Origin of the sequence: Streptomyces sp. NPDC005799 (assembly GCF_040630525.1) — a bacterium.
Lineage (GTDB): Bacteria > Actinomycetota > Actinomycetes > Streptomycetales > Streptomycetaceae > Streptomyces > Streptomyces griseorubiginosus_B.
Window position 1 is genome coordinate 173,015 of sequence record NZ_JBEXXQ010000001.1, and the last position, 57,034, is coordinate 230,048.

The following is a 57,034-nucleotide window of genomic DNA, read 5'->3' on the forward strand; positions in this document are numbered from 1 at the left end:
CCGCGCTGCAGTAGCCGGCCAGTCCGAAGCTGAGCACGCAGGTCGCCGTCAGCCGCGTGCAGTCGACGGCGAGCGCGGGGTGGGGCAGGCCCGGGGCGAGGGCCTCGACCAGATGCGGTGCCAGGACGATGAGCAGGACGGCCGTGGCGACGAAGCCCAGCGTGAGGCGCGGCAGGGTGGCGCCGACCACGGCGCGGACGGGGTCGCCGGGAACGCCCCGCGCCCGCCGGGCCAGCGCCGCGCTGAACGCCGGGATCAGCGCGAACGCGAGCCCGTCCTCGATCAGCAGGGTCGCCGCGAACTCCGGCACGGTCCACGCCACCAGGAACGCGTCCGTCTCACTCCCGGCCCCGAACAACCGGGCCAGCGCCTGATCCCGCACCAGCCCGAGCAACGCCCCGGCGACGGACAACCCGGCGGTGACGAGAGCGGCCTTGGCGAGAAACCGCCCGGAAGGGGTGGATGCGTCGGGGGCGTCGGCGGCGGGACCTTGGGGGGATTCGGTGTTGCGCGTGCCTGCGGGAACGATGTGCGGGGCGCTTCCCAGGGACCATGCCTCCGTCGGGTCCTGGGCGCCCCACGGGTCCGTCGGAGTCGGCACTGCCGGGACTTCCGATGCGTCCCCGAAGGAGTGGCCCGCCGGCATCCCCGCCGGGTTCGTCGGCGTCCCGGGGTGCGGCGCGGGGCCGGGGACGTGGGTGATCCGGGGCGTGCCCGGGGGTGTCACCGTCATCGGGACGTGGCCTCCTCGGCGCCGCCGAGGGTCCGCTCGGCCGCTCCCGGCGACCGTCGGGCCCGGGGCCCGGTCTCGTCGGCTCCGACCAGCGCCCACCAGGCCACCGCCCCGAAGACCACCGCCGTCAGGACCGTCGACGGGCCGCCGATGTCCGCGTACGCGAAGTCGATGAGCTGCCAGATCAGCAGGCCCGTGCCGATCAGGGCGCAGTCCAGCCCCGTGCCCGGCACCCGCGCCCGCCAGAGCCCGCGCAGGCCGCACACCAGCAGGGCCAGCCAGCCGCCGACCAGGGCGAGGGCCCCGACGAGGCCCTGCTCGGCCAGCACCAGCAGGTACATGTTGTGCGGGGACAGCAGCGGCTGCTTGAGGTACGCCGCGCCCGCGCCCTCCGTGTCGCTGCCCGAGGACAGGGCCAGCGAGGCGTGACTGTCCCGGTGGTCCGGGAACCCCTTCAACCCCACGCCGGTCAGCGGCTGTTCGCGCCACATGCCGACGGCCGCCGCCCACATCGTGTACCGGTCGGTCACGGACTGGTCCGGCGCGTCGGTGACCCGCGTGATGCTGTCGATCCGCTCCTGCAGCATCGCCGACCCGACCCCGAAGCCGCCGACCAGGATCACCCCGGCGGCGACCGCGACGGCCGCCACCTTCAGCGCCCGCCGCACCCCCGCGAGCACCAGCTGCAGCGCACAGGTGGCCGCCGTCGCGATCCACGCCCCGCGGCTGAAGGACAGCGCGAGCGGGAGGAGCAGCGCGAGCGCGCAGCACGCGGCGACGGTCCGCTGCCGTACCGAGGCCCGGCCCAGCGCGAGACCCAGCGCGCACACCAGACCGAAGGACACGACCGTCGCCATGCCCATCACGTCCGTCGGCCCGAAGGTGCCCACCGCGCGGACGTCCTCGCCCTGGTACGAGGCGCCGGTCCCGGTGAGGTACTGGTGGACCCCGATCGCGCCCTGCCACACCGCCAGCCCCACGAACGACCAGGCCAGCAGCCGGAAGTCACGGCGGCCGCGGATCAGCAGGAGCACGGCGGCGGGCACCAGGACGAAGATCTGGAGGTAACGGCCGAGACCGGTGATCCCGGCGCCCGGCGAGGACGCCCCCGTCGCGGCGACCGCGAGCCCCAGCACCGGAAGGCCCAGCACCACGGCGGCCGTACGGGACAGGGGGCGCCGGCGGTCCCGTACGAGACGGATCGCGCAGTACAGCACCACGAGCGCGGAGACCGCGTCGGCGGGACCCGCGCCGCTCTCCCCGGTGGGCGCGAGCGGCAGACCGAGCAGGACGAGCACGGCGAGCACGGGCAGCACCGGCGGCCACTCGCGGACGCGGGGCAGGGACAGGGCATGGCTCATCGGCGTCGCTCAGCTCCCCGTCGGCCGTACGAGTGCGGCCGCGGTGCGCAGCAGGATGCAGATGTCCTGCCACAGCGACCAGTTGTCGATGTACGCGTTGTCGAAGCGCGCCCGGTCCTCGATCGAGGTGTCGCCGCGCAGACCGTTGATCTGGGCGAGCCCGGTGATCCCGGTCCGCATCCGGTGGCGGGCCGCGTAACCGGGGTAGTGCTGGCTGAACTGGGCGACGAAGTACGGTCGTTCGGGACGCGGGCCGACCAGGCTCATGTCGCCCCGGAAGACGTTCCACAGCTGGAGCAGCTCGTCGAGGGAGGTGCGGCGCAGGAAGCGGCAGAACCACGACATGCGGTCCTCGTCGGCCACGCTCCAGCGGGTCGCCGACTCGTGCTCGTCGACCGGACGGTGGGTGCGGAACTTCAGCAGCGTGAAGGGGCGGCCGTCCTTGCCGATGCGCTCCTGCCGGAAGACCACCCCCGGCCCGTCGCTGACCCGCAGCACCACCGCGCACACCAGCAGCACCGGGCTGACCAGCAGCAGCAACGTCCCGGCGACCAGCACGTCCAGCAGCCGCTTGCCGACGCTCCCGCGCCGCGGCCCATGCCCCATGTCCAGCCGCCGGCAGGAGAACCCGGCGAGCTGGTCCCGGGTCGCGTACGACGGGGAGTCCGCGTCGACCTCCCACATAGTGCACCCCGACTCGGCGAGCGCCCGCATCAGCGGTCCCTGCTCGGTCCGTACCGAGGGATGGACGGCGAGCACCTCCCGTACGCCGTTCTGGATGAGCGCCCGCTGCACCTCCTGACCGGTCGTCAGCACCGGCAGTCCGCCGGTGCCCTCGGGGCGCTCGGCCACGATCCCGACCGGCAGCACCCCGCAGCGGGGGTGCCGCAGCACGGCGGCGGCGACGCGCTGGGCGGTCGCCGCCGGGCCGATGACCAGGGCGGTGCGGGGTCGGCTGAGCAGGGCGGTGCGCCGGCGCCAGTGCACCAGGCCGCGACCCGCGCAGTCCGCCGTCGACTGGAGCAGGAAGCCCAGCAGCAGGGTGCGGGCGGACAGCGCGTGCGCCGGGGCGTACGCCGCGACGAGCGCCGCGAGCGCCGCCCAGGTCACGGCGATCCGGCCGCAGACGACGGGGAGTTCGTCGAGGACGCCGGGGGCGTGCCGCGGGGGATGCGGGCGCAGCAGCACCGACGCGGCGACCAGGAGGGCCAGCAGCAGGGGGCCCTGCTCGACGCCCGCGAACGCCACGGCGCCGAGGACGGCGGCGGTGACGTCGGCGGCGAGCAGCGGCACCGGGGAGGCGGGGCGCGCCGGAGGGCGGCCGGCCGGGAACCGGAAGCCGGCCGCGGCGGTGCGTGTGGGCATGACCGAGACGGGCGAGAACCCGATGTCCCGTGGCTGCCCGCCGGGCGAGGGGACGGTACTTTCCGCGGTCACGAGTGGATGGACTCCCTGTACTCGGAGGGCACGGCGGCAGCGGCGGACACGTCGCCGAGCAGGTCGCGGTACACGCCCGCCACCGCCTCGGCCGTGTGCCGCACGTCGTGCGTGGACAGGACGTGTTGGCGCCCCAGATGCCCGAGCGACTCCCGGAGCAACGGATCGAGCAGCAACGAGGACACGGCGTCGGCGAGTTCTCCCGTATCTCCCGGCGGGACGAGGCAACGGGGCGTGGGGACGGCCTCGGGGTTGTCCGAGCCGGCGACGGAGGCGGCGGGGGTACCGGGCGAGCGGTCCGACACCGAACCGGTGAGTCGGCCGCGGGAGTCCGCTGCCGGGCCGGGGCGATCGGGTGCTGGGGCGGCGCCGCCCGACACGACCCCGGTGGCCGGACAGCGATAGCCGGCTCGCGATCCCGGGCGACCGGGCGTGTGGGCGGGAGCTCCGTGCGCGGGGTTCCTCAGGAGGCGGCAGGCCGGCCGCAGGGCCGGTGGCAGGCTTTCGCGGGCTCCGTCCACGTCCGTCAGGACCACCGGGCGTCCGCAGGCCATCGCCTCCAGCGGGGCGAGTGCCATGCCCTCCCAGCGCGAGGGCAGCACGACCAGGTCGGCGGCCTGGTACCAGGGCGCGGCGTCCGGCACGGCCCCGGCGAAGACCACCGACTCGGGTGCGCGGGAGCGGAGTTCGTCGTGGTCCGGCCCCTCTCCGACCAGCACCAGCCGGGCCTCGGGGACCCGGTCCTGCACGGCGTACCAGGCGTCGAGCAGCACGTCCTGCCCCTTCTGCCGGCACAGCCGCCCCACGCACACCACCAGTGGGGCCGCCGCATCGACGTCCGGAAGCAGCGCGGCCCGTACGGTGTCGACGGCCGCGGGATGGAAACGCCCCGGATCGATGCCGTTCGGCACGACGGCCCAGCGGGCGGCGATCCCGGCGCGCGCGCCGGTCGCGCGCTCCGCCTCGCTCACACACACCACCCGGGACGCCCAGCGCGCCCCCCACCGCTCCCAGCGCAGCGCCAGCGCCGCCATGCCCCCGTCGACCGCCTCGAACGACCAGGCGTGCGGCTGGAAAACGGTGGGGACGCGCCCGCGCACCGCGAGCCGCCCGGCCAGCCCCGCCTTCGCGCTGTGCGCGTGCACCAGATCGGGCCGCGCCTTGGCGAGCACCCGCACCAGTCGGCGTACCTCTCGAACGAGTGTCGGACCCGGCGAGCGGGTCGCCCGCCAGGGGTGTACGTCGGCGCCGAGCGACCGCAGTTCGTCGGCGAGGCGGCTCTCGGGGCAGGCGACCGAGACGTGCAGACCGGCCGCGAGCTGGGCCCGTGTCAGGTCCGTCACGACACGGGCGACCCCGCCGTCCACCGGCTGGGTGATGTGCAGGACCCGGGGCCGGGGGTCGGGTGCTGGCAGGTGCATTGCGCGGTTCCTCGCTCACGGGTGGCGCTCGGGCGTCCCGCTGGGGAACGAGCCGGACGGCCAGCTGGTCACCGCCGAGCCGCGGAGCGGTGCCGAGATCGAACAACCGTGGGGAGCGTGAAGCGTGCGATCGGCCGGCTGCAGGGCTGCGTCAGGAGGTGTGCAACTCTAACCACCGCTCGCATAAATCGGTTGAAACCAGACAAGTGTGTTGGATTGGTAAGTATGGCCTGTCGCCGGATCACCCCTTTGGCGGCACAACCCGCTTGCGCGTCACGCGTTGACACAGCGCCGGGTATCCACCCGGAAGTTGTGTCAACTCCCAAGGAGCACCTCTCCATGTCGCGTATCGCGAAGGGCCTGGTCCTTACCACCGCCGCCGCTGCGGCGGTCGCCGGCGGTGCCGGTTTCGCCTCCGCCGACTCCGACGCGCACGGCGTCGCCGCCCACTCGCCGGGCGTGCTGTCGGGCAACGTTGTCCAGATCCCGATCCACCACCCGGTCAACGTCTGCGGCAACTCCACCGACGCCACCGGCCTGCTGAACCCCGTGTTCGGCAACGTGTGCGTCAACAACTGACGTCCCTCGACGTCGCTGCCTTCAGGCGCGCATTCCCTCGCCGGCCGCCCTCCCGTGGTTCCTCCGCGGGCGAGCGGCCGGTTCGCGCTGCCCCGAACGGGGCCGTGCGGTTGCGGGGCGCGAGGGGCGGTCCCACGGTGGCCAGCAGGTCCCCTGCACCACCGAAAGGAACACCCATGCGTGGTCTGCCCGCACGGCGTATCGCGTCCTCCGCACTCTGCGCCGCCCTCCTCGCCGGTATCGCCGCACCGGCCGCCCTGGCGGCCGACGGCGCGCCGGCCCGGGAGCAGCGTGTCCAGGCCGCGGCCCACGCACCTGTCCCCGGCGCGGACGCGCTCCTCGCCCCGGTCAAGAGCCTGGGCGACCTCGGCACCGTCCTCACCCCGGTCACCGACCTGCTGAACGCCGTCCTCAAGGCCGACAACGGCCGGCTCCCGGCCGCCGACGCCGGCACGCTCGGCAAGGCCGCCACCGACGCCCTCGCCAAGGTCTCCGCCGCTGTCCCCACGGCGCCCGCGACCCAGGCGCCGCCCGCCCTGCCGACGCTCGCCGAGAAAAGCGGGGACGCCAGGCCGCGGGCCGCCGCCGACCTCACCGGCGACGCCCTGGCCGCGTTGCGGAAGGCGATCGACGCCCTGCTCCAGGCGGTCACCTCCGGGGACGTCAGCCAGGTGGTGCCGGCCGTCACGAGCGTGGTGACCGGGCTGGTCGGCACCATCACCGCGACCCTGCTGGGCGGCAGCCTGCCCGCCGCCGACCTTCCGGGCCTGCCGGTGTCGACGCCCTCGCTTCCCGCGGTGCCGGCGCTGCCCGTCGAGTGACCCGGGGCGAGAGCCGAACTCGGCGGCCTTTCATATGAGGATGAGAAACGTTTTCCGCGCCCGGGGTTTCCCTCCTGGGCGTGGATCGTTGGGCACGGCGTCAGAAATCCCCTGGTGACGTGAGTTGCCCGATGAAAGGAATCCGATGAAGTCCCTGAAGGCCGCCGCTGTCGTTGCCGGTACCGTCGCCCTCGCCGGCGCCGCCGCGCCCGCGTTCGCCTACAGCGCCTCGGACGTGACGCCCACCAGCCTCAACGGCGCCGTGAACACGCTCACCAGCGGGCACGTCATGCCTCGCGACGTGATGCCGCTGCAGCACCAGTCGAACGCGCTGGACACCGAGAACAAGGACTCCCTGCTGAGCACCGTGAAGGGCGCGACGGGCGCGCTGAACAAGAAAGGCGGACTGCTCGGCGGCCTGCCGCTCCAGCACTGAGTCACTCCAGCACTGAGTCACTCCAGCACTGAATCACTTCGAACCGAAGTCACGTAGTGCCGCAGGCTGTTCGAGGCGGGTCCCTCGTTCGTGTGGAGAGGGCGGGGACCGTCCCCCGGTCGGGTGAGAAGCCGCCCGGCCGCCTTCCGGGCCGTCGATAAGGTCGCGCGGTGACCTCAACCTCAAGTGGAACCCGCCCCCTTGGCCCCGCCGAACTGGGCACCCTCGTCGTGATGGCCTGGAGCGGCGAGGCCCCCGACGGTGACATGCCCTACCTGCTCGCCTACACCCTCGGCGACGCGGCGGCCGGCCCCGAGGCCGCGTCGGCCGCCGTCGCCGAACTGCTGGGGAGCGTCGCCCTGCCCATCGGCGGCGAGCTGATCGACGCCGCCGCCAGGCCGAGCCTGCCGCTGAGCCTGCTCGTGGAGGGCGACCACGCTGTCGTCACCCTGCCCGGCTCCAACGCTGCGTGCACCCCGCCGCCGGAGTGGCTCGCGGCGGTCGCCGAACGCGGCTACGCCTACCTGGTGTTCACCACCCGTCCCTGGCCCGAGGCCGAGCCGGGCAAGCCCGTCGACCCGGAGGCGTTCGCCGCCTTCGCGGGCGCCGAGGAGACCCTGAACGCGGCGGCGCACGTCGTCCTGCCGGCCCGCAGGCTGCGCGGCTGACGGCGGTGGCCGCGGGGCAGGACGCGGCGCGGCGGGCGGGAACGGGCCCCGGGTTCGCCCTGCTGTTGGTGATCACAGGTGCGGCCGGGCTGCTGGCCTCGTGGGTGATCACCCTCGACGAGTTCAAGCTGCTCGAGAATCCGCACTTCACGCCGGGTTGCAGCCTGAACCCCGTGGTGTCCTGCGGCAGTGTCATGAAGAGCGACCAGGCCTCGGTCTTCGGGTTCCCCAATCCGATGCTGGGCCTGGTCGCCTACGGCATCGTCGTCTGCGTCGGCATGAGCCTGCTGGCCGGCGCCGTCCTTCCCCGCTGGTACTGGCTGACCTTCGACGCGGGATGCCTGTTCGGCGTGGGGTTCGTGTCCTGGCTGCAGTTCGAGTCGCTGTACCGGATCGACGCGCTGTGCCTGTGGTGCTGTCTGGCGTGGGTCGCGACGATCCTGCTGTTCTGGTACGTCACCTCGTACGCCGTCCTGCGTCGCTTCCTGCCCGCGCCCGGCTGGGCGAGGACGTTCCTCGGCGACTTCACCTGGGTGCTCCCGCCGGCACACGTCGGAGTGATCGGCATGCTGGTGCTGACCCGCTGGTGGGACTTCTGGACAAGCTGACTACTGCTGCACCCGGGGGAATTGTGAACTGATGGCCCAGGCGGCCTCGTTACTCGGGACGCACGCAGAGCCCGCCGAATCGCGAAAGGGACCGTACCCGAGATGAAGTCCACCACCCGAGGAACCCTCGCCGCCGTCCTCACCGGCGTCGCGGCCGCCGTCGGCGCCGCCGCGGCGACCCCGGCCGCCGCGATCGGCACGGTCCCCGTCCCCGTGCCGCTGGAGGGCGCCGAGCAGTCCCTGGACATGGAACTGCCCAAGCTCGGCGGCGAGATCCCCCTGCCGACGCCGGGCCGGCCCGACGGGCCGCGGTATGCCGAGGGCCGGCTCGTCCCGGAGCGAGTCCTGCCCCAGGTGCCAGTCACCGGCGGACTGCCCGGCGCGGGACTGCGCGCGCCCCTGCCGCACGTCCCGGGCGACCAGTTCGACCACTTCGGTGTCTCCACCCCGGCCTCCGACCTGCGCACCGTCGCCCCCGGTCTGAACCTGGACACCCCCCTGACCCCGCCCAACCCGCAGAACGCCGGCCTGCCCGACCTGAAGCTGCCCGAGGCGGGCGTGTCGGCCCCGGTCCTGCAGACGGTCCCCGGCGCGAACCTGGACCTCGGCCCCGGCCTGTAGCCGGACGTCGCACCCGCCGGGCCCGTACCACCGCGACCGCCGGGCTCGCTCACGTTCCCGTGTCCGTCCGTCTGCCCCTGCGGCCCGTGTTCGTCCGTTGGCCCCCGCAGCCCGTGTCCATCCATCGACCCCCGCGGCCCATGTTCGTCCGTTGGCCCCCGCAGCCCGTGTCCATCCATCGACCCCCGCGGCCCGTGTCCGTCCGTTGGCCCCCGCAGCCCGTGTCCATCCATCGACCCCTGCGGCCCGTGTCCGTCCGTTGGCCCCCGCAGCCCGTGTCCATCCATCGACCCCCGCGGCCCATGTTCGTCCGTTGGCCCCCGCAGCCCGTGTCCATCCATCGACCCCCGCGGCCCATGTCCGTCTGACGCCGCCGCACCCCGTGTCCAGCCGTCGGCCTCCACGCACCGTCTCGATCTGTCGGCCCCCGCGCCCCGTGTCCATCTGTTGGCCCCCCGACGGTGACCGCACGGGCGGACGGTCGGTTAGCGCTTCGGAGAACCGAGCGAACCGGATCGGACGAGGAGCGAGTCATGGTTGTGAGTGCAGGCGGGGTGGCGGTGGGCGCGGAGGGGGAGCCGACGAGAGCCGGGACGCGGCGGGAGATGCTGCGGGGGCTGCTGGCGCCCGCGATGGCGCTGGCACTCGCGCCCGTCGTCGCCGCCTCGCGGCCCGCGAGCGTGGAGCCCCGGACCGGCGGGCAGGCCTTCGACGAGACCTACCACGGCCGACGCATCCAGGGCTTCAGGACCGCCACCACCGCGATGGCGGCGCATGGCGCCGTCGGCGAGCACTGGCAGGTCACCGTCGACGGACGCCCGCTGCACCTGATGCGCCGGGCCGACGGCACCTGGCTGAGCATGGTCGACCACTACCGCTCGTACCCGACTCCCCTGGAGGCCGCCCGCGCCGCCGTCGACGAGATGGGGCCCGGGGAGCACCTGCGGGACACGGCGCCGGGGCCGATGAGCGACGAACAGACGGACATGGGGGGACACCTGCACATGGGGGAAGACGATGGCGTATACGCGTAAGAACGTCAGCACGCTGACGAGCGCCGAGAAGCGGCGGTTCGTGAACGCGATGCTGGAGGTCAAACGACGCGGAGAATACGACGAGTTCGTGCGGACGCACATCGAGTACTACACCTCCGACGGGGAGAAGGGGCTGCGTGCGGCGCACATGACGCCCTCCTTCCTCCCCTGGCACCGCCGCTTCCTGCTGGAGCTGGAGAAGGCGCTGCGCAGGGTCGACTCCTCGGTGAGCGTGCCGTACTGGGACTGGACCCGCGACCGCACCGCGGCCTCGGCGCCCTGGACCGCGGACCTGCTCGGCGGGAACGGGCGCTCCCTGGACCACCGGGTGATGACCGGGCCGTTCGCCTACGCGGCCGGCCACTGGACCATCAAGGAGGGCGTCACCGACGGGACGTTCCTGACCCGGGACCTCGGGCGGGCCCGTGACCCGATCGCGCTGCCGACGCGGAGCGAGCTGGAGTCGGCGCTCGCCGAGCGGGTTTACGACGTCTCGCCCTGGGACTCCACCGTCACCAAGGGCTTCCGCAACAAGCTGGAGGGGTGGGGGACCGGGCGGGGCAAGGTCGCATGGCGCAACCACAACCGGGTGCACCGCTGGGTCGGCGGCGCGATGCTCGGCGGCGCCTCCGTCAACGACCCGGTGTTCTGGCTCCACCACGCCTTCGTCGATCTGCAGTGGACCCGCTGGCAGGCCCGGCACAAGGGCGCCCGCTATCTGCCGGCCAAGCCGCCCGGCGTGGGCGACGGGCAGCACGGGCGGATCGTCGCCCGGCACGAGAAGATGCCGCCCTGGGACGTGACGCCGGACCAGATGGAAGACGTCAGCCGGATCTACCGGTACGTCTGAGCGGCCCCGGACACGGGAAGAGCCCCGGCACCAGAGGTGCCGGGGCTCTTCCCGCGGGTGCGTCAGTTGTCGTCCCCGTAGCCGCCGCTCTTGTCGTGGTGGCCGCTGATGTTGGCGCAGCTGTTGCCGAAGGCCGGGCTCAGCAGGCCGGCCGCGTTGACGGTGTTCCCGCACACGTTGACCGGGATGTGGATCGGGACCTGGACGACGTTGCCCGACAGCACGCCCGGCGAGCCCACGGCCGCGCCCTCGGCACCGGCGTCGGCCATGGCCAGGCCGGCGCCGCTGACGACGACGGCACCGGTGCCGAGCGCGACGGCGGCCACCTTCGCGATGCGAGACATCACGTTCTCCTTCTGAATAGGCAAGTGCGCCGACACCACTCGCCGTCGCACTCCCCCTTCAACGCCCAGCCTCGCGCGGAGTCACGGCGTTCCTCGGTGCATCACCCTTTTTGAACACCCGCTCGCACGCCGTCGCTCCCCCTCATCGACCCAGCCGCCGCACCGGCTCCCCGTCCAGGAAGGCCCGGATGTCCTCGACGGCTTGCCCGTAGTACGTCTCGTAGTTCGCCCGCGACACATAGCCGAGGTGGGGTGTGGCCAGCAGCCGGGGCGCGGTGCGCAGGGGGTGGTCGGCGGGCAGGGGTTCGACGTCGAACACGTCCACGCCCGCGCCGGCGATACGGCCCTCGCGCAGCGCGGCCAGCAGGGCGTCCTGGTCGACGATGGCGGCACGGGAGGTGTTCACCAGACAGGCGGTGGGCTTCAGCAGGGCGAGTTCGGCGGGGCCGAGCAGTCCGCGGGTGCGGTCGCTCAGGGCCAGGTGGACGGAGACGAAGTCGCTGTTGGCGAGCAATTCCTCCTTGGACGGGGCGAGTTCGACGCCCACTTCGTCGGCGTGCTCCTTGGTGAGGTTCTGGCTCCAGGCGCTGACGTGCATCCCGAAGGCGAGACCCACGTGCGCGACCCGGCTGCCGATCTTCCCGAGCCCCAGCAGGCCGAGCCGGCGGCCGTGCAGGTCGGCGCCGACCGTCTGCTGCCAGGGGCCGCCGGAGCGCAGGGCGTTGTTCTCCACGACGATCCCGCGGGCCAGGCCCAGCAGCAGGGCCCAGGTCAGTTCGACGGGCGGGGTCGAGGAGCTCGCCGTGCCACACACGGTGACGCCTCGCGCCTCGGCGGCGGCGTAGTCGATGACGCTGTTGCGCATGCCGGAGGCGACGAGAAGTTTCAAGCGCGGGAGACGGGTGAGCAGAGAGGCGGGGAAAGGAACGCGTTCGCGCAGGGTGACGACGATGTCGAACTCGGCGAGCGCGGAAACCAGTTCGTCCTCGGAGGCGAAGTGCTCGGAGAAGGAGACGGTCTCCACCCGGTCGGCCACGGACGACCAGTCGGCGATCTCGGTCGCCACCTGCTGGAAGTCGTCGAGCACGGCGCAGCGCAGGCGCACGGGGAATCCTTTCGTCGGTATGCCGGATACAGGTCGCTATGTCGAGTACAGGTCAGTTTTAAGGTTGCGCAAACCGAGAACCGTTACACTCGCCAGCCCGTACAGCCCATCCATCGAACCATCCAACCGGAGAGAGACATGGCGGGTCGGTTCCTGTCCGTACGGGCGCTGCTCGTGCCCGGTGTCCCGGCCGCCCTCGCGGTCGTCCTGCTGACCCTCGGGGTCGCCCTGTCCTTCTTCGACGGACGTCCGTACGTCGGCGGGGGACTGATCACGGCCGGACTGATCGCCGGAGCCGCGGCGGTCGGAGCGGCCGTCGGCGATGTCGCCTGGTGCCTGCTGGTGGGCGACCGGGAGCTCCCCCGGCCGCAGGAGGAGTCCGTCGAGAGCGGTTCCGGCTGACATCACGGCGACCGGTCGATGCTGGACGCCCCCGCGGGAGTTCAGCCCGTCCGTTCGTCGGCCGTCCGGTCCAGCAGGTCGCGCAGCACCTGCTCGTCGTCCGCGGGCAGCGCGGTGACGAAGCGGGCCAGTACCGCGCGGCGGTCACGCTCGCGGTCCAGCACCTTGCGCATCCTCAGCGCGGCAAGCCCCGCCTCGTCCCCGGCCGCCTCCCAGACGAAGGAACGGCCCTCCCGGCGGCGGCTCACGGCCTGCTTCCCCAACAGCCGGCTCAGCACGGTCATCACCGTCGTGTAGGCGAGGTCGTCGCCCAGGCGCTCCCGCACCCAGGCCGCGGTCACCGGGGCGTCGGCCGTCCGCAACACGGCGAGCACCTGCGTCTCCAACTCGCCCTGCGCCCGGCGCGGGCGGCGCTGCTCCGGTTTCGCCATGGTCGCATCGTATAGAGGGGAAGGGGCGCGGGACCCGTGACTTCTACTCTCCTGTAGAGGTGAGCGCGGCCCCTAGACTGGGACGGCTTGTCGGCTTGGGTGGGACGGGAGAGGGCTGTGGCAGCGGACATCGGTGGCTTCGAGGATCCGTCCGCCGAGGTACTGGCGGAGGCGGCCGCCGCCTTCGGGCTGCTCGCGTCCTCGGCCCGGCTGCACATCGTGTGGGCGCTGGCACAGGGCGAGAGCGACGTCACCCACCTCGCGGACCGGGTCGGCGGCGCGCTGCCCGCCGTCAGCCAGCACCTGGCCAAGCTCAAGCTCGCCGGGCTCGTGCGCTCCCGGCGGGAGGGGCGGCGGCAGATCTACTTCGTCGACGATCCCGACGTGGTGACCGTGGTGCGGGTGATGGTGGGTCAGCTGGCCGCGCGTGCCGAGGGCGACTCCGGGAGTCGAGGCCCCGTACGCAGGCTGCGCGGGGCCGGTGGCTGACAGCACGGCGGCCCCGGAACCGGCTCCGGGGGCGGGATCTCCGGGAGCCGGACCGGGTGCGGAGGGCACGCCGGCCGGACCGGACGTCGAGCGCGCACCGGTCGGGTCCTGGACGGAGCGCGCCCCGGACGACGGCACCGAGGCGGGAGCTGCGGCCCGCGTCTCACCGAAGCGGCGTGCCCCGGCCGACGGCGGCGGTGCCGTCACCGTTCTGCAGACCCTCCGGCGTCTCGAGAGCGGCCCGCGAGGGCTGACCGAGGCGCAGGCCGAGGAGCGGCAGGGGCGGTTCGGGGCGAACACCTTGCCCGCGTACCGGGAGGCCTCCTGGGCGGCGACGGTGCTGCGCGGCACACGGGACCCCTTCACCGTCGTCCTGCTCTGCCTGGGTCTGGTGTCCGCGGTCGTCGCCTCCTGGGGCACGGCCTGTGTGATTCTGCTGCTGGTCGCGGTGAGCTGTGTGCTGCGGGCCTCCGGGGAGCACCGGGCCGACCGTTCGATGGCCGGGCTGCGCGGCCTGGTGGCCAGCACCGCCACCGTCCTGCGCCGCGCCGAGGAGGACCTGCCGCCGGACGACCGGGAGATCCCGGTGGAGGAACTGGTGCCGGGGGACGTGATCCGGCTCGGCCCCGGCGACCTCGTACCGGCCGACGTACGGCTGCTGCGGGCGCAGGGGCTGACCGTCCACCAGGCCGTGCTCACCGGGGAGTCGGCGCCGGTCGCCAAGGACGCCGACGACGGGTCCGCGGGCGGGGGCGGTGTCTTCGACCGGCCCGAGCTCTGCTTCCAGGGCAGCAGTGTCGCCGGCGGCAGCGCCACGGCGGTGGTCGTGGCGACCGGCGCGCGGACCAGGTTCGCCGCGGCCCACGGCCGTACGCAGCCCGGCCGGGAGGCCAGCGCCTTCGACCGGTCGGTGCACGGCATCTCCTGGATCCTCATCCGGTTCATGCTGCTGACCCCGCCGCTGGTCCTCATGGCCAACGCCGCCCTGCGCGACCGCGGCCTGGAGACCCTGCCCTTCGCCGTCGCCGTGGCGGTGGGGCTGACGCCGGAGATGCTGCCGGTCATCGTCACCATGTGCCTGGCGCGCGGCGCCGCGCTGCTGGCCCGCGGCCACGGGGTGATCGTCAAACGGCTGCCCGCGCTGCACGACCTCGGCGCCGTCGACGTGCTGTGCCTCGACAAGACCGGCACCCTCACCCAGGACCGTCCCGTCATGGAGGGCGCCCTCGGCCCGGACGGCCACGACGACCCCGAGGTGCTGCGCTGGGCGGCGGTGAACGCCTGGTGGACCCTGCAACTCGCCGATCTGCCCGCCCCGGACGCCCTCGACGACGCCGTCCTGGACACCGCCGACGAGGACGCGATCATGGCGTACGACGGGGTGGCGGCCCTGCCCTTCGATCCCGTACGGCGCCTCGCGACCGCCGTCGTGCGCACACCGGGGCGGCTCGGCACGCACACCCTCGTCGTCAAGGGCGCCGTCGAGACCGTCCTCGCGCGCTGTGCGCTGGCGGACGAGGAGCGGGCGCGGCTGCTCGCGGGTGCCGCACGGCAGGCGGACGGCGGGCTGCGGGTGCTCGCGGTCGCCACCGCCGAACGCCCTGCCCGGTCCCGTGAGTACACCCCCGCCGACGAACGCGGCCTTCAGTTCCGGGGCTTCGTCACGCTCAAGGACGCCCTCGCGCCCACCGCGGCCGCCGCCCTGCGGGGCCTCGCCGAGCAGGGCGTCACCGTCAGGATCCTCACCGGCGACCACCCCGGCACCGCCGTACGCGCCTGCCGCGACCTGGGCGTCCCCGTGCCGGCCGACGGCGTCCTCACCGCCGACCAGGTCGACCGCCTCACCGACCCCGAACTCACCGAGGCCGCCGAGCGCACCGTCGTCTTCGCCCGCCTCGCGCCCGAGCACAAGGCCCGCGTCGCCACCGCCCTGCGCGCGGGCGGACACACCGTCGGCTACCTCGGCGACGGCGTCAACGACCTGCCCGCCCTGCGCGCCGCCGACGTCGGCATCGCCCCGCGCGACGCGGTGGCCGTCGCCCGGGAGAGCGCGGACGTGGTCCTCGCCGAGAAGGACCTCACCGCGATCGGGCACAGCATCGCCGCCGGCCGCTACTCCGGCGGGAACATCGCCACGTACCTGCGCATCACGCTCTCCTCCAACCTCGGCAACGTCATCGCGATGCTCGCGGCCGGTCTGCTGCTGCCCTTCCTGCCGATGCTGCCGGCCCAGGTGCTGGCGCAGAACCTGTTCTTCGACGCCGCCCAGCTGGCCTTCGCGCACGACCGGCCGCACCCCTCGGTGCTGCGCCGCCCGATCCTGCTGCGTCCGCGTGACCTGCTGCGGTTCATCACCGGCTTCGGCGTCCTCAACGCGGTCGCCGACCTCGCCACCTTCGGCGTGCTCACGCTCACCCTGCACGGGCCGGGCGGCCTGGACGACTCGGCGGTGTTCCACTCCGGCTGGTTCACCGAGAACCTCATCACCCAGGCCCTGGTGATGGTGCTGCTGCGCGCCGGGCGCGACACGGTGGGGCGGCTGCCGGGGCCGGTGGGATGGGCGGCCGGCGCGCTGGCCGCCGTAGGACTGCTGCTGCCGGTGACCCCGCTCGGCTCGCTGCTCGGACTGACCCCGCTGCCACCCCTTTATTACCTGCTCCTGGCCGCTGTCCTCGCGCTTTACACCGGCGGGCTGGTGGCTGTCAGGAAGCTGCCATGGTTGTACAGTTGCGCAACGTAGCAACCATGGCGAAGAGATTGAAGAGAATGGGGTGGGTGGGATGCTCCGGAACGGGCTCGAGCCCTGGCACCTGCTGATCGTGGCGATCATGATCATTCTGCTGTTCGGGTCGAAGAAGCTGCCCGAGGCCGCCCGCGGACTGGGCAAGTCGATGCGCATCCTCAAGAGCGAGGCCAAGGCCATGAAGGAGGAGAGCGCCCCGCAGGCCTCCGCCTCCGCCGTGCCGACCGCCGCCGAGCCGGTGACGCCGGGAACCGTGACACCGGGAACCGTGACACCGGGAACCGCCGTGCCGGTTCCCGGCGTTGGTGACAAGTGACAACTTGAGGCTGGGAGCGGGGAGGAAGAGCCGTGGGAGTTTCCCTGGGCAAGGGCGGGAACGTTTCGCTGAGCAAGGCGGCGCCGGGGCTGAGCGCGGTCCTGGTCGGTCTGGGGTGGGACGTGCGCACCACGACCGGCGCGGACTACGACCTGGACGCGTCGGCGCTGCTGCTGAACGCTTCCGGAAAGGTCGCCTCGGACCTGCACTTCGTCTTCTACAACAACCTGACCAGCCCGGACGGTTCGGTCGAGCACACCGGTGACAACCTCACCGGTGAGGGCGAGGGCGACGACGAGAGCATCAAGGTCAACCTCGCCGCCGTACCCGCGGAGATCGACCGGATCGTCTTCCCGGTCTCCATCCACGACGCGGACGTGCGCGGCCAGAGCTTCGGCCAGGTCCGCAACGCCTTCATCCGGGTGGTCAACCAGGCCAACGGCCAGGAGATCGCGCGCTACGACCTCTCCGAGGACGCCTCCTCGGAGACGGCGATGCTCTTCGGGGAGCTGTACCGGCACGGCGGTGAGTGGAAGTTCCGCGCGGTCGGACAGGGCTACGCCTCCGGACTGCGCGGCATCGCCTCCGACTTCGGCGTCAACGTCTGACGCGGACGGTACCGGATCCGACGGGGGACCCACGGGCGGCGCGGGTCCCCCGCCGACCAGGTAAGAAGCGAGTGTGGCGTAGACCACCTGCGATCTCAGCAACAGTTGCTATATTGCGCAATCATCCGAGCCCAGGGCTCCGCCCTGACGTACGCCGCAGCGTAGGGAGTGGGAGTTGAGCGACCCCTGGGGCGAAACCCGCGGCCGATCGGCCACCCGTGACCGCTCGGCCGGCGTTCCCCGCCAGCGTGGAGAGACATCCGGGCGGCGGGGCGGGACGGACGGCGGACCTCCGCAGGCGCCGTACGGCGGCCGGGCGGCCGCCCGGCAGGCGGCCCGGTCCCGCGGACGTGGAGCGGGGCGGCGCGCCAAGCCGGTGGCCCGGCGCAAACGCGTCGCACGCATAGCCCTGCTCACGGTCTCGGCGCTGATCCTGGTCACCGCGGGCGCCGGCGCCTGGCTGTACGAGCACCTCAACGGCAACATCAACAGCGTCTCGCTCGACGGCAAGGGCGGCTCGGAGAAGGCGGACGCCTTCGGCCGCACCCCGATCAACCTCCTGGTCATCGGCTCGGACGGCCGGAACAACGCGGCCGACTGCAAACTCGGCGGCGGCTGCGGCTCGGCCGGCTCCACCGTCGGCCACAACGCGGACGTGGAGATGGTGGTGCACGTCTCCGCCGACCGCTCCAACGCCACCGTGATGAGTGTGCCGCGCGACACGATGACCCAGGTCCCCGCCTGCAAGGACCCGGACAGCAACCAGTCCACGCCCGGCTACTACGGCCAGATCAACAGTGCCCTGCAGTACGGCCCGGCCTGCCAGGTCGCCACCGTCCACCAGCTCACCGGCATCACCATCGACCACTTCGTGATGCTCGACTTCGCGGGCGTGGTGAAGATGTCCGACGCGGTAGGCGGCGTCTCGGTGTGTGTCAGCGACAACGTGTACGACACCTACTCCCACCTGAAGCTGGCCAAGGGCACCCACACCCTCAAGGGCGACGCGGCCCTGGAGTTCGTCCGCTCCCGGCACGGCTTCGGCGACGGCAGCGACCTGGGCCGCACCGTCTCCCAGCACCTCTTCCTGTCCGCGATGATCCGCAAGTTCAAGAGCGCGGGCACGCTGGAGAACCCGGCGAAGGTGTACTCGCTGGCGGACGCGGCGACCAAGGCGCTGACCGTGGACGACGGCCTGGGCAGCGTGACCAGGCTGATCGATCTGGCGACGGATCTCAACAAGGTGCCGTCGAAGCGGATGACGTTCACCACCATGCAGACCGCGGCCGACCCGACCAACGCCAACCGTGTGGTGCCTGCCGCGGCGGCGAAGCAGCTGTTCGCCACCATCGCCAACGACCAGTCGCTGTCCTCCGCCGGCAGCGGCAAGAAGAAGTCCTCCGCGTCCCCGTCCGCGTCGGCCGCGGCCACCGTGCCCGCCTCCCAGGTCACGGTCCAGGTGGAGAACGGCACCACGACCGGCGGACGCGCGTCCGTGGTCGCCAATGGCCTTGTCGCCAAGGGCTTCGGCTCGGGTACCACCTCGGGCAACGCGCCGGAGCAGTCCGCGAGGACGACCGTCACCTACGGCCCCGGGCAGAAGGCCGAGGCCCAGACCGTCGCCTCCGCGATCGGCCTGCCCGCCTCGCACCTCGCCCAGGGCAGCACGAGCGGGGTCGTCCTGGTCATCGGCAGCGACTGGCCGAGCGGCACGACGTACGGCTCCTCGGGCTCGGGCGGTTCGTCGGCGGCCCCCGCCGACACCCACGCGGCCGTCGCCGACGCCCACGCCCAGACGGCCGACGGCGCGAAGGGCTGCGCCAAGGTCAGCCCCTACAAGACGGTGGAGATCAACGGGGTACCGATGACCCCGAGCCAGGCGTACGCGGCAGCGAGCGGACGGAAGGATTCGGCGTCGTAAGGGCGTGCCGGGTGGTTGTCGGTCAGCGCGTAGGGCTCGCGTCGGTGCGTTCGGCGTAGTCCGCGTTCGCGAGGGGGATGCGGGACAGGTACTCCTCGGGGATGTGGAAGGCGTCCACCAGGGTCATCAGATGCGGGGACAGCGCGGCGACGACCGACTCCGTGGTGCCGTGCAACGACGTCACGTGCTCGGCAGACATCAGCCCTGCGGCGAGCAAGTCACCGGTGTTGTCGCGGAGTTGGTCGAGCAGGAACAGCCGGCACAGGTTCTCCAGCAGGAACCGGGCACGCGCGTGCGTGGTGCGCGCGGCGGCGGCCCGCAGGGCGTCGGCCGCCTGCAGCCGCGCGTGCAGGGAGACCATCTCCAGGGCCGCGCCGGAGGTCTCGTTCCAGCGGCCCAGCGGATCACCGGAGGGGCCGCCGCGCAGCGCCTCCCGGGCCCGCCGCTGCCAGATCCGCTCGGCCGAGGCCAGCAGGTCCCGTAGGAAACCCAGGTCACCGAGGTCCCGGCCGACGGGCAGGACGGGGGTCGCCGGTCCCGACTCATGGCCGAAGACCATCTCGGACGCGGCCTTCAGCCAGATGACCAGGTTGTCGCCCTCCGCCGTGATGCCGCCCTCGACGTTGCCGGGCAGTTCCGACAGTCCGTTCGCGGGGAACAGCCCCTGCGCACCGCACCGTTCGCGGCACTCGACGGTGATCTCCCGGGCCTGCCAGGTGATCCACCCCTTGGTGACGGCGATCAACCGCTCCAGCCGCTCGTGTTCCTCGCGGTCGGTCTCGTCGTGCGTCACCCACCTGTCGACCACCGAGCGCTGCAGGAAGGTCATGGCATAGGCGGTCGCGAGCGAGCGCAGCAGCCTGCCGTGGTGGCTGCGGTGCGCGGTGAGCGGGACCCGCTGCCCGGCCCGGGTGCCGCTGATGTGCCGGTGGTGGGCGTAGCGGGTGGCGATCGTCAGCGCGGCCCGCGCCATGCCGAGGGTGCCTGCGCTCATGCACAGCTTGCCCACGGTGACCCGGCCGACGGAGCGGAGGAAACGTTTGCGCCGGTTGCCGAGACCACTGGTGAGCCTGCCATCCGCGTCCAGCCGCCCGTGCTCGGCCTCCAGCATGGCCTCGCGGTCCAGCCTGACCTGGTCGAAGGCGGTGAGGCAGTGGTCGACGGGGGTGCCGGTGCGCTCCGCGAGCGGACGGACCCGTACGCCCGGCAGATGGCCCCGCTCGTCGCTGAGCGGCGTGAGGAAGAGGAAGACGCCCTGGTCCTCGCCGTCCACCAGGAGCCGCGCGGCTACGACGGCGGTCTTCGGGCCGCCGGTCAGGCTGGTGTTGGGCATGAACTTCTGCGCACCCGGGACCGGCGTGTTCAGCACGAAGCCGCCGGTCTCCCGGTCGAACACCGCCTCCGTCCGCAGCGCCGCCACGTCATTGCCGTGCTCCAGCTCGGTGCACAGGAACACCCCGGTACGCCGCAGCGAGGTGAAGTCGGACAGCTCGCGCCGGTCGCCGTCGTGATCCAGCAGACTGCCCAGGAAGAGGTTGTAGTGAATGCTGGCGACCGTGCACAGCCCGCCGTCCACGAAGCCGGTCCACTCGTGCAGCGCGGTGAGCCGGCGCGTGTCCCGCACCAGGGTGCGGGCGTCCCCCGCGGCGTCGTTCACCAACCCCAGCCGCCGGTACGACAGTTCGGCGCGCTCCTGCGGAGTCAGTCCCGGCCGGTGGGCGAAGGCCTCGCCGGTGATCAGGCGCCGCCAGGTGCCGTGGACGCGATCGCGCTCGTCTCTCTCGTCCCTCTCATCTCTCTCATCTCTCTCGAACCTCTCGAAAAGCAGCCCGGTGAGTTCGTCGAGGACACTGCATCCTGCCGGTGCTGCCGCTTGCGGGGGCGAAACCGACTCACGCGCGGGCTCTGAAACGGTCGCGGTCGCCTTCCCGAAGGATGCCCTGGTGGGGCGGAACATCCGAATACCCCCAGTTTGAGTGCCAGTTCAGACGGTGTGGGGTGCCGCTGGACCGGAAACTTACGGACCGAACGGTTTGGTTTTCAAGTCTTGTAAAACCGGGGAGGTGGTTTTATTCTCCGGGAGATGTGAGCTCGGTCGGTTCGCGCAGAGGGCACGGAGGCAGGCAGTGGCACAGCAGGATCGGGCGATCCGGACGCGCAGGAAGATCATCCTGGCGGCGGCCGAACTGTTCGACGAGGTCGGCTACGAGGCGGCGACGATCGCCGAGGTCCTGAAGAAGTCCGGGGTGACCAAGGGCGCGCTGTACTTTCACTTCGCCTCCAAGGAGGAGCTGGCCCAGGAGGTGCTGGCGGGCCAGGTCGCCGCGCTGCCCCCGGTGCCGCCGCGGGACCTCGCCCTGCAGCAGACCCTGGACGAGGCACTGCTGTTCGCCCATCTCCTTCGCCTCGGTGACCCGATGGTGCGCGGCAGCGTCCGGCTCACCGTGGAGCAGGGCGGCCCGCACGACGGCCTGGACCGGCGCGTGCCGATGCAGGGCTGGATCGACCACAACCTCGAGGTCCTCACCCAGGCCAAGGCGGCCGGCGAGTTGCTGCCGCACGTGGACATCGCCTCGACGGCCACCCTCTTCACCGGCTCCTTCACCGGCGTCCAGGTGCTGTCGAAGATACTGACCGGCCACGCCGACATGGTGGACCGCGTCACGGATCTGATGCGCACCCTCATGTCCGCCATCGCGGTCCCCAGCGTCCTGGTACGGCTGGACTTCGCCCCGAACCGGGCGGAGCGGGTGTACGAGGAGGCCCTGCGCCTGCGCGACGAACCGGCGGCACCTGCGACGGTGTGATGCCGTCGGGGGCACGGGGGTGGTGTGATGCCGGCGGCGGGCACACGGGGGCGGTGTGGTGTCGGCGGGGGAGACGGGAGCGTTGTGATGCCGACGGCGGGCGCACGGGAGCGGTGTGATGTCGGCGGGGGAGACGGGAGCGTTGTGATGCCGACGGGGGTTCTGCGGGGCGGGAAGTCGGCGCGCGGGCCGGGTGCAACGCATTGACGAACGAACGGAGTACAGGGTGACGAAGGCGATCTCCGGCGCGTACGTGCTGGACGTGACCGGCCGGGATCTCGCCGCCGAGGCCGCGCTGTTGCGCGAACGGGGTCCGGCCGTCGAGGTCGAACTGCCGGGCGCCGTACGGGCGTGGGCGGTCGTACGGCAGAGCTGGGTGGAGCGGCTGCTGGTCGACCCCCGGGTCTCCAAGGACGCCCGGCGCCACTGGCCCGCCTTCGCCGAGGGGCGCATCACCCCGGACTGGCCGCTGTTCCCCTGGGTGGCCAACGAGAACATGCTCTTCGCCTACGGTGCCGAACACGCGCGGCTGCGCAGGCTCGTCGCCGGCGCCTTCACCGCGCGGCGCACCGCCGAACTGGCTGGCCGCGTCGAGGAACTCGCCGCCTCGCTGCTCGACGCACTGGCCGCGAGCACGGACGAGGAGCCGGTCGAACTGCGGTCCGCCTACGCCGAGTTGCTCCCCCTGCAGGTGGTGTGCGAGCTGTTCGGCCTCGCCGAGGGTCCGTCGAGGGACGAACTCTGCGGCGCACTGCGCATGGTGTTCTCCTCCAGCGCCTCGGCGCAGACCATCCAGGAGGCCCGAGCCACCGCGTTTCGCCTGCTGGCCGAACTGGTGGCCGCCAAGCGCCAGAACCCGGGCGACGACCTGACCTCCTCCCTCATAGCCGCCCGCGACGACGGAGACCGGCTCACCGAGAACGAACTGCTCGGCACCCTCTTCCTGATGATCGCCGCCGGCCAGGACACCACCTCGACGCTCATCGTCAACGGGGTGGGCGCGCTGCTGACCGACCCCGCCCAGCTGGAACACGTCCGGGCGGGCCGGGCGAGCTGGGACGACGTGGTCGATGAGACCATGCGGGTGCACAGTCCGGCCGCCTACTCGCCGATGCGTTTCGCGGTGGAGGACATCGACCTGGACGGCGTGCGGATCGCGCGCGGCGACCCCATCCTCGTCTCCTTCGCGGCCGGCGGACTGGAAACCGACCGCCACGGCGAGGACGCCGCCCGCTTCGACCTCCTGCGCACCGACCGGGACGTCCTCGGCTTCGGACACGGCACCCACCGATGCCTCGGGGCCCCGCTGGCCGTCCTGGAGGCCACGGTCGCCCTCCGCTCCCTGTTCCAACGCTTCCCCGGCCTGACGCTGGCGTGCGCCCCGGAGGACCTGCGCCCGCTGCCGACCTTCCTCCTGAACGGCTTCGGCAGGCTGTCGGCGGTGCTGCGCCCCTAGGCGGGCGCGGCGCCCCCGGTCCGTACGTCTGCCAGATCCAGCCCTACAAACCGTCGCAGCGGTTTGTTATGCTCGACTCCTGATGGCGAACCCTGGGGAGTGACGAGCTCATGGCCATGCAGGAACGCGCGATCCGTACGCGTAACGCCCTCATCAGGGCTGCGGCCGAACTGTTCGACCAGGAGAGCGCGGCGTCGGTTCCGCTCGCGGCCATCAGCGCCAAGGCCGGTGTCAGCAACGGTGCGTTGCACTTCCACTTCCCCAACAAGGCGGCCCTCCTGGACGCGGTGGTCGTCGCGGCCGAGGCCCGGCTGCGCCGGATCACCCGCCCCCGGGAGGCGCGCCCCGTGCAGGCCCTCATCGACGCCAGCCACGACCTCGTCCAAGGGCTGGGCCGGGACGTGGTGCTCCGCGTCGGTTTCCGGCTCAGCGCCCGTGGCGAGAGCTCCGAGTCGGCGCCGGACCTGTGGCGGGACTGGCAGCGCTGGGTCGAGGCCACACTGGCCCGCGCGGAGGCCGAGGGGGCCCTGGTCTCCGAGGCCGCGTCGAAGGAGGTCTCGGCGGTCGTGGTGGCCGTGGCGGCCGGACTCCAGGCCCGCGGTGAGAGCGATTCCCGCTGGCTGGAGCGGGGGGTGCTGACCCGCTTCTGGGCGCTCGTACTGCCACGGCTGGTGGGCGCGTCGGCACGGCACCGGTTCAGCGCGGCGGGAGGCGGACAGGTGCTTCAGGGGGTCCCCCGGGCGCAGGGGGCATGAGCGTGCGGTCGGGCTGGTCTGCCGGCTCAGTGGAGCTTCGGGTGCCGTGCCGTAAGGAGTGGGCGAGGGCGCGGGACCAGCGCCGGGACGCGGGCGCGATAGGCCTCGTACTCCGCACCGAACCGCTCCGCCATCAGCCCGTCCTCGATCCTGACCCGGCGCAGCAGCCAGGGAAGGGCGGCGGCCAGGAACAGGATCCATATGCCGAAGCCGTCGGCGAGCATGCCGCCGATGATCAGCCCGAGCAGCCCGGCGTATATGGGGTGGCGGACCAGGCGGTACGGGCCGTCGGTGCGCAGCTCATGGTGCTCCCGCACACTCGGGACGCCGGCCCACATGGTGCCCAGGACCCAGCGGGCCCACAGCAGCAGCGCGGTGGAGGCGACGGCGAGCACGGCACCGAGCACGGCGAGCTCCGGCTGCCAGTACTGCAGGTGGCGCCAGAAGGAGTGCGGGGTGCGCCCGGCCAGCGTGAAGAAGACGAAGATCCCCGCGATCAGCAGCGCCCGGCGGGTCATCGTACGCCGCACGTCACGAGCCCAGCCGCCGCCCGGTCCGGCCCGGCTCTTGGCACCGAAGTACACGGCGCCGGCGATCCAGGCCACGACGAAGACCAGAACGCAGAGGCCGACCAGGCCGACGAGTGCGGAATGAAGCGAGTCCATGCCTCCAGCCTGCGCCGCCCGCCCCGCGACCACCACCACCCACGGGTAGAACCCGGTCCCCACCCACGGGTGGAGATCACACCCGGGCGAAGCGCCCCAGGCGCGACTGCGAACCCGCGGTCCATCAGATCCTGGACCCCGATTCGACCCGCAGTGCCCTGGCGGATCTGTACGGTTCGAACAACGCACATGTCAGTGACTGACCGTTGGGGGCGGGCATGACGGAGTATCTGTCCGAGGTTGATCCGCGATGGGCGAAGCACTCTGGCGAAGAGAAGCACCACGGCGCCCCGGAATGGGGCCCGGAGGACTTGGGGCGCGCCACGGTGTTCCTGGCTGAACTCGCGCCGCAGGCTCGGCAGGTGTTCGAGTACCTGCTGCGCAACCCTGGCCGGAGGATCCACTGCACGGAGTTGGTCGATCACGCCCTCGGCGGCCCGAACGGGGGCGCTCCGGCGCAGCGCGTGGCAGGCGTGCTGTCCGGGATGGGCAAGGGGTACAGCGGCAGTGGGCGGCGGCTTCCGTTCTATTGGTGGGAGGCCCCTGAGGGGAGCGCGGGTGCGACGTACGCGGTCCGCCCGTCGGTGGCAGCGGTGTTCCTGGCCGCTCAGCTCAAGACCGCGTGATCCGCCCAGGCCCGCGGAGACAGCGACCGACTCCTCCGATACCGACTCCGACCAGCAAAAACGCCGCCCCCGGAGGGACGGCGGAGACTGGGCGCCCCCGGCAGGACTCGAACCTGCGGCCAAGCGCTTAGAAGGCGCCTGCTCTATCCACTGAGCTACGGGGGCCGGTGTGTGGCCTCTGTCTTGGGTGCCCGGGTGTGGGCCGATCCGTGACGTCGCCGGGGACAAGGATAGGGCTCCCGCGTCCGTGTCCCTGTTGCTTCGCCTCCGTGGCTCGATGTGGAGGTTCGGTGAAGCGGTCCTGATAATCGCAGGCAGGTACGAATCGTGCATCGCTTTTGGCGCCTCGCGCACCGGGTGTTGTGCACTCGTTATGCCTGGACTGTGCCCTCGCCCCAGTCGTCCCTTCTGCCCCTTGTGTCCGGTCGGCGCGCAGACATGCCCATATGCTTCAGAATTCCCCTAAAATTGGGCATTCTTCGCATGTGGTGACCTTGGACGTACGGCCTCAGCTGCTCGACGCACTCTCCGCCCTGCGCGACCGTGTCGCCGCCGCACGCTTCCCGCTGCCCCTGGCGGGGGCTCCACGCGCGCGTGCCAACCGCGACGAACTCCTCGCGCAGCTCGACGACTACTTGGTGCCCCGCCTGCGGGAGCCCGAAGCCCCGTTGCTGGCCGTGGTGGGGGGATCGACCGGGGCCGGGAAGTCGACCCTCGTCAACTCCCTTGTGGGGCGGCGCGTGAGCGAGGCCGGCGTGCTGCGGCCGACCACACGGACACCGGTACTCGTCTGCCATCCGGAGGACCATCACTGGTTCAGCGGCATGCGGGTGCTGCCCGACCTCACGCGCGTGTGGGTGCCTCACCAGGAGGCGGCGGAGGACCTGTTGCTCCCCGGCGAGGACCCCACGCGCGTCCTGCGTATCGAGACCGCCGACACAATGCCCCGCGGCCTCGCCCTCCTCGACGCCCCCGACGTCGACTCCCTGGTCGCCGACAACCGCGTCCTGGCCGCCGAACTCATCTGCGCGGCCGACATCTGGGTGATGGTCACCACGGCCGCGCGGTACGCCGACGCCGTCCCCTGGCACCTGCTGCGCACCGCCAAGGAGTACGACGCCACCCTGGTGACCGTCCTCGACCGCGTGCCGCACCAGGTCGTCTCCGAGGTGTCCCGCCAGTACGGCGCACTGCTCACCAAGGCCGGCCTCGGCGACGTACCGCGCTTCACCGTGCCCGAACTGCCCGAGTCAGCCTGGGGCGGCGGGCTGCTGCCGGCCACCGCCGTGGCGCCGCTGCGCACCTGGCTCGTCCATGTGACGCAGGATCCGGCGGCGCGGCAGCACGTTCTGGCCCGTACCGCGTACGGGGTGCTGAACTCCCTCAAGGCCCGCCTGCCCGAACTCGCCGGCGCCGCCGCCGCCCAGTACGCCGCCGCCCTGCGGCTCACCTCCGCCGTCGAGGGCGCGTACGACAGCGAGCACACGCGCGTGCGTGGGCGGTTGCAGTCGGGGGCCGTACTCGCCGGGGACGCGCTGAAGCGGTGGCGCGCGTTTCCGCTCGACTGCAGCGCGGGTGAACTGCTCGACGCGCTCGTGGAGAGCCTGGCCGCGCTGCTGCTGTGCGCCGTGACCGCCGCCGACGAGCGGGTGGACGACGCCTGGCGGCGCGAACCCGCGGCGGGCGCCCCCGAACTGGCGGACCGTGACCCGTCCCTGGAGAGCGCCGAGCACCGGATCGGGATGGCCGTGCGGCGGTGGCGGCGGGAGCTCGAGGAGTGCGCCGAGGACGAGGTGCGTGCCCTCGACCGGAGCGCGGCGCCCGACCCGGAGGCGGTCGCCGCCCTGGTCGCCACGGCGCTGCTGGGCGGGCGACGGGCGCGTTCGGCGGGCGAGGGGCTGGCCGAGCGGATCGGGGCGCACGGGGCGCTGCGGCTTCGCGACCGGGGCGGACGGCTGCTCACCGAGCACCTGGACCGGGTGATGCATACCGAGCGCGAACGCCGGCTCGCCCCCCTGGACGCCCTCGACGTCCACCCCGAGCCCCAGGCCGAGCTCATCGCCGCGCTGTCCGTACTGCAGAAGGAGAGGTGACCGGTGACCGCCGTCACTGACCAGGACCACACCGAGCACACCGACCACGCGGGGGACACGGTGCCCAAGGACGACGACCGGGAGAACGGCCTCAAGGGGGAGAGCTCTTCCGGGAAGGGCCTCCAGGAGGAGAACGGCGACGACAGCCACCGGGCGGGAGCCCGCGAGCACCACGCGCGCGTGGAGAGCAGCGACTCGGGTCGTCCGGACTCCGCGCATTCCGGGGACACCAAGGCCTCTGCGGACCCCGCGGACTCCTGGGACGACGGGCTCATCGCTCGCCGGGTGACCGAGGAGGCCGCCGCCGAGCACGCGGCCCTGGCGGAGAGCCGGGCGCACAGCGCACCGTCTGCCGGCCCGCTCACCTACGACAGCACGCTGCGCTCGCGTCTCATCGCCCTGCGGGAACTGGTCGGACTCTCCCGCACCCGCCTCGACAGCCGGACGCTCGCCGAGGCCGGACGGGTGCTGGATGAGGCGGCGGCGCGGCACAGGCTCTCCGGGCAGCACACCGTGGTCGCCATCGCGGGCGCGACCGGCAGCGGCAAGTCCCAGCTGTTCAACGCGCTCGCCGGAGTGCCCATTTCGGAGACCGGGGTACGACGGCCCACCACCGCCGCGCCCATCGCGTGCAGTTGGAGCGACGGCGGCGCGAGCCTCATCGAACGGCTCGGCATCCCGCCGCGACTGCGCCGCCGCCCCGTGCAGAACGCCGACACGGACGCGCAGTTGTGCGGGCTGGTCCTGGTCGACCTGCCCGACCACGACTCCGCCGCGGTGCAGCACCGCCAACACGTGGACCGCATCCTGACGCTCGTCGACGCCGTCATCTGGGTGGTCGACCCGGAGAAGTACGCGGACGCCGTGCTGCACGAGCGCTATCTGCGGCCCATGGCGGGCCACGCGGAGGTCATGTTCGTCGTCCTCAATCAGGTCGACCGGCTGCCCGGCGAGGCCGCCGACCAGGTCCTCGACGACCTGCGACGGCTCCTCGACGAGGACGGGATCGCTCTGGGGGAGTACGGCGAACCGGGCGCGACCGTGCTCGCGCTGTCCGCGCTCACCGGCGACGGCGTCGGTGAACTGCGTGAGGCGCTGGGCCAGTTCGTGGCGGAACGCGGCGCCCCGGCACGCCGGATCTCGGCCGACGTGGACGCCGCCGCGGTCGGCCTGCGGCCGGTGTACGCCACCCGGCGGCGGACGGGGCTGAGCGAGGAGGCGCGCGACGAGTTCGCCGCCCGGCTCGCGGACGCGGTGGGCGCCACGGCCGCGGGCGAGGCGGCCGAACGGGCATGGCTGCGCAACGCCAACCGCGCGTGCGGGACGCCCTGGCTGCGGCTGTGGCGCTGGTACCAGGACCGGTTCGAGCCGCATACCGGGCGGCTGCCGGTGCGCGCGCAGCCCGACGAGGAGGCCACGGCACGCCAGCGCGTCGAGCAGGCCGTACGGACACTGGCGGACCGGGCCTCGGCCGGGCTGCCGGCGCCATGGGCGCAGGCGGTGCGCGAGGCGGCCGTACGGGGCTCTCAGGGGCTGCCCGAGGCACTGGACGAGCTCGCGGGGCGGGCCGGGCTGCCGCCGGGGCGCCCGCCGCGGCCGGGCTGGTGGCCCGCCGCCGTGCTCGTCCAGGCGTCCATGACCATCCTGCAGATCGTGGGCGGGCTGTGGCTGTTGGGGCAGATCATCGGGTTCATGGCGCCCAATCTCGGCGTGCCGGTGCTGCTGATGGTCGCCGGTATCGTCGGCGGCCCGCTCGTCGAGTGGAGCTGCCGGATGGCGGCACGCGGCCCGGCCCGGCGGTACGGCACCGACGCGGAACGGCGATTGCGGGAGGCGGCCGCCGGATGCGGGCGGGCCCGGGTGCTGGATCCGGTGGCGGCCGAACTGCTGCGGTACCGGGAGGTGCGGGAGCAGTACGGGCGGGTCACGGGGGCCGGAGCGACGGCGAGGTGAGTCCCGGGCTGCGGTCGACGGGCAGGTGGGACGGGGTCATGGTGGACCGGCCGCCGGAGGCTCACTTGTACGGGTGAGGGAGTTTTCCACAGGTCGGCGGTGGTCCACAGGGCTCGGCGGGCTCGGGCCTAACGGAGGCAGTCTGGTCGTGCGGCGATCGCGAGGACGTGATCACCGCGGCGGCGACAACGCGAGGAACGTGTGTCGTCGTGGCAGACGCAGCCGTACGGGACGGGCCCGTGGGCATGTCCGTCCGGCCCTCCGTGGCCGGGCGAGGGAGGGGTTCACCATGAACGAGACGATCATCTGCGCCGTCGGCAACGTGGCCACGCGGCCGGCCTACCGGGAGACGGTGACGGGGCCGTCGGCGCGGTTCCGGCTCGCCGTGACCGCGCGCTATCTGGACCGCGAGAAGAACGTCTGGACCGACGGGCACACCAACTTCTTCACGGTGTGGGCCAATCGGCAGATGGCGGTCAATGTGGCGGCGTCGCTCAACGTGGGCGACCCGGTCGTGGTCCAGGGCAGGCTCAAGGTCCGTTCGGAGCAGCGCGAGGGGCAGAACTGGACCTCTGCCGACCTCGACGCGACGGCGATCGGGCACGACCTCGCACGCGGTACGTCGGCCTTCCGGCGCCCGGTCCGGACGGAGACGGGTGTACCGGCACAGCAGCAGGACGAGCCCAACTGGGAGACGACACCCGGGGAGTCGGCGGTGGAGGCAGGGCAACGGGAGCCGGAAGCCGCTGCTGTGACGTGATGTCAGACGAACATCCGAGCTGACATGTCGGACAGTGCCCCGGGTCGACCGGATTGCGGCTTATCGACGAATGCGTCCCGAACGACGTGGTGTATTTGTCGATAAGCCCTGCTCACAGGCCATCTCGGTGATGTCTCGGCGATAACGATTCCGAGTCGGGTGGCTTGTGTGACGGTATGACCGGGAGGCTCGGTGCGTGGCTTCCCTAGGATGCCGGACATAGCTCTTGGGGCTTCTGATGCTGCTGATGTGACCACGCCCCCCATGTCAACGGTTCCTGCACGAAGGGGAATTCGTGTTTGCTTCGTTCTCAGCGCGGTGGACGCGCGGGCGAGGGACGTTCCGTCTCGCCGCCGCGACGCTGGTGTCCGGACTCGTGGCCGCCGGCGCGCTCGCCGGGGCGGGCACGGCGACCGCGGAGGAGCCGACACAGACCCAGGCCGGGGCGACCGCCACGATAGGCGGCCTCAAGACGTACGGCGCCGCGGTGATCCACGACGCCACCGGGGACGTGCAGGTCTCGGCGGGCCTGTTCGAGATGTCCGTCGACGGCGGAGGCATGCTGCAGACGTACTGCGTCGATCTCCACAACCCCACGCAGCGGGACGCGAAGTACCAGGAGACCTCCTGGAGCGGGACCTCGCTGGGCGCCAACAAGAACGCGGGCAAGATCCGCTGGATCCTCGAGAACTCCTACCCCCAGGTCAACGACCTCGCGACGCTCGCCGCCGAGGCGGGCGCCAAGGGGCTGACCGAGCAGGACGCGGCGGCCGGCACCCAGGTGGCGATCTGGCGCTACTCGGACGGCGCCGACGTCGACGCGGTCGACCCGCAGGCGGAGAAGCTCGCCGACTACCTGGAGAAGGCGGCCGTCTCCGTGCCCGAACCCCAGGCGTCGCTGACCCTCGCCCCGCCCGCGGTCTCCGGCCACCCCGGCGAACTGCTCGGCCCGGTGACCGTGCACACCAACGCGACCGGGGTGACGCTGACTCCGCCGGCTGACGCGGCCACCACCGGGGTACGGATCGTCGGCAAGGACGGCAAGCCGCTGACCTCGGCGGTCAACGGCAGCCAGGTCTTCTTCGACGTCCCCGAGGACGCGGCGGCCGGCTCCGCCGAGCTGACCGTGCAGGCCTCCACGACCGTGCCGGTGGGGCGGGCCTTCACCTCCGACAGCCGCAGCCAGACGCAGATACTGGCCGGCTCCAGCGAGTCCACGGTCTCGGCGACGGCGAGCGCGACCTGGGCGAAGAAGGGCGCCATACCGGCCCTGTCCGCGGTGAAGAACTGCGCCAAGGGCGGCCTGGACATCACCGCGGCCAACCAGGGCGACGAGCCGTTCACCTTCTCGCTCATGGAGGCCACGTACAGCATTCCGGCGGGCGAGTCGCGCACGGTGACGATCCCGCTGCAGGAGGACCAGCAGTACGACTTCACCATCACCGGGCCGAACGGCTTCGACCAGCGGTTCACCGGGATCCTCGACTGCCGGACGCAGGGCAGCGGGAACGGTGACGCGGTGCAGACGCTCGCCGAGCCCAGCCCCGCCACGGTGGGCGGCACCGCCGACGATGCCAACCTCGCCGCGACCGGTGGCTCCAGCGTGACTCCGCTGATCGCGGGGGTGGCCATCGGACTGGTGGTGATCGGCGGAGCGGCGCTCGTCCTTGTGGGAAAGAAGAACGCGCCCACGGGGGAGTGAGGGGGCGGGCAAGATGACTTCATGACCAAGTCATCCGTACCGCCCGTGCGGCAGTCCACCTGCTCCGGTTCCGTGCTGTCCCTGTGGTCGCAGGACTCCGTGCTGTCGATCGGCTCGGTGGGCTCGGTCCTGTCCATCGGATCCGTGGGGTCGGCCCTGTCCGTAGGCTCGATCGGGAGCGCGCTCTCGGCCGGCTCGATCGGTTCGGCGCTGTCGCTGGTCTCGGCGGGGTCGTGGCTGAGCACGGGTTCCGTGCTCTCGGCCCAGTCGCGCTGGTCCGTCCTGTCGTGGCGTTCGTCCCGGGCGTTCCGCTCCGCGGGGGTCGCCGGGGCCGCCGGGGTGGTGGTGGCGACCGCCCTGCTGCTGGCCGGGCGGGCTGCGCGGACGATTGAGTGACGTGGAAAGCACCGACCGAAGAAGGGCCGACTTGTGATCATCTTTGGCACCAAGGGATATCTGTACCAGCTCGCGATACTGACGCTGGTATGCGGGCAGTGCGGCAATCCGGCCGCGCACACGCTCAGGAAGCGTGTCATGAAGTTCACGCTGTTCTTCGTGCCGCTGTTTCCCATCTCGACGAAGTACGCGACGCAGTGCACCTTCTGTGGTGCGGAGCAGAAGCTGACGAAGGAGCAGGCCGAGCAGCTTCAGGCCCAGGCCGCGGGCGCTCCCGGCGCGCCGGCGTACGGACAGCCGCAGCAGCAGCCGTACCAGCACCCGGGTGCCTGACACCGCACGTGCACAGCGCATCCTGCGGGGGCGGGTGATCCCCGGCTGGGAGGTGAGCGGGGCTTTCCTCGTCCTGGCGCTTCTCGTCCATCGGACTCTGATCGGGGCGGCCCGCGTCAGGGAGACCGCGAGGCCCGCCCGAAAGCGGGTCACGCCGCTGCGGCTGGGGGAGGGGCTGATGCTGGGCGCGGCGGTGCTCGGCACGGCATGGGGAGCGGGGGACGATCTGATCCCGGACGCGCAGTACCACGTACTGAGCCCCACGGGGCCGGGCGGCTGCACGGTCGTGGTGCGGGAGACGTCGTTGCTCGTGGTCGGCAACGGCGAGGCGTACGCGGTGGGACACACCGGCCTCGCCCTGGGCGAGTCGGGATCCTGGACGGTCGACGACGGCTACCGCCTCGTGGCGGTGGGCACCTACGCATTGCGCTGGGGCCGGGACGCAGGCGTTCTCCACGTCAGCGGCACGAACACCGGCCCGGTCGTCGGCGGCGCCCTGACCGACGTCTCCTGCGGCCGGTGAATGACCGCGCCCACAGCCACACCGGGCGGGACGACGATACGGACCCGCTACTGATCACGCTCGACGACGGGTTCGCTGTCCAGCAGCGTGTCGACCGTCAGTGCGCCCGTTGACGTGCCGACCAGCCATTCCCCCAGGGTGATCCCCTGAAGCCAGAGCTCTCCCTGGTGGTTGCACCACATGGCGCCCGCGGGATCGCGGAAGTCGACCAGCGACCAGATGGTGCAGCCCCAGTCGTAGAGCAGGACCAGACCGGCGGGGACGCGCCCCGATGGGTCCGGGCCGTCCTGGTACAGCTCGGCGATGTCGTGGAAGTTGCCCTGTGGGTGACCTCCGCGCACACCGAGGACGCCGTCCTCCGGGCCGAATCCTCCGTTGGCCACCTCGCTGTAGAGACGCCGCAGAAGCGGAGGCATCCGGAACCCGATGATCTGTTCGGCATCGGCGATGGCGTCCGCAGTGGCGGGCGGGGGCAGGGTGCCTGCCTGGGCGGCGGCACGCACCGACTCCACGACCTCGTCGTCGGTCACGGTCCCGGCCTCTCCTGTCAAGGCGAGAAAACTCCCAGGTCAGGTCCCCCCGCCCATACGCGTTTCCGCCCAGGGGTGGCGGTACGGCAAGATGGGGTGTATCTGCCCACTGCCAGATTTCAAGCTGCCGGACGGTTTCTCTTGGCTGAGTTCATTTACACCATGCGCAAGACGCGCAAGGCGCACGGCGACAAGGTGATCCTCGATGATGTCACCCTGAACTTCCTGCCGGGAGCGAAGATCGGTGTCGTCGGTCCGAACGGGGCCGGTAAGTCGACGGTTCTGAAGATCATGGCGGGGTTGGAGCAGCCGTCGAACGGTGATGCCTTCCTGTCGCCCGGTTACAGCGTCGGGATCCTGCTGCAGGAGCCCCCGCTGAACGAGGAGAAGACGGTCCTGGAGAACGTCCAGGAGGGTGTCGCCGAGATCAAGGGCAAGCTCGACCGGTTCAACGAGATCGCCGAGCTGATGGCCACCGACTACAGCGACGCGCTGCTCGACGAGATGGGCAAGCTGCAGGAGGAGCTGGACCACGCCAACGCGTGGGATCTGGATGCTCAGCTGGAGCAGGCCATGGACGCGCTCGGGTGCCCGCCCGGGGACTGGCCCGTGACCACCCTCTCCGGTGGTGAGAGGCGGCGTGTGGCGCTGTGCAAGCTGCTGCTCGAGGCCCCCGACCTGCTGCTCCTCGACGAGCCCACCAACCACCTCGACGCCGAGTCGGTGAACTGGCTGGAGCAGCACCTCGCCAAGTACGCGGGCACCGTCGTCGCGATCACCCACGACCGGTACTTCCTCGACAACGTCGCCGAGTGGATCCTCGAGCTCGACCGCGGGCGCGCCTACCCGTACGAGGGCAACTACTCCACGTACCTGGAGACCAAGCAGACCCGTCTGAAGGTCGAGGGGCAGAAGGACGCCAAGCGCGCGAAGCGGCTCAAGGAAGAGCTCGAGTGGGTGCGGTCCAACGCCAAGGGGCGGCAGGCCAAGTCCAAGGCGCGTCTCGCCCGGTACGAGGAGATGGCCGCCGAGGCGGAGAAGATGCGGAAGCTGGACTTCGAGGAGATCCAGATCCCGCCGGGCCCGCGGCTCGGCAGCATCGTCGTCGAGGTCAACAACCTCAACAAGGCCTTCGGCGAGAAGGTCCTCATCGAGGATCTCTCCTTCACACTCCCGCGCAACGGGATCGTCGGGGTCATCGGCCCCAACGGCGCCGGCAAGACCACCCTCTTCAAGATGATCCAGGGTCTGGAGACCCCGGACTCCGGCACCATCAAGGTCGGCGAGACCGTCAAGATCTCCTACGTCGACCAGAGCCGCGAGAACATCGACCCGAAGAAGACCCTCTGGGCCGTCGTGTCGGACGAGCTGGACTACATCAATGTGGGCCAGGTCGAGATGCCCAGCCGGGCCTATGTGTCCGCCTTCGGCTTCAAGGGTCCGGACCAGCAGAAGCCCGCCGGTGTGCTCTCCGGCGGTGAGCGCAACCGGCTCAACCTCGCGCTCACCCTCAAGCAGGGCGGCAACCTGCTGCTCCTCGACGAGCCGACCAACGACCTCGACGTGGAGACGCTCAGCTCCCTGGAGAACGCGCTGCTGGAGTTCCCCGGCTGCGCCGTGGTCGTCTCCCACGACCGGTGGTTCCTGGACCGGGTCGCGACCCACATCCTCGCCTACGAGGGCGACTCCAAGTGGTTCTGGTTCGAGGGCAACTTCGAGTCGTACGAGAAGAACAAGATCGAGCGGCTCGGTGCGGACGCGGCGCGTCCCCACCGTGCCACCTACAAGAAGCTGACCCGGGGCTGATCGGTCTTGCGCCACATCTACCGCTGCCCCCTGCGCTGGTCGGACATGGACGCCTACGGCCATGTCAACAACGCCGTCTTCATCCGGTACCTGGAGGAAGCCCGTATCGACTTCCTCTTCCGGCCGGAGAAGGACTTCAAGCAGGGGTCCGTGGTGGCGCGCCATGAGATCGACTACAAGCGCCAGCTCGTCCACCGGCACCACCCGGTGGACATCGAGCTGTGGGTCACGGAGATCCGGGCCGCGTCCTTCACCATCGCCTACGAGGTGAAGGACGACGACCTGGTCTACGTGCGCGCCTCGACGGTGGTCGTGCCGTTCGACTTCGAGCACGAGCGGCCGCGCCGGCTCACCGACGAGGAGCGTGAGTTCCTCAGCGAGTACCGGGACGACGACGAGGCCGTCGCCGCATGACGGTGCTCCACCTCGCCGACGAGGGGGAGGCGGCGGACCTCGCCGCCTTCCTCTCCCGGCTGCTGCACTACGACCGCGGGGCCGCCGTCCGTCTGCAGGCCGCCGGCACCGCACTCGCCGTCTTCGGGCGCCCGCCGTCCTTCGAGGTGCTGGCGATCCGCGCCGTGCGGCTGGCGAAGCCGTACGAGAACGGGCTGGACGTCATCCTGGACGTGACCGTCTCCGCCGGCGAACTCCTGGAGTCCGTGGACGAGTCGGCGGCCACGGCCGTCGTCCCGGACGCGGTGACCGGACCGCCGTGGGCGGGAGTGCTGCCCCCGCGCGGTGGCTGGCGGCCCGAGCCGGGGCTGCCGGCGCCGGACTCGTTGCGGTCCATGGTGTCCGCCGCGGTCGCCGAATTCCGGTCCCGGACCGAGGAGTTGGCGACCGAGCAGCGTACCCGGGCCGAACTCGACCGGATCGGGCGGGAGATATGGTCCCGCACGGTCGGTGACACCCGCCTTCCGGTACGGGCCGTGCACGCGGCCCAGTCCCTGGGGTTCCTGCGCGCCGGGGGCACCGAACCGGCGTTGTTCTCGTCGGGGGCGTGGCTGCGGCTGCGGACCCCGTACGGGTCGATCGCCGTACGGCGGGCGGGACTCGGCGCGCTGGACGTCAGCGTCCGCTGACCGTCCACCGCCTCACGTCCGGTCGCTGTCGTCCGGCCATACGGCGATGTGGTCGGGTTCCAGTTCGAGGGCCACGCGGTCGCGCATGCCCAGGGCCTGTGTGTACTCGGCGGGCAGCTGGAGGCGGCCGGCCCGGTCCAGCATGGCGTACTCGCGGGCGACCACCGTCTCGTGGCCGGTCGTCTCGTCGACCTCGCTGCGGCGCAGGACCTCCGTGGAGGTGCGGCCGTCGCGGATGGCGACCGTGCGGCGGACCTCCCCGGCCACGGCCTGGTCGTGGGTGACGATCACGATGGTCGTGCCGAGGCGTTCGTTCGCGGTGCGGAACGCGGCGAAGACCTGCTCGGCGGTGTGGGAGTCGAGTTCGCCGGTGGGCTCGTCGGCGAGCAGGACCGCGGGGTCGTTGGCGAGGGCCACGGCGATCGCCACGCGTTGCTGCTGGCCGCCGGAGAGCTGGTGCGGGCGGCGGTCGCCGCAGTCGGGGATCTCCAGCAACTCCAGGAGTTCCAGAGCGCGTTCGGCCTGCTCACGGCGCTTGCCCGGGCCGGCCAGCTGCATCGGGAGGGCGATGTTCTGGGCCGCGGTGAGGTAGGGGAGGAGGTTGCGGGAGGTCTGCTGCCAGACGAAGCCGACGGTGCTGCGGCGGTAGGTGAGGCGGTCCTTCGCGGTCATCGTGAGGAGGTCCTGCCCGGCGACGCGGGCGGCTCCGGCCGTGGGGGTGTCGAGGCCGGCGAGGATGTTCATGAGGGTGGACTTGCCGCTGCCGGACGCGCCCACCAGGGCCATCAGTTCGCCCTCCTGCACGAGGAGGTCGAGGCCTTGCAGGGCCTGGACCTCGATGCCGTCCGTGGAGAAGACGCGGACCAGCCGGTCGCAGGTGATGAGCGCGTCCTGGCCGTAGAGGGGCTGCTCACGGGCGGACCGGGCGCGGGCCGCGAGGTCGGCGAGGGTGGGGTCGGTCCCTGTCATCACACGCTCCCAGCTGTCGGCGTCGGTATCCGAGGGGCACCACGAATCATCCGAAGGCCACCACTCGTCGTCCAAAGGCCACCACTCATCATCCGAAGGGCTTCCCTCATCGCGCATCTCCCGCCCGCAACTCCCCGACCGTCCCTCGTCGCCCCGTCCACCACGCCTGGACTCCCGCCACTCCCACCGTCACCAGCACGATCGTGACCGCCGGGAGGACCAGGGAGAAGACGTCCGTGCGCAACGCCGCGTCCCCGACCGGGGCTTGGTGGCCGGCCACCGCCACCGTCGTCAGGTCCAGCCCCGGGGACAGGAGCCGGATCGTCGCCCACCCCGTCAGGGTGCCGCCCAGCGCCGCCAGCCCCGCTTGCGGCAGGGACTCCAGGACCAGCAGACGGCGGCCGGCGGAACGGGGGAGCCCCATCGTGCGCAACCGGGCCAGCAGGGCCGTGCGTTCGGGGGAGGTACGCAGGAGCGTGAGGAGGAGGGACAGGACGGCGTAACCCGCCCCCGCCGCCACCGCAGCCGTGTAGACGTGTTCCGCGCCGGACTGGAGCGGGGAGTCGGCGTAGCGGGCGCGTTCGGCGGAACGCAGTTGCAGCGGCGCCGAGGTGCCGACGGCCCGGCGCAGGGCGGGGACGTCGAGGTGGGAGCCGGTGAGGAGGAGGGCGGTGGGGCGGCGGGTGGCGGGCGTCAGGGCCGTGCGGTTCACCACCAGGAAGTCGTCGCCGATCACCGCGGGCGTGCGGGAGCGGACCGCCGTGATGCGGACGGTGATGGTTCCGCCGTCCTCCAGACGGACCGCCAGCGGCCGGGTGCCGTAGCGCGAGGCGACGGAGGGGGAGGCCACCGCCGGGACCGTGCCGTCCGCCGAACGGCCCGTCAACTCGCCCCCGCCGAAAACGCCGAGCCCCGTCCGGGACGCCAACTCGGCGTAACCGCGCGGGTCCACGCCCACCAGCGGCACCGAGGTGCTCTGGTCGCCGGGCTTCGCCTGGTACTCGATGCTCACCGCGGCCGTCCCCCGCACACCCGGCGTCCGGCGGACCCGGTCCGGCAGGGCCGTCGGCAGCGCTCCCGTCGCCGCTTCGACGCGGGCGTCCGCACCGACCGTGAGGAGGGCCGCCCGGTCGCGGGTCGCGTGGACGCCGGCCAGGACCGAGCCGCCGAAGGCCGCCGTGGTGAGGGCCGTGAGCAGCGCCAGCAGGGGGAGGGCCGTGGAGGCGGAGGTGCGGGCCGCCCGGGCCAGGGACAGGTGGGCCACCGTGCCGCGCAGCCGGGCGGCCGGGCGGGACAGGGCGCGCAGCGGGAGCGGGTAGAGACGCACCAGCAGCAGGGCGGCCGCCACTCCCACCAACACCGGTGCCAGCGCGGCCAGTTGATCGCCGTCCGTGCCCTGCCGACGGAGGGTCTCCACCGCGCCCAGGGTCACCACGAGCAGCGTCAGCTCCGCGACCGTACGGCGCCGGGACGGTCGTACGGACGTGACGTCCCCTCGGCCCGCGTGGATCCGTACGGCGTGGTGCGTGGCCACCGCGCGCAGCGGCAGGGTCAGACAGGCCAGCAGGGTGACGGCCGCCGCGGACGCCACCGCCTGGCCGGTGCGGGCGTGGGGGAGGGCGAGCAGGGCGATCGCGAGGCCCAGGGCGCCCGCCGGGACGGCGACGACGGCCGTCTCGGCGGACAGACGGGCCGCGAGGCCGGGCAGGGAGGCGCCCCGGGCGCGCAGCAGGGTCAGTTCGGCGCGGCGGCGGTCCGCGGCGAGACCGTCCGCCATCAGCAGCACGACCACGGCGACCGTGCCCGTGCCGAAGGCGGCGACGGCGACGAGCGGGCGGACGCCGTCGCGCAGACCGGTGAAGGAGCCGAGGATGTCGTCGAAGCCGGTGTTCACGGTCGCCGACATGTCGGTCAGCGCGCGCACCTGCCGCAGGGCCGGGCCGGACTCCAGGGAGGCGACGGCCGAGCGGAGGCGGTCCACCTGGTAGGCGTGCAGATGGAGATCCGCCGGGGCCAACTGCCAGTAGCGCCATGCGGCCGAGGGCGTGCCCAGCAGCGCCGGGGCGGCCTCGGGAGCCAGCAGCAGGGCGCCCAGCCAGTACTGGGCGGCGTCGGCGCCCCCGCCGGGCACACGGTTCAGGCTGGGCGTGCGCAGCAGGGGCTGACTGGCCCAGTACGGGCCCTGCGGTTCGCGCGGGGTGACGATGCCGGTGATGTGCACGGCGAGGGCCAGACGCCGCTCACCGGGTACGTGGATCACCGAACCGACCTTGATACGCAGGGACTTGGCGGTCTCGGCGGTCACGGCCGCCTCCACGTCACGGGTCTGTGCCGTCACCGGAGCCGTGGCCCGCGGCAGCCGGCCGGTGACCTTCTCGGCGTGCGCGCCGACGCCCTGCTGGGCGGCGAGGGAGAACTGCGCCGGCAAGCCGCTCGGCCGCGGCAGCCACAGATCCGGCACCTGCAGCGGTACGGCGGTGCGCACGCCGTACGTCGACTGGGCGCGGTCGGCGACCAGCGGGCGCGGGACGGCGCGCAGGAGCCCCGCGTACTGCATGCCGAGCCGCCCGGGGCTCAGCGCCAACTCCCGTCGCTGCGGCGACAGATAGGCGGAGGGTGGCTCGGCGAACACGGCCACGTTGGTGGCCTGTGGCCGGGCCCGGTCGACCGACCGGCGCAGGCCGGCGTCCTCGTACCGGTCGACCGCCCGCGGCAGCGCGGCCGCCAGACACGCGGTCACCGCCACCAGCAGCGCGAGCGCGAGAGCGGCGACGGGGGCGGTGCGCAGCCGCGTCCGCACCCAGGGAGCCGGCACCGAGTTCATCTCACTCGCCTCCCTGCTCCCGCAAGGACACCACCGGGTCCCCGCGCCGCACCGCCAGCGCCGCCGTCACCACGAGCGGCGTCACCGCCACCGCGGCCAGCAGCACCGCCACGTCCCCGACCGGCAGCCGGACCAGGACGCCCGGCACCGGGCGGGTCGCCTCCGTCGTCAGGACGATCAGCGGGATCACCGCGCGCGCCAGCGCCGTCCCCAGCGCCGTCCCCACCACCAGCGCCAGCGCGACCAGCACGCCCTGCTCGACGGCGATCATGCGGGCCAGCCGGCGGCGCGGCGCGCCCAGGGCGCGCAGGACCGCGAGTTCGGCGCCCCGCTCGCGCAGGGAGCCCGCCGCGCTGACCGCGAAGCCGACCGCGGCAAGGGCCGCCGCGACCCCGGCCGCCGCCGCGAACGCCGCCTCGGGCCCCGCGCCGAACGGATCGTCCCGCAGCTGCGCCGCCGTCTCGTCGCGTACGACGACCTGGGAGGGGTCCAGGTCAGGCAGCGCGCGCAGGGCCGCGGCGACCCGGCCCGTGGCGCCCGGGTCGGTCCGCAGCCACCATTCCGTCGGCGTCACACTCACCCCGTACCGCCCCTCCAGCACCCGGTTCACCGCCCGTAGATCCACCAGCAGCGCGCCCCCGTCCGCGTCCCCGGTCGTCGGCAACTCCCGTACGGAGCGCACGATCCGCACCGGCACCGTCTCGCCGGAGAGGGTCACGTCCACCCGCTGTCCGGTGTGTGCGCCGGCCGAGGCGAGGAAGCGGTCGGTCGCCACCGCCGTGACCTCGGGCGGCGCGGTCTGCGCGACCTGGGCCCGTACCGTCAGCGAGGCGGAGGCCCAGGGTTCGTCGACCGGCACGTACCCGGTGCCGTACGCGACCGTCAGCGGCGACGAACTCACCGTCGGAGGCTCCGGGTTGGTTCTCGGGTCGGGCGAGGACACGTTCCCGTCGCTCGACGAGGACACCTTCCAGGACGTGGGCAGCGGGATGCTCCGTGCCGACCCGTCCGCCGAGTGCGCCGTCAACTCGCCGATCGTGAGCCGGTGTTGTTCGGACCTGCCGCGCGGTACCGACACGACCAGTTGCAGGCCCGTGAGCTTCAACGGCTCACCTGGGAGCGGCAGTTCAAGGATGTGCGGGTGGCCGTCGCCGGGGAGTTCGCCCACCGGGACCGCGTACGGGGTGCCGTAGCGGTCCTCCAGGGTGGCTGTCACGTCGGCCGAGGTGCCGGTGCCGCCTGAGCCGCGCAGGGTCGTCGTCACGTCCAACCGGACGGTGTGGGTGGGCACTTGGGCTCCCACTGTCGCCGTCCTCGGGCCCAGGGGCGCGAGCAGCGGCCGTACCGGCTCGGGGGACAGGTCCCGGCGCAGCAGCATCATGTCCGCCGCGTGCGCGGTGTCCAGGGCGAGCAGATCGGCCGTACGGTCGCCGGAGAGCGGGAGTTCGGCGCGTACGGCGGGCGCGGTCTCGCGTACGCCGCGCAGGGCCGCGTACGCCTCCGTGCGGCCGGGGCCTGCCTCGCCGGCGCCGAGGACACGGACCGGCGCGCCCGCGGCGAAGTCCGCCTGGTCGCTCTGCGAGCGCGTCCAGGAGGCGCCCTGGCCGATGGCGAGCATGCCGAGCGCGACGGCGAGGACCAGCAGCAGTACCGGGCCCGCGCCCCGCATCGGGCGGCGGCTGAGCTGCCAGCCGGCCAGCGCCGCCGTCAGCCCGCGCCCGCCGGCCGCGCGGCGCTCGGCGAGCCGGGCCACGAGCGGGAGCAGACGGAGGGTCAGCACCGTTCCCGCGAGCAGCGCCAGCGCGGGCGCGGCGACGAGGAGCGGGTCGATGCCGAGGGTGCCGGAGCGGGCGGGGGTCACCGCGCCGGAGGTCTGCCGCCCCAGCTGCCAGTACGCCACCCCGGCCACCGCCAGCAGCCCCAGATCCGCACCGCCCCGCACCGAACCGGGCAGTACCTGCGCCCGCCCCGGCCGCGGACCGGGATCGACGCCGGGTCGACTCCGTCGCGGCCGGAGACCTGTACTCGGGCTCGTGGGCGGCTTGTCCGGTGGGAGGTCGGCGTTCGGGCCGGTGGGCGGCTTGTCCGGTGGGAGGTCGGTGTTCGGGCCGGTGGGCGGCTTGTCCGGTGGGAGGTCGGTGTTCGGGCCGGTGGGCGGCTTGTCCAGCGAGAGGTCGGCGTTCGGGCCGGTGTGCGGCTTGTCCAGCGAGAGGTCGGCGTTCGGGCCGGTGTGCGGCTTGTCCGGTGGGAGGTCTTTGCTCAGGTCCGTGGGCGTCTTGCCCGGTGAAAGACCTGCACTCGGGCCCATGCGCCCCTCACCTGGCTGGAGCCCTGAACTTGTGCGCCGCCGTCCCGGCCGGAGACCTGGACTCGCGTCCGTGTGCCGCCGTCCCGGCCCCCAACCCGCACTTGCGTCCGTGTGCCGCCATCCCAGCCCCCAACCCGCACTCGCGCCCGCGCGCCGCCATCCCAGCCGCAAACCCGCACTCGCGCCCGCGCGCCCCCGCCCCCGTCGCGCCCGCGCGCCCCCGCTCGTGTGCCCTTGCCCCCGCAACGCACGCGCCGGGGATGCCTCGGCCCTCAGTGCCGGTAGCGTCACCGCGAACGCGCAGCCCAATGCCACGCCCGCCGCCACCAGCCACACCCCGAGCCGGCCGCCCGCCGGCACGTCCAGGTGCAGTCCGATCCGGGCCAGTGAACCCTGCCTCGCCAGGAGCCGGGTCAGCGGGGCCGCCAGCAGCGGGGCGCACACCACGGCCGGCAGGGCCAGAAACAAGGCCTCCAGAGCGGCGAAGGACGCGATCCGGGTGCGGGAGGCGCCGCGTGCCCGCAACAGCCGTGTCTCCGCGCTGCGTTCGGCGCTCAGCAGCCGGGCCACCAGGAGCAGCGCACAGCCCGCGAGCAGGCCGAGCTGCAGCGCGATGATCAGCAGGGTCGAACGGGAGACGAGCAGCGAGCGCTGGACCCGGTCGAGGACGTCGGGCAGGCCGGTGGCCGCCTCCGTGGTCCCGCCGAGCGCGGACTGCCCGCGCAGGGCCGCGCCGCCGGAACGGGCCGCCTTGCGCAGCTCACCGATCCGCGCGGTCGTCAGCCGTGAGAAGTCCGCGGACGCCAGCCAGCCCGACTGACCGGCGCTCACCCCGCCGCCTGTCACTACCGCGGGGGCGGCGAGCAGGGGGCCGTACGTCGTGAAGTCGACCGTCTTGATGCCCCGGCCACCCAGGTCGTCCAGCTGCCAGTACGGCGCGTCCGCCACCCGGGGCCGGTACACGCCGGTCAGGGTGACCCGGACCTTCGGGCCGCCGAGCCGGTCGACGAGGGTGAGGCGCGCGCCCGGCCTCAGGCCGAGGCGCCGGGCGGCGGTCTCCGGTAGGGCCCCCTCGACTCCCCGCGCGGCATCGCGGGGCGCCCGGCCCTCGACGATCCGGATCTGCGTCGCGTCCAGGGCCGCGAGGTAGGTCAGCGCGGGATCCCCGGATCGCTCGGACGGCGGCTGGAGCGAGCGGGGGAGTGCGTAGGGGCCCGACCGCACCAGCGCCCGCACGGTCACCGGCAGGCCGGCGAAGACGCGCCGCGCCGCCTGCCGTACGGCGGTGTCGGCGGCCTCACGGCGGTCACCGGGCACCTCGGCCTTGACGACGAGGGCGCTGTCCGCCGCGTTGCGTGGGCTCTGCAGGGAGTGGCGCAGGGCCGCGTCGCCGATCGCGCCCGCGTAGGCGGTGAGGGTGGCCAGGACGGCCGTGGTCAGCAGGACGGTCAGGAGCGCGGCGGCGAGCAGCAGACGGTGGGCACGCGCACGCAGCAGGACGAGACGCGTCACCGCCCCCAACGCCGTCACCCCGACCCCCCGTGGCCGTCCGGAAGTTGTCCAGACCTCCGGCCGATGCTGTCAGAGGGGCGGGGTGCGGGGTAAGCGCTTGTAGATCGAGCTTGACCGGATCGTGACCGGTTCAGTCCGGAGGGTTGATCATTCTCGGTCCGGGGAGTTGATCATTCTCGGTCGGGAGCGTTGATCATCGAGGCGGCCGCGTAGGTCAGATACCGCCACAGCTCCTGCTCGTGCTCCTCGGACAGACCGAGCTCGTCCACGGCGTCGCGCATGTGCCGCAGCCACGCGTCATGGGCCTCGCGGTTCACGACGAAGGGGGCGTGGCGCATGCGCAGCCGGGGGTGGCCGCGGTTGTCGCTGTACGTCGTCGGGCCGCCCCAGTACTGGATCAGGAACAGCGTGAGCCGCTCCTCGGCCGGGCCCAGGTCCTCCTCGGGGTACATGGGCCGCAGGACGGGATCCTCGGCCACCCCCTCGTAGAAACGGTGCACGAGGCGGCGGAAGGTCTCCTCCCCGCCGACCTGCTCGTAGAAGGTCTGCGTCTGAAGCGTGCCGCGCCGGATCTCTTTCACGCCCTCCATGCTCTCAGACGCCGGGGACCAGGACTGGAGCCTTAGGACCGGCGGACCGGCGGACCGGCGGGCCTTCGGACCGGCCGGCTCCGGTACTCGCCTCGCGCCGCGTCCCGCAGCACAGTGGACGTATGGGCGCGCACGCTCTCGACAAGGACCTGGACGACCTCGCCCTCGCCGCGCGGACCGCGCTGGTGCGGGAGATCGAGGCGAGCGGGGCCTGGGCCGGTGATCCGGTGTGGCGGGAGGCGTTCGAGGCGGTGCCCCGGCATCTGTTCGTGCCGTACTACTACGTCGGCGTCCGCGGCGGATACGAGCGGCGCTGGGGAGAGAGCCCGGATCCGCCGGCCCGGGAGACGTGGGTGCGCGGGGCGTACGCGGACACCCCGCTGGCCACGCGACTGCGCGACGGCGAGCTGATCTCCTCCAGCAGCCAGCCCTCGCTCATGGCACGGATGCTCGCCGAGCTCGGGGTGGAGGACGGCGACCGGGTCCTGGAGATCGGCACCGGCACCGGCTACAACGCGGCCCTGCTCGCCCACCGGCTCGGCGACGACGACCTGGTCACGACCGTCGACCTGTACCCGGACATCACGGACGCGGCCCGGCGGCACCTGGCCGCCGCCGGGCACCACCCGCTCGTCGTGACCGGTGACGGGGCGCGCGGAGTGCCCGAGCGGGCCCCCTTCGACCGGATCATCGCCACCTGCACGCTGACCTCGGTCCCGTCCGCCTGGGTCGCCCAGTGCGCTCCGGGCGCCCGGATCCTGACTCCGCTCGCGACGGGACTGCTCGCGCTGACCGTCCGGGACACCGGATGCGCCGAGGGCCGCTTCCTGGACACGGCCGCCTACTTCGTGCCGCTGCGCGGCGACGGCCGCTCCGAGCCGGAGCCGGCCCCGCTGGACGGGATCCCGCGCCGGGCCAGGGACCACGACCTCTTCCGCTTCCTGCTCGCCCTGACCGATGGCGGCCTCGACCCCCAGGAGGCGTACACCCTGTGGGAACGCGAGGGCCGGCCCACCCGGGACCGCTACGGCGTGACGTTCCGCGACGGCGGGGAGTGGGCCTGGCTGGACGACCCGGAGGGGCCGTACGTCTGGCCCCTCCCCGGCCGCTGACCAAGCGCTCCGCTGGAAGTGCCGAGCTGTGCCGTCGGTCGTCCGCGGCGCCGTCGTGGCCGGTCGCGCAGTTCCCCGCGCCCCTTCTGGGGCGCTACCGAACCGCTGCGGACTTCGCCACGTCCGCTTAGTTCCTGCGGATCGTGATCGTCGTCCAGGCGCCGACGTGGACCCGGTCGCCGTCGACCAGGGGGACCGGGACGAACGGCTGGATCGGCTCCTCGGAGCCGTTGACCGTCGTGCCGTTCGTGGAGTTCTGGTCGACGACCGCCCAGCTGCCGTCCGGTTGCTGGACCAGCACCGCGTGCTGGTGCGAGACGCCCGGGTCCTCCGGCGGCACCGAGAGGTCGATGTCAGGGGTGTCGCCGGTGGAGTGCCGGCGGCGGCCGATGGTGATCTGGTTGCCGGACAGCGTGCGCTGCTGCTCGGGCGAGTACGCGGGCAGGTTCAGGCCCGCGGCCTCCGGGCCGGAGCGCTGCATCATCGCCATGAAGTAGTCGCGGTCCGGACCGATGGTCGCCGTCCAGGTCGCCGGGCCCGCCTGCGGCCGCCCGTAGCCGGGGCCGGGCGGTGCCTGGGTGGCGCCGGGCTGCGGGTAGCCGTAGCCGCCGCCTGCGCCGCCGGGACGCCCGGGGCCGCCCGGGGCACCGGGGCCGGAGGACGGCGGGGAGATCACCCAGTCGTCCTCACCGCCGCCGAAGGACGGTCCGCCCTGCTGCGGCCGCCGCGTCTCCTGCGGGAACGCGGGCGGTGCCGCCGGGCCGGCCTGGAACCCCTGTGGGCCGCCACCGGGGCCACCGGGAGCGGTGGTCGGCGTCGGGCCGGGCGGCGGCGGGACCGGACGGGACGGGTCGGGTCCGAAGTTGGACGGTCCACCGGGGCCGCCCGGTCCACCGGGACGCGGGTCGTTGCCGAAGCCGGACGGGCCTCCGGGGCGCGGGTCGTTCCCGAAGGGGGACGGGCCGCCGAGGCGCTGGTCGTTCCCGAAGGGGGACGGGCCGCCGAGGCGCTGGTCGTCGCCGTAGCCGGAGGGGCCGCCGGGACGGGGGTCGTTGCCGAAGGGGGACGGTCCGCCACCCGGGCCGCCGGGCCGCGGGTCATTGCCGAAGGCCGACGGGCCGCCGGGGCCGCCCGGACGCGGGTCCTCGCCGAAGCCGGAGGGGCCCGACGGGCCTCCCGGGCGCGGGTCGTTGCCGAAGGCCGACGGGCCGCCGGGACGGGGGTCGTTGCCGAACGGGGTCGGGCCGGAGGGCTCGCTGCCGAAGGGCGGGATCGGTTCGGCGGGGCGGTTCATCTGCGACGGGCGGGAGCTCTGGTACTCGTACGAGTCACCGCCGCCGTACGACGGGCCGGGCGGCTGCTGCTGGTAGCGCGCGTTCGGGCCGGGGGCCGGCGGGCGCGGGGCGGCCGGGGTGTACGAGGTGGCCGTGTTCGTGAGGAAGTTCCACCGGCACTCCTCGCAGAAGGGCGCGCCGCCCTCGCGGGGCGTACGGCACTGCGGGCACAGCTCCGGCTCCTGGTCGGGGACCGAGGACAGGTGCGGACGCCCGCCGGGCTGGGTGCCCTGCGGGGGCGGGAAGCCGTAGCCACCGCCCGGCGGCGGGGGCGGGGGCTGAGGCACGGCACCGGCCATGCGGTGACCGCAGACCTCGCACCAGTCGTCGGAACCCGACTGGTGTCCGTTCGGGCAGGTCGGCATGTCGGCGCCTCCCCCTCTCCTTCAGGGTCCTACGGTCGTAGGAGGGTCGTACTCGGCGGGTGATACGTCACTTCTTTACACGAACAGTCTTTGTGGACCGGGTTTCGAGAGTCATCTCGTCGGCCTCCTCGACCTTCGCCTTCAGTCGCACAGTACCCGTCGCGGCGTCGACGACGTCCACCACCTTCGCAAGCAGTTTCGCAGTATCCGCGTTTCCGGAGGCACTGGCGAGCTGCACGGCCCGGCCCAGTTTGGCCGTGGCTCCATCGAAATCGCCCGCTTTGCGGAGATCCAGTCCCTGTTGGATGGCCTGGGCCAGTTCGGCCTGCCCGGTGTAGTGGGCGACCTGCGGGTTGATCGACGTCGAGGCCGCCATGTCGTCGGTCCACACGGCCCGTACCAGGCCCTGGGCGCCCAGGTTCTCGGCGCTTCCGTCGGGCTGCGGGATGACGAGGGAGACCCGGGCGGCGAGCATCTCCTGGCCGATGCCGGCGGAGGGGACCTCGACGCAGACGTGGTAGTCGCGGGACTCGTCGCCCCAGGAACCGGTGGGGTAGTCGCCCGCCCGCGGGCCGGCCTCGGTGCGGCGGTCGGTCAACTCCTCGACCGTGGGCGCCACTTGCTTGACGAACTTGATGGTGGTGCCCACCGGCGTCCACACCCTCAGGGTGACGTCGGAGACCTCCTTGCCCATCGCCTTCTCCATCATCTGCGTGAAGTCGGCGGCGAGACCGGCCGGGTCGGCGACGATGTCGGCGGTGCCGAGCAGGGCGGAGGCGATCCCTGTGACTTCTTTCACTTCCCAGTCGGTGCCCACGCCCCGTGCGTCACAGGTGAACCGTCCGGCGCAGTCGTCGAGCGATCGCTTGAGGTCGGTCGGCGACTCGTGCTCGTTGCGGCCGTCGGTGAGCAGGATGCCGTGCCGGATGGCGACGTCGGCGGTGGACAGCAGCCGGTCGGCCAGCCGCAGCCAGGTGCCGATGGCCGTGCCGCCGCCCGCGCTCAGCTTGCGCAGCGCCTCCTTCGCCTGGCTCCGGGTGCCGGCGTCGGCGACCGCGAGCCGGCCGCCCCCCGGGTAGACCTCCTTGGCCACGTGCGTGCCGCCGATGACCGCGAAGTGCACCCCGTCGCGCAGGGTGTCGATGGCCGCGGCCGTCGCGTCGCGGGCGTTGCGCATCTTGGTCGGCGGGTAGTCCATCGAGCCGGAGCAGTCGACCATGACCGCCACCGCCGCGGACGGACCCTGGCCGCGCGAGTAGAGATGGGGTGCCGCGACCGCGCTGCCGAGCGTGCCGCCGCCGGTCGCGGTCACCGTCACGATCGCGTTGACCTCCCGGCCGCCCTCGGGCAGGTACTCGTTCTGGTACACGTCCATCGAGAACGTCGGCACGTTGGACTTCGAGAAATTGGCCATGCGTACTCAAATCCCCCTCGAGAACCCCGCGTCCGCGAGGTGACGACTGTATGCGGACCGGTCCCCTCCGGTCCGCCGAGACCTCCCCGTAAGCGGCCTCAGGCCGATCCTGCCCCCTGGGACACGGCCGGGAACGGCACGAGGGCCACTGTTACGTTGTCGTGGCCCCCGCCGTCCAGTGCGTGACCGACCAGGACCTGCGCGCTGTGCAGCGGCCGCACGGCGGCGTCGGCGGGCAGGGCCTCGGCCATCTCCTCCGCCGCCTCCGCGTAGTTCCACAGCCCGTCCGTGCACACCACCACTACACCCGGCCGGTCCGGCTTGAAGGAAGCGGTGTGCGGCTCCAGTTCGTAGGCGTCCGCACCGAGCCAGCCGGTGATCGCGTGGGCGCGCTCGTCGGCGTACGCCTCGGCCTCGTTCATCAGGCCCGCGGCGACCATCTGCGCCGCCCAGGAGTCGTCCTCGGTGAGCCGGGCCGGTGGTGAGGTGCGGTCCACCGGCACCCAGTAGACACGGCTGTCGCCGACCCAGCCGACGACCAGCAGACCGGCGGTGACGACCGCGCCGACGATGGTGCACGCGGGCGCGTTCTGGTGCGGGGAGTGCTCGCGGGCCGTGGCCGGCTCGGCGGCCAGGGCGTTGACCGCGTGCGAGGCGGCGACGATCGCGTCGTGCATCGCCTGCTGCGGGTGGGTGCCGCGGGGCAGCGCGGCCAGCAGGGACTCGCTGGCGGCGTCGGCGGCGGCGAGGGAGGCGTCGTCGGGCCGGGTCGCCGAGGAGACGCCGTCACAGACGATCGCGAGCGTCGCGGGGGTGCCGTCGGGCAGGGCGGTGTGGCCGATGCCGAAGGCGTCCTCGTTGCGGTGGTGGCGCAGTCCGCGGTCGCTGACGGCGGCGGCCGGGCCGCACTCCTGCTCCATGTGGTCGCGCTCCCGCGGCTGGGCGTGCCCGCAGTTCTCGCAGTAGCCGTCGCTGTCCACCCGGCCCGAGCGGCAGGCCACGCACAGCTTGACCTCCCCGCCCGCCGCGAGGTCGGCCAGGCGCGGGTCGGGGGCCTGCAGCGGGTACTCCTCGGGCTCCGGCGGCCGGTCGAAGCGCACGCCGGAGGCAGGGGAGACCGGCGACCCGGTCGGCCGCTCCTGGGGCAGCGAGCCGCCGCCGGAGTCCGTGCCGCGCAGATCGGTGGGCCGATGCGTGGCCGTGGGGGTGTCGGCGCCCGGTGCGGGCACGGTCGGCCAGTTCACGTCCTCGCCCGGGGGCGGCGAGCCGTTGAGCGCGATCGTGGGATGGTCGTCCGGCCGCGGCGGCACCGCGGACAGGTCGAATCCGCACGCACCGCAGAAACGGTCACCCGACTCGAGCGGCCACTCGCAGCTCGGACAGGCGGACAGCTGGGGCATCTGCGACATCAACTACACCCACGTCCGGGGGCGGTAACGGTTGGCACGTTCCACCAGGTCGATCCTCTCCTCGCCGCCCCGCGCCAGCCGGGCCAGCGTGCGGTACGAGCGCTCCAGGCCGAAGCGGAGTCCCCGCTCGTCCAGGTCGTTGCCGAGCACGCGCCGGTCGGCGGACGCGGAACCCTGGCCCCCGGAGAGTATCCAGTCCAGCGCCGAGCCGAGGACCTCGGCGGACAACTGCTCCCTGCGGGCCGGGTCCAGACCGTACGCGTCCAGCGCCTCGACCTGCCCGGCGGCGGCCGTCAGATCCTCCAGGAACGGCGCGTCGGAGGCGACGGCCGTGCGTTGACGCAGCCTCGCCCGTACGGCCGCCACGCGCGCGGCGGTGTAGTGGATGGACGACTCCGGCACCGACTCCAGCGTCCGTACCGCGCCGCGCCGGTCGCCGCCGGCCAGCTGGACCCGGGCCAGCCCGAAGGCGGCGCTGACACAGCTCGGGTCGGTCGACCACACCAGGCGGTAGTACTCGGCCGCGTTGTCCAGCTGGCCGAGCACCTCCGCGCACAGGCCGAGGGCCAGCTTGGGCGCGGTCTCCCCGGGGAAGGCGTCGTAGATCGCGTCGAAGGCGAGCGCGGCGCCCTCGTGGTCGTCGGTGACCAGCGCGGCCACGCCCCGGTACCAGACCACCCGCCAGTCGTCGGGCCGCTCCCCCTCCAGCGTGGTCAGCGAGGTCAGCGCCGCCTCGGAGTCGCCGTTCTCCAGCCAGGCCCTGATCTGCCGCAGCCGGGTCTCCACCGAGGACGAGGGCGCCGCCGCGAGCGCGCCGAGCAGTTCGGCCGGCGCGGTCGCGAGCAGCCCCGCGAGGAAACCGGCGTTGGGGTCGGCGGGATCGACCCGGGGGACCGGCAGGGCGAGGGCGGCGGCGGGGGAGTTGACCGGCTTGACGATGCCCGGGCCACCACCCGGGGTGGCCGACAGCTGGGAGTGCTGGTTCTTCTTCGGCTGCACGGCGCGGGCCCCGAGCCGGGAGACGTCGCCCTCCAGCTTGGGGAACAACTCCGTGTCCGTCACCCGCAGTTCGGGCCCGAACAGGGTCGACAGGGCGGGCCGGGCGCGGCCCGTCTGGAGCGATACGACCTCTCTGAGCACGCCGGTCAGCTGCTCGGCCATCTCCTGCGCGGAGGCGAAGCGGCGGGCCGGGTCGGGGTCGGTGGCGCGGACCAGCAGCCGGTAGAACGACTCGTACTGGCGGAAGACCTCGATGTTGTCCGGGTCGGGCAGGGAGTCCACGAAGACGTTCGTGTAGCCCTGGAAGTCGAAGGTCAGCACGGCCAGCGTGCGGGCCACCGTGTACAGGTCGGAGGCGACCGAGGGGCCGTCGACGGCGACCTCCGGCGCCTGGTAGCCCACCGTGCCGTAGATCGCCGACTCGTCGTCGTCCATGCGGCGCACGGCGCCCATGTCGATCAGCTTGAGCTGGTCCTCGGTCTGGATGGCGTTGTCGACCTTGAAGTCGCAGTACAGCAGGTTGCGGCTGTGCAGATGGCCGAGCGCCTCCAGCGCCTCGATGCCGTACGCGCACGCCTGCTCCACCGGCAGCGGGTCGCGCTTGCCGTCCGGCGTGCGGCGGCCGTTGGCGATCTCCTTCAGGGACTTGCCGCCGACGTACTCCATGACGATGTAGCCGTCGAGGGAGCCGGTGCGCTGGTCCAGGTGCTCCACGAAGTTGTAGATCCGCACGATGTTGGCGTGCTCGATCTCGGCGAGGAAGCGCCGCTCGGAGATCGCCGCGGCCATCGCGTCCTGGTCGCCGGTGTCCAGCAGGCCCTTGAGGACCACCCAGCGGTCGGAGACCGCCTTGTCCACGGCGAGGTAGACCCAGCCGAGCCCGCCGTGCGCCAGACAGCCCACGACCTCGTACTGGCCGTGCACCACGTCGCCGGCCTTCAGCTTCGGCACGAACGAGTACGGGTGCCCGCACTTGGTGCAGAAGCCCTCGGTGCGGCCCGGCCGGTCGCCGCGCGAACGGCCCACCGGCGCCCCGCAGTCGGAGCGCGAGCAGAACCGCTTGCGCTCGGGCACCTCGGGGTTGTCCTGCACCATGGCGCGCGGGTCGGGCCGCGGCACGTCCGGCACCTGCACCAGGCCGGCGCCCAGCCGGCCCCGGCCGGAGGTGTTGGTGGAGGAGCCGGAGCTGCGCACCGACACCGAGCGGCCGGTCGTCCTGCCGGACAGGGCGCGCGACAGGCGTCCCGACACCGAGCGCCGCGACTTCGACGACTGCGAGGACGTACGGGAACTGCGGCTGCTGGAGCGTGAACTGCCACTGCTCTGCGAGCCCTTGCCGCCGCCGGTGATGCCGGTGGCGGGCGAGGAGACCATGCCGTCGCCCGAGACGACCGGCGCGTGTCCGCAGGTGTCGCAGTACAGCGCGCCGCCGCCGACGTCCTCGTACGTGCCCTCGCAGTCGGGCCGCTGACAGGTCTGCTGTGCCTGGCTCATGACTCCCCCCGACTCATGACGACTCACCCCTGTGATCTTGACGATCCCACGGTGTGCCCTGCTCCGGCACGCGCGGGCCGCCCAGGGCCTCGGCGGCCGCCCGCTGGTAGCGCAGCACGGCCTGTTCGGCGACCCGCAGGTCGCAGGGCGCGCTCCACAGCATGCGCCGGGCCGCGTCGTACCGCTCGATCAGGAACGGGTCCTCCGCGAGCCCGTGCCGGGCCACCTTCGCCTTGTACGCGTCGAGCCGGCCGCGCAGCTCCGCGCGGACCGCCAGTGGAGCGGTGACCGCGGTCAACGACTCGCGGGCGCGCAGCAGTTCGTCCTCCGCCTTCTGCTCCAGGGACTCCAGGAGCGGGGACAGCCGGTGCCACTGGGCGTGTCTGCGGTACTCGGCGGCCGTCGCCAGCTGCTCCTGCAGCGCGGTCGGCGGGCCGCTGACCACGGGCACCTCCGTCGCGGCGATCTTCGCCAGGACCTCCCCGCGCGCGGTGCGCGCCTCCGCGAGGGTGCGGTCCGCGCGGGAGAGCACGTCCCGCAGCTTCACCAGCCGCTGCTCGGCGTCCTGGCGGACGGTGAGCACGGCGTCGATCTCCCGGCGCACGTCCTCAAGGGCGCGCGCCTCACGGTCGTACACCGTGGTGTCCGGGCGGCCGCCGCCCGGTGCCGAACTGCCCTGCGCGGGGACCCAGTAGGCGAGCGGATCGGAGATCACCTGCTCGCGCAGGGACGTCAGGGTGCGGGTGATGCGTTCCAGGTCGTCGCCCGCCGGGTGCTCGCCGGGGCGTACGCCGACGGAGTGGGCGAGCCTGCGGGTGCGCTGGAGTTCGGCGGCCAGTAAATCGATCCGGGCGGGCAGCGCCGACCAGACGGCGTCGGCGGCGACGACCATGTCCAGGCTCGTCGCGTACAGGTCGTTCATCCGGTCGACCAGGTCGGAGAGCGAGAACTGCTCGCTGAGCTTGCCCGGAGCGCCGTGCAGCGTCGGCGCGTTCGCCGTGGCGGTCGTCGAGCCCGCGACCGTGACCGAGGCGCCGCGCAGCAGCTCGGTCAGCTCCACCAGGTCCTCGCGGCTGGACCAGCGGCGCCGGGAACGGATGTCCCGGGCCGAGCGCAGGGTGTCGGTGTACGCGTCGAAGTACGCCCACAGCAGCGTGATGGACGCCTCCGCGGTCGTCCAGCGCTCCTTGGTGACGCCGGTGAGCTCGGCGCCCTCCAGGAGCCTGCGGCCCGCGTGGTCCTGCAGGGCGAGCAGCGAGGTCTCGATCGCCTCGTGCTCCGCGCCGAGCCGCGCCAGCGCACGGTCCACCTCGTCCCGGTCCATCACCGGCCCGGCGGGGTCCGTGACGCCCATCGATCACCTCTCGCTGCTGTCGTGGTCCTGGTGCTGCCTGTCAGTCTCGATGTTCGGTCACTTGTAGTGCGCTTCGGGAGGGGTCGCCGAGTCAGACTTCTGGCCGGGCTGGTCCAGGGTCGGGTGCAGCCACTTCGCGTACGACGCCTGCCAGCCGCCGTTCTTGATGTAGTTCTCCAGGGTGCGGTTGACCTGGCGTACCAGATCCTGGGCATCCAGCTTCATCGCCACGCCGTAGAACTCGTGGGTGAACGGGCGGCCCTTGAGCTCCACCGTGGGGTCCTGGGCGGCCTGGCTGGCGGCGAGGGCACCGTCGGTCACCACCGCGTCGACCTCGCCGAGCTGGAGCTTCACCAGGCAGTCGAGCTGGTTGGGCACCTGGGTGGAGATGTCGGTGGAGGCGGGGATCTTGTCCCCCCGGTCCACCTTGAGGTTGTCGTAGGCGGTGGAGCCCTTCGCCGAGCAGACCTTCTTGCCCGCGAGGGAATCGTTGTACCCGGTGATCGTCGAGGTCTTGGGGGCGAGGACCTGCTGGCCGGTGCTGAAGTACGGGGCGGAGAAGGCGACCTCCTTCAGCCGCTTGCAGGTGATCGTCATCGTGCGTACGACCATGTCGACGTCGCCGTGCTGGATCGCCGGGATGCGCTGGTTGGTCGGTATGGCCTTGAAGGAGACAAGGTCCGGATCGCCGAGGAGGTCCTTGGCGATCTGGTGGGCCAGGTCGATGTCGAAGCCCTCCAGCTCGCCCTTGACGTTGTTGGGGTTGAGGTAGCCCCAGCGGTAGCTGTTGGTGTCGACGCCGACGATCAGCCGGCGGTCCTTCTTGATCCTGTCGATGTTGGGTGTGCTGCCGTCACCGCCGGACGGCGAGAGGCTCTGGTTCTGCGGGTCCGGGCAGTCCTCGGCCTTCGCCTGGGTGCCGTGCGCGAGGCGCTGTTCGCCGCCGCTCGCGGCGCCGTCGGACTGGGTCAGCGGCAGCAGGAGCGCGAAGGCCACGGCGAGGGCGCAGACGGCCGCCATCGCGCCGACCCCGCCCCAGCCCCTCAGACCGGACCGCAGACGCCCTGTCAGACGCAGACGCCGTGTCACACGCTGTGCGTTCATGGTCGCGCCCCCCTCACCGGTATTCCGACAGCCTGCGGCCGATGCCGAGGACCGCGCCCGCCGCGCCGAGCACGGCGAGGACCGCCGCGCCGTACGGCAGTCCGGTCAGCGCGTCCCGGCCGCCGCTCGCGGCCTGCTTGAACTCGTGCTGCTCATGGTCGAGGGCCTGTTTGATCGCCGCGTCGACGTTGTCGAAGCACACGCTCGTCGGGTCCTTGCCGACGCCGATGACCTTGTCGCGGGCCTCCTGGTACTCGCCTTTGTCGTTCAGACTCTGGGCGACGCCGTGCCGGTCCTTCCACGCCTGCATGAAGCTGTTGGCGTCCTTCACCGGTTTCCTGCCCGCCGAGTCGTCGGCGAGGCCGTCCGCCTTGTTCAGGGCCTTGGCGAGCTTGCCGATCTGGTCGTCGTAGCCCCAGGAGTACGCGTCCACCGTGGTCTCGCCCACGGCCTTGGTGTCGGCGCCGCGGCGGATCAGGCTGAGGTTCTCGTCGCTGCGGGCGGTCAGGGACGCGATCCGGGCGTCGTGCAGGACGTTCAGGGAGCGGACGCCGTGGTCATAGGAGTCGTTCAGGCCCATACGGGCGACGGTGTGGCCGACGACCAGCCAGAGCAGGACCACCACGGAGGCCGCCGACGCGGTGACCAGGCCGTGGTTGAGCACCCGGTTGGTGCGCAGGAAGTTGCGCCGCTGGGCCCAGGCCAGTGCGGCGAGGAGGACGACGCCGAGGCCGATCGCCCCCCAGGGGAAGGCCTTGGCGTCCGCGTAGTCGGAGTTCAGCCGCTGGTTCTCCCGGTCGTACAGGGCCTGGGCCTTCGGCAGCATCTGCTGCTGCATCATCTCGTTCGCCGCGCGCAGGTAGGCACTGCCCACCGGGTAGCCCTGCCGGTTGTTGGCGCGGGCCGTCTCGACGAGGCCCTTGTACCGCGACAGCAGTTCGTTGAGCTGGGAGATGGCCGTTTCCGACGCGGAGCCCGGCTCGGAGTTGGAGGCGGCCGTGACGAGCTTGTCGGCGGCCGTGCGGATGTCGGTCTCGTACCCCTTGCGCACCTGGGGCTTCTCCTGCGGGCCCGCCAGATAGCCGCTGGCGGCGGCCGTGTTGGCGTCGGCGAGGGAGCGGTAGATGTCGGCCGCGTCGGAGCTGAGCGGCTGACTGCGGGTGAGGACGTCGTTCGCGGCGTTCGACCGGTCCGTCATCTGCCAGGCGGTGACCGCCCCGAAGGCGACGACGAGCAGGGCGAGCAGCGCGCCGATGATGCGCAGCCGCCCCGGTTCGGTGGTGGCGGCCGCGCGCAACCGGTCGACGCCCTCGGCGAAGGCGGTGCGGCGCGCGGCACCGGGCTCGGGTACGGCGGCGGGGCCCGGCGGGGTGGGGGGTTCGGGCGGGCCCGGCTGCGGTGGTACGGCCGGCATCGTGGGCACACCGGATCCCGGTGGCGCCGCGCTGCTCTTCGGCGGGTGTGTCACTGTTGACCTCCCCCATGGTCATCCTTCGCCGCAAGTATCACCGCCGGGGCCGACATCCGCACCGGCCTTCACGGGATCTTGATCGGATCGCAGTGCCTTCGCCGTCCCACCGGCGCACGACACAGCGTCCCGCACCACCCCCTGCCCATGAATACGCCGACGGAATCAGTTCGGTTCCCGTGGGGGAGGACCGGGGTTCCAGCAGGGCACGGGGCCTGTTGCGCGAGTGACGCCTGCCGCGCGCACCAGACCCTGAGCGGACCTGGTGAAGTCCGCTGCGGTTCGGTAGCGCCCCCGAAGGGGCGCGGGGAACTGCGCGAACGGCCACGACGGCGCCGCGGACGACCGACGACACAGCGCGGC

50 protein-coding genes, 1 tRNA gene and 1 pseudogene (1 of these 52 only partly in view) are annotated in these 57,034 nt (G+C 72.7%); 30 read left to right on the forward strand and 22 right to left on the reverse strand.

All coding sequences use genetic code 11. The annotated features are described in order from the left end of the window. The 4 genes in view from ABZ453_RS00690 to ABZ453_RS00705 are tightly spaced (at most 9 nt apart) and all read right to left on the reverse strand, a layout consistent with a single transcriptional unit that may run on beyond the window. On the reverse strand, positions 1–733 hold the 5' end (the start) of the coding sequence (locus tag ABZ453_RS00690; RefSeq protein WP_359010153.1) for a lipid II flippase MurJ. 1,097 nt of this gene lie to the left of the window's left edge; 733 of the gene's 1,830 nt are visible here — the first part of the coding sequence; it begins with the start codon at positions 731–733; the stop codon falls past the left edge of the window. Beyond that, complete coding sequence (locus ABZ453_RS00695) at positions 730–2,094, reverse strand: O-antigen ligase family protein (protein ID WP_359010155.1); 1,365 nt, start codon at positions 2,092–2,094, stop codon at positions 730–732. The genes ABZ453_RS00690 and ABZ453_RS00695 overlap by 4 nt, the downstream gene beginning before the upstream one ends. A 9-nt stretch (positions 2,095–2,103) precedes the next feature. Next, positions 2,104–3,531 (reverse strand): exopolysaccharide biosynthesis polyprenyl glycosylphosphotransferase, encoded by a 1,428-nt coding sequence (locus tag ABZ453_RS00700; RefSeq protein ID WP_359010157.1) that lies wholly within the window; start codon positions 3,529–3,531, stop codon positions 2,104–2,106. Further along, positions 3,528–4,952, reverse strand: coding sequence for a glycosyltransferase (locus ABZ453_RS00705; protein WP_359010159.1), 1,425 nt, complete (start codon positions 4,950–4,952; stop codon positions 3,528–3,530). Before ABZ453_RS00705 ends, ABZ453_RS00700 begins: the two co-directional genes overlap by 4 nt. 339 nt (positions 4,953–5,291) lie before the next feature. On the opposite strand from ABZ453_RS00705, the gene ABZ453_RS00710 reads away from it, so the two are divergent. The 9 genes and pseudogenes from ABZ453_RS00710 (at position 5,292) to ABZ453_RS00750 (ending at position 10,569) form a co-directional block, all read left to right on the forward strand. Further along, positions 5,292–5,531, forward strand: coding sequence for a chaplin (locus tag ABZ453_RS00710; protein WP_359010161.1), 240 nt, complete (start codon positions 5,292–5,294; stop codon positions 5,529–5,531). A gap of 176 nt (positions 5,532–5,707) precedes the next feature. Then, on the forward strand, positions 5,708–6,352 hold the full coding sequence (locus ABZ453_RS00715) for a hypothetical protein (protein WP_359010163.1): 645 nt from the start codon (positions 5,708–5,710) through the stop codon (positions 6,350–6,352). Between the two features lie 145 nt (positions 6,353–6,497). Further along, complete coding sequence (locus ABZ453_RS00720) at positions 6,498–6,788, forward strand: hypothetical protein (RefSeq protein WP_359010165.1); 291 nt, start codon at positions 6,498–6,500, stop codon at positions 6,786–6,788. Between the two features lie 170 nt (positions 6,789–6,958). Then, positions 6,959–7,456 (forward strand): DUF5949 family protein, encoded by a 498-nt coding sequence (locus ABZ453_RS00725; protein ID WP_359010167.1) that lies wholly within the window; start codon positions 6,959–6,961, stop codon positions 7,454–7,456. Positions 7,457–7,461: 5 nt separating this feature from the next. Continuing rightward, complete coding sequence (locus ABZ453_RS00730; protein WP_359010169.1) at positions 7,462–8,064, forward strand: vitamin K epoxide reductase family protein; 603 nt, start codon at positions 7,462–7,464, stop codon at positions 8,062–8,064. Between the two features lie 102 nt (positions 8,065–8,166). After that, positions 8,167–8,685: a hypothetical protein gene (locus ABZ453_RS00735; protein ID WP_359010171.1), complete on the forward strand. Its 519-nt coding sequence runs from the start codon at positions 8,167–8,169 to the stop codon at positions 8,683–8,685. A gap of 13 nt (positions 8,686–8,698) precedes the next feature. Then, positions 8,699–9,082: pseudogene (locus ABZ453_RS00740) on the forward strand (DUF4573 domain-containing protein); the annotation flags it as partial. A 136-nt stretch (positions 9,083–9,218) separates the two neighbouring features. Next, complete coding sequence (locus ABZ453_RS00745) at positions 9,219–9,719, forward strand: tyrosinase cofactor (RefSeq protein ID WP_359010173.1); 501 nt, start codon at positions 9,219–9,221, stop codon at positions 9,717–9,719. Continuing rightward, positions 9,703–10,569: a tyrosinase family protein gene (locus tag ABZ453_RS00750; RefSeq protein ID WP_359010175.1), complete on the forward strand. Its 867-nt coding sequence runs from the start codon at positions 9,703–9,705 to the stop codon at positions 10,567–10,569. The genes ABZ453_RS00745 and ABZ453_RS00750 overlap by 17 nt, the downstream gene beginning before the upstream one ends. A gap of 62 nt (positions 10,570–10,631) precedes the next feature. On the opposite strand, the gene ABZ453_RS00755 is transcribed toward ABZ453_RS00750, so the two are convergent. After that, positions 10,632–10,913, reverse strand: coding sequence for a chaplin (locus ABZ453_RS00755; RefSeq protein WP_359010177.1), 282 nt, complete (start codon positions 10,911–10,913; stop codon positions 10,632–10,634). A 142-nt stretch (positions 10,914–11,055) separates the two neighbouring features. Continuing rightward, positions 11,056–12,018, reverse strand: a complete 963-nt coding sequence (locus tag ABZ453_RS00760; RefSeq protein ID WP_359010179.1) for a D-2-hydroxyacid dehydrogenase family protein — start codon at positions 12,016–12,018, stop codon at positions 11,056–11,058. Between the two features lie 138 nt (positions 12,019–12,156). On the opposite strand from ABZ453_RS00760, the gene ABZ453_RS00765 reads away from it, so the two are divergent. Further along, positions 12,157–12,420, forward strand: a complete 264-nt coding sequence (locus tag ABZ453_RS00765) for a hypothetical protein (protein WP_356766763.1) — start codon at positions 12,157–12,159, stop codon at positions 12,418–12,420. Between the two features lie 41 nt (positions 12,421–12,461). On the opposite strand, the gene ABZ453_RS00770 is transcribed toward ABZ453_RS00765, so the two are convergent. Then, entirely contained in the window at positions 12,462–12,851 is a 390-nt protein-coding gene (locus ABZ453_RS00770; RefSeq protein ID WP_359010182.1) for a BlaI/MecI/CopY family transcriptional regulator, read from the reverse strand. 117 nt (positions 12,852–12,968) lie between these two features. Between ABZ453_RS00770 and ABZ453_RS00775 the strand changes: the two genes are divergently transcribed. From ABZ453_RS00775 to ABZ453_RS00795, 5 genes are all read left to right on the forward strand, one after another. Further along, entirely contained in the window at positions 12,969–13,340 is a 372-nt protein-coding gene (locus ABZ453_RS00775; protein WP_133040906.1) for a metalloregulator ArsR/SmtB family transcription factor, read from the forward strand. Then, on the forward strand, positions 13,333–16,080 hold the full coding sequence (gene mgtA / locus ABZ453_RS00780) for a magnesium-translocating P-type ATPase (protein ID WP_359010184.1): 2,748 nt from the start codon (positions 13,333–13,335) through the stop codon (positions 16,078–16,080). The genes ABZ453_RS00775 and mgtA overlap by 8 nt, the downstream gene beginning before the upstream one ends. Before the next feature lie 40 nt (positions 16,081–16,120). Next, positions 16,121–16,399: a Sec-independent protein translocase subunit TatA gene (gene tatA, locus ABZ453_RS00785; protein ID WP_359010187.1), complete on the forward strand. Its 279-nt coding sequence runs from the start codon at positions 16,121–16,123 to the stop codon at positions 16,397–16,399. A gap of 32 nt (positions 16,400–16,431) precedes the next feature. Beyond that, complete coding sequence (locus ABZ453_RS00790; protein ID WP_359010188.1) at positions 16,432–17,007, forward strand: TerD family protein; 576 nt, start codon at positions 16,432–16,434, stop codon at positions 17,005–17,007. Positions 17,008–17,182: 175 nt separating this feature from the next. Next, positions 17,183–18,928, forward strand: a complete 1,746-nt coding sequence (locus ABZ453_RS00795; RefSeq protein ID WP_359010190.1) for an LCP family protein — start codon at positions 17,183–17,185, stop codon at positions 18,926–18,928. 22 nt (positions 18,929–18,950) lie between these two features. Here the strand turns inward: ABZ453_RS00795 and ABZ453_RS00800 are convergent, their stop codons facing one another. Further along, positions 18,951–20,885: an acyl-CoA dehydrogenase gene (locus ABZ453_RS00800; protein WP_359010192.1), complete on the reverse strand. Its 1,935-nt coding sequence runs from the start codon at positions 20,883–20,885 to the stop codon at positions 18,951–18,953. Between the two features lie 169 nt (positions 20,886–21,054). On the opposite strand from ABZ453_RS00800, the gene ABZ453_RS00805 reads away from it, so the two are divergent. From ABZ453_RS00805 to ABZ453_RS00815, 3 genes are all read left to right on the forward strand, one after another. Then, a complete protein-coding gene (locus ABZ453_RS00805) occupies positions 21,055–21,735 on the forward strand; it encodes a ScbR family autoregulator-binding transcription factor (protein WP_133040911.1) in 681 nt (226 codons plus the stop codon). A gap of 226 nt (positions 21,736–21,961) precedes the next feature. Next, positions 21,962–23,191, forward strand: coding sequence for a cytochrome P450 (locus ABZ453_RS00810; protein ID WP_359010194.1), 1,230 nt, complete (start codon positions 21,962–21,964; stop codon positions 23,189–23,191). Positions 23,192–23,301: 110 nt separating this feature from the next. Continuing rightward, positions 23,302–23,946 (forward strand): helix-turn-helix domain-containing protein, encoded by a 645-nt coding sequence (locus ABZ453_RS00815; protein ID WP_359010196.1) that lies wholly within the window; start codon positions 23,302–23,304, stop codon positions 23,944–23,946. 26 nt (positions 23,947–23,972) lie between these two features. Here ABZ453_RS00815 and ABZ453_RS00820 read toward each other — a convergent pair whose 3' ends face one another. Beyond that, entirely contained in the window at positions 23,973–24,611 is a 639-nt protein-coding gene (locus ABZ453_RS00820; RefSeq protein ID WP_359010198.1) for an isoprenylcysteine carboxylmethyltransferase family protein, read from the reverse strand. A gap of 218 nt (positions 24,612–24,829) precedes the next feature. On the opposite strand from ABZ453_RS00820, the gene ABZ453_RS00825 reads away from it, so the two are divergent. Next, positions 24,830–25,237 carry a DUF6416 domain-containing protein gene (locus ABZ453_RS00825; protein ID WP_359010200.1) on the forward strand — a complete coding sequence of 136 codons (408 nt, stop codon included), beginning with the start codon at positions 24,830–24,832 and terminating at the stop codon, positions 25,235–25,237. A gap of 92 nt (positions 25,238–25,329) precedes the next feature. Here the strand turns inward: ABZ453_RS00825 and ABZ453_RS00830 are convergent. Continuing rightward, a tRNA-Arg gene (locus tag ABZ453_RS00830) sits at positions 25,330–25,402 on the reverse strand. 320 nt (positions 25,403–25,722) lie between these two features. Here ABZ453_RS00830 and ABZ453_RS00835 point away from each other — a divergent pair. From ABZ453_RS00835 to ABZ453_RS00865, 7 genes are all read left to right on the forward strand, one after another. After that, positions 25,723–27,330 carry a dynamin family protein gene (locus tag ABZ453_RS00835; protein ID WP_359010202.1) on the forward strand — a complete coding sequence of 536 codons (1,608 nt, stop codon included), beginning with the start codon at positions 25,723–25,725 and terminating at the stop codon, positions 27,328–27,330. A gap of 3 nt (positions 27,331–27,333) precedes the next feature. Next, positions 27,334–29,283: a YfjP family GTPase gene (locus tag ABZ453_RS00840; RefSeq protein ID WP_359010204.1), complete on the forward strand. Its 1,950-nt coding sequence runs from the start codon at positions 27,334–27,336 to the stop codon at positions 29,281–29,283. Positions 29,284–29,572: 289 nt separating this feature from the next. After that, positions 29,573–30,043 carry a single-stranded DNA-binding protein gene (locus tag ABZ453_RS00845; protein WP_359010206.1) on the forward strand — a complete coding sequence of 157 codons (471 nt, stop codon included), beginning with the start codon at positions 29,573–29,575 and terminating at the stop codon, positions 30,041–30,043. 295 nt (positions 30,044–30,338) lie between these two features. Further along, positions 30,339–31,745, forward strand: coding sequence for a Cys-Gln thioester bond-forming surface protein (locus tag ABZ453_RS00850; protein WP_359010208.1), 1,407 nt, complete (start codon positions 30,339–30,341; stop codon positions 31,743–31,745). Between the two features lie 21 nt (positions 31,746–31,766). After that, on the forward strand, positions 31,767–32,141 hold the full coding sequence (locus tag ABZ453_RS00855; protein ID WP_359010210.1) for a hypothetical protein: 375 nt from the start codon (positions 31,767–31,769) through the stop codon (positions 32,139–32,141). A gap of 33 nt (positions 32,142–32,174) precedes the next feature. Further along, the gene (locus ABZ453_RS00860; protein WP_133040921.1) at positions 32,175–32,474 is read left to right on the forward strand and encodes a zinc-ribbon domain-containing protein; all 300 of its coding nucleotides are present in this window, start codon (positions 32,175–32,177) and stop codon (positions 32,472–32,474) included. After that, the gene (locus ABZ453_RS00865) at positions 32,467–32,997 is read left to right on the forward strand and encodes a hypothetical protein (RefSeq protein ID WP_359010212.1); all 531 of its coding nucleotides are present in this window, start codon (positions 32,467–32,469) and stop codon (positions 32,995–32,997) included. The genes ABZ453_RS00860 and ABZ453_RS00865 overlap by 8 nt, the downstream gene beginning before the upstream one ends. A 47-nt stretch (positions 32,998–33,044) precedes the next feature. Here the strand turns inward: ABZ453_RS00865 and ABZ453_RS00870 are convergent, their stop codons facing one another. Then, positions 33,045–33,527: an SMI1/KNR4 family protein gene (locus ABZ453_RS00870; RefSeq protein ID WP_359010214.1), complete on the reverse strand. Its 483-nt coding sequence runs from the start codon at positions 33,525–33,527 to the stop codon at positions 33,045–33,047. Between the two features lie 141 nt (positions 33,528–33,668). Between ABZ453_RS00870 and ettA the strand changes: the two genes are divergently transcribed. The 3 genes from ettA to ABZ453_RS00885 are packed head-to-tail and all read left to right on the forward strand — an operon-like array spanning position 33,669 to position 36,415. Continuing rightward, entirely contained in the window at positions 33,669–35,333 is a 1,665-nt protein-coding gene (ettA, locus tag ABZ453_RS00875) for an energy-dependent translational throttle protein EttA (protein WP_359010216.1), read from the forward strand. 6 nt (positions 35,334–35,339) lie between these two features. Next, positions 35,340–35,747: a thioesterase family protein gene (locus ABZ453_RS00880; protein ID WP_356768354.1), complete on the forward strand. Its 408-nt coding sequence runs from the start codon at positions 35,340–35,342 to the stop codon at positions 35,745–35,747. Further along, complete coding sequence (locus ABZ453_RS00885) at positions 35,744–36,415, forward strand: hypothetical protein (RefSeq protein WP_359010218.1); 672 nt, start codon at positions 35,744–35,746, stop codon at positions 36,413–36,415. The genes ABZ453_RS00880 and ABZ453_RS00885 overlap by 4 nt, the downstream gene beginning before the upstream one ends. Positions 36,416–36,427: 12 nt before the next feature. Here ABZ453_RS00885 and ABZ453_RS00890 read toward each other — a convergent pair whose 3' ends face one another. The 4 genes from ABZ453_RS00890 to ABZ453_RS00905 all read right to left on the reverse strand — a co-directional run bounded on the left by ABZ453_RS00890 (position 36,428) and on the right by ABZ453_RS00905 (position 44,618). Further along, positions 36,428–37,384, reverse strand: a complete 957-nt coding sequence (locus tag ABZ453_RS00890; protein ID WP_359010220.1) for an ABC transporter ATP-binding protein — start codon at positions 37,382–37,384, stop codon at positions 36,428–36,430. Between the two features lie 106 nt (positions 37,385–37,490). After that, entirely contained in the window at positions 37,491–40,208 is a 2,718-nt protein-coding gene (locus tag ABZ453_RS00895) for an ABC transporter permease (RefSeq protein WP_359010222.1), read from the reverse strand. 1 nt (position 40,209) lies between these two features. Beyond that, the gene (locus tag ABZ453_RS00900; RefSeq protein ID WP_359010224.1) at positions 40,210–44,028 is read right to left on the reverse strand and encodes an FtsX-like permease family protein; all 3,819 of its coding nucleotides are present in this window, start codon (positions 44,026–44,028) and stop codon (positions 40,210–40,212) included. 170 nt (positions 44,029–44,198) lie between these two features. After that, positions 44,199–44,618 carry a globin gene (locus ABZ453_RS00905; protein ID WP_356768344.1) on the reverse strand — a complete coding sequence of 140 codons (420 nt, stop codon included), beginning with the start codon at positions 44,616–44,618 and terminating at the stop codon, positions 44,199–44,201. 122 nt (positions 44,619–44,740) lie between these two features. Between ABZ453_RS00905 and ABZ453_RS00910 the strand changes: the two genes are divergently transcribed. Beyond that, positions 44,741–45,730 (forward strand): methyltransferase domain-containing protein, encoded by a 990-nt coding sequence (locus ABZ453_RS00910; RefSeq protein WP_359010226.1) that lies wholly within the window; start codon positions 44,741–44,743, stop codon positions 45,728–45,730. 127 nt (positions 45,731–45,857) lie between these two features. Here ABZ453_RS00910 and ABZ453_RS00915 read toward each other — a convergent pair whose 3' ends face one another. The 7 genes from ABZ453_RS00915 to ABZ453_RS00945 all read right to left on the reverse strand — a co-directional run bounded on the left by ABZ453_RS00915 (position 45,858) and on the right by ABZ453_RS00945 (position 56,617). Beyond that, positions 45,858–47,429: an FHA domain-containing protein gene (locus tag ABZ453_RS00915; RefSeq protein WP_359010228.1), complete on the reverse strand. Its 1,572-nt coding sequence runs from the start codon at positions 47,427–47,429 to the stop codon at positions 45,858–45,860. 67 nt (positions 47,430–47,496) lie between these two features. Then, positions 47,497–48,843, reverse strand: a complete 1,347-nt coding sequence (locus tag ABZ453_RS00920) for a VWA domain-containing protein (protein WP_359010230.1) — start codon at positions 48,841–48,843, stop codon at positions 47,497–47,499. Between the two features lie 98 nt (positions 48,844–48,941). After that, on the reverse strand, positions 48,942–50,255 hold the full coding sequence (locus ABZ453_RS00925; protein WP_359010232.1) for a PP2C family serine/threonine-protein phosphatase: 1,314 nt from the start codon (positions 50,253–50,255) through the stop codon (positions 48,942–48,944). Then, a complete protein-coding gene (locus ABZ453_RS00930) occupies positions 50,256–52,745 on the reverse strand; it encodes a tetratricopeptide repeat protein (RefSeq protein ID WP_359010234.1) in 2,490 nt (829 codons plus the stop codon). It lies immediately after the preceding gene. Positions 52,746–52,758: 13 nt separating this feature from the next. Further along, positions 52,759–54,099, reverse strand: a complete 1,341-nt coding sequence (locus tag ABZ453_RS00935; RefSeq protein ID WP_359010236.1) for a hypothetical protein — start codon at positions 54,097–54,099, stop codon at positions 52,759–52,761. Between the two features lie 57 nt (positions 54,100–54,156). Continuing rightward, positions 54,157–55,203, reverse strand: a complete 1,047-nt coding sequence (locus tag ABZ453_RS00940; RefSeq protein WP_359010238.1) for a glutamate ABC transporter substrate-binding protein — start codon at positions 55,201–55,203, stop codon at positions 54,157–54,159. 13 nt (positions 55,204–55,216) lie between these two features. After that, positions 55,217–56,617, reverse strand: coding sequence for a hypothetical protein (locus tag ABZ453_RS00945; protein WP_359010572.1), 1,401 nt, complete (start codon positions 56,615–56,617; stop codon positions 55,217–55,219). Positions 56,618–57,034 lie beyond the last annotated feature (417 nt).

Excerpts from the sequence above, each read along its gene's own strand:
- ABZ453_RS00770 (WP_359010182.1), bottom strand. The coding sequence starts at position 12,851 with ATGGCGAAACCGGAGCAGCGCCGCCCGCGCCGGGCGCAGGGCGAGTTG.
- ABZ453_RS00755 (WP_359010177.1), bottom strand. The coding sequence starts at position 10,913 with ATGTCTCGCATCGCGAAGGTGGCCGCCGTCGCGCTCGGCACCGGTGCC.
- ABZ453_RS00945 (WP_359010572.1), bottom strand. The coding sequence starts at position 56,617 with ATGCCGGCCGTACCACCGCAGCCGGGCCCGCCCGAACCCCCCACCCCG.
- ABZ453_RS00930 (WP_359010234.1), bottom strand. The coding sequence starts at position 52,745 with ATGAGCCAGGCACAGCAGACCTGTCAGCGGCCCGACTGCGAGGGCACG.
- ABZ453_RS00890 (WP_359010220.1), bottom strand. The coding sequence starts at position 37,384 with ATGACAGGGACCGACCCCACCCTCGCCGACCTCGCGGCCCGCGCCCGG.
- ABZ453_RS00825 (WP_359010200.1), top strand. The coding sequence starts at position 24,830 with ATGACGGAGTATCTGTCCGAGGTTGATCCGCGATGGGCGAAGCACTCT.
- ABZ453_RS00845 (WP_359010206.1), top strand. The coding sequence starts at position 29,573 with ATGAACGAGACGATCATCTGCGCCGTCGGCAACGTGGCCACGCGGCCG.
- ABZ453_RS00895 (WP_359010222.1), bottom strand. The coding sequence starts at position 40,208 with ATGAACTCGGTGCCGGCTCCCTGGGTGCGGACGCGGCTGCGCACCGCC.
- ABZ453_RS00720 (WP_359010165.1), top strand. The coding sequence starts at position 6,498 with ATGAAGTCCCTGAAGGCCGCCGCTGTCGTTGCCGGTACCGTCGCCCTC.
- ABZ453_RS00765 (WP_356766763.1), top strand. The coding sequence starts at position 12,157 with ATGGCGGGTCGGTTCCTGTCCGTACGGGCGCTGCTCGTGCCCGGTGTC.
- tatA (WP_359010187.1), top strand. The coding sequence starts at position 16,121 with ATGCTCCGGAACGGGCTCGAGCCCTGGCACCTGCTGATCGTGGCGATC.
- ABZ453_RS00750 (WP_359010175.1), top strand. The coding sequence starts at position 9,703 with ATGGCGTATACGCGTAAGAACGTCAGCACGCTGACGAGCGCCGAGAAG.
- ABZ453_RS00745 (WP_359010173.1), top strand. The coding sequence starts at position 9,219 with ATGGTTGTGAGTGCAGGCGGGGTGGCGGTGGGCGCGGAGGGGGAGCCG.
- ABZ453_RS00820 (WP_359010198.1), bottom strand. The coding sequence starts at position 24,611 with ATGGACTCGCTTCATTCCGCACTCGTCGGCCTGGTCGGCCTCTGCGTT.
- ABZ453_RS00935 (WP_359010236.1), bottom strand. The coding sequence starts at position 54,099 with ATGGGCGTCACGGACCCCGCCGGGCCGGTGATGGACCGGGACGAGGTG.
- ABZ453_RS00800 (WP_359010192.1), bottom strand. The coding sequence starts at position 20,885 with ATGTTCCGCCCCACCAGGGCATCCTTCGGGAAGGCGACCGCGACCGTT.
- ABZ453_RS00905 (WP_356768344.1), bottom strand. The coding sequence starts at position 44,618 with ATGGAGGGCGTGAAAGAGATCCGGCGCGGCACGCTTCAGACGCAGACC.
- ABZ453_RS00705 (WP_359010159.1), bottom strand. The coding sequence starts at position 4,952 with ATGCACCTGCCAGCACCCGACCCCCGGCCCCGGGTCCTGCACATCACC.
- ABZ453_RS00855 (WP_359010210.1), top strand. The coding sequence starts at position 31,767 with ATGACCAAGTCATCCGTACCGCCCGTGCGGCAGTCCACCTGCTCCGGT.
- ABZ453_RS00920 (WP_359010230.1), bottom strand. The coding sequence starts at position 48,843 with ATGGCCAATTTCTCGAAGTCCAACGTGCCGACGTTCTCGATGGACGTG.
- ABZ453_RS00695 (WP_359010155.1), bottom strand. The coding sequence starts at position 2,094 with ATGAGCCATGCCCTGTCCCTGCCCCGCGTCCGCGAGTGGCCGCCGGTG.
- ABZ453_RS00910 (WP_359010226.1), top strand. The coding sequence starts at position 44,741 with ATGGGCGCGCACGCTCTCGACAAGGACCTGGACGACCTCGCCCTCGCC.
- ABZ453_RS00940 (WP_359010238.1), bottom strand. The coding sequence starts at position 55,203 with ATGAACGCACAGCGTGTGACACGGCGTCTGCGTCTGACAGGGCGTCTG.
- ABZ453_RS00915 (WP_359010228.1), bottom strand. The coding sequence starts at position 47,429 with ATGCCGACCTGCCCGAACGGACACCAGTCGGGTTCCGACGACTGGTGC.
- ABZ453_RS00885 (WP_359010218.1), top strand. The coding sequence starts at position 35,744 with ATGACGGTGCTCCACCTCGCCGACGAGGGGGAGGCGGCGGACCTCGCC.
- ABZ453_RS00715 (WP_359010163.1), top strand. The coding sequence starts at position 5,708 with ATGCGTGGTCTGCCCGCACGGCGTATCGCGTCCTCCGCACTCTGCGCC.
- ABZ453_RS00710 (WP_359010161.1), top strand. The coding sequence starts at position 5,292 with ATGTCGCGTATCGCGAAGGGCCTGGTCCTTACCACCGCCGCCGCTGCG.
- ABZ453_RS00735 (WP_359010171.1), top strand. The coding sequence starts at position 8,167 with ATGAAGTCCACCACCCGAGGAACCCTCGCCGCCGTCCTCACCGGCGTC.
- ABZ453_RS00815 (WP_359010196.1), top strand. The coding sequence starts at position 23,302 with ATGGCCATGCAGGAACGCGCGATCCGTACGCGTAACGCCCTCATCAGG.